The organism is Leisingera sp. CC-HEC093 (genome assembly GCF_059429195.1).
Genome location: NZ_JCAIJR010000002.1, coordinates 57,375 through 113,669, shown reverse-complemented (window position 1 = coordinate 113,669; position 56,295 = coordinate 57,375). Strand labels below are relative to the sequence as shown.

Sequence of the window (56,295 nt, the reverse complement as noted above, 5' to 3'; positions counted from 1 at the left end):
CCCTGGCCCGCCAGCCGCGCCGCCGGTGCCAGCGCCATGTCCGCAATCTGCGCCTCATCCGCGCCGCCTGCGATGGCGCTGCGCAGCTCTGCCGGGATGGCGGCAATCTCGTAAATCCCGAACCGCCCGGCATAGCCGCTGCCGCCGCAGGCAGCACAGCCCTGCGCCGCAAACAGCTGCGGCGGCGGTTGCAGCCCGTGGCGGGCAAACAGCGCCGCCTCCTCCGGTTCCACGGAACGCGGGCTGCGGCAGTCCGCGCACAGCCTGCGCAGCAGCCGCTGCGCCAGCACCCCGCGCAGGGTGGCGGCAATCAGGTAATCCTCGACCCCGAGGTCGCGCAGCCGCACCACCGCCGCCGCGGCGCTGTTGGCATGCAGGGTGGAAAACACCAGATGCCCGGTCAGCGCCGCCTGCGCCGCGGTCGACGCGGTCTCGCCGTCGCGGATCTCGCCGACCAGGATCACATCCGGGTCCTGGCGCAGCGCCGCCCGGAGGCCCGCGGCAAAGCTCATGCCGATGCCGGCGTTGATCTGGCTCTGCGAGATGCCCGGCAGGTCGTATTCCACCGGGTCCTCGACGGTGACGATGTTGCGTTCGGCCCGGTTGGCCAGCTGCAACAGCGAATAAAGCGTGGTGGTCTTGCCCGCGCCGGTCGGCCCGGTGGCCAGGATGATGCCGTTGGGCAGCGCCGACAGCCGTGCCAGCTGCGCCTGCTGCTCCGCGCTCAGCCCCAGCGCCTCCAGCGGCATCAGCCCGGCGGAGCGGTCCAGGATCCGCAGAACAATGCGCTCGCCGTGGTGGCCCGGCAGCGAGCTCACCCGTGTGTCGATCTGCCGCCCGGCCAGCGACAGCGCGATGCGGCCGTCCTGCGGCAGCCGGGTCTCGGCAATGTCCAGCCCCGCCATCACCTTCAGCCGCGACACGATCCGGCGCACCGGCACGTCCGGGCGGTCCATCATCTGCTGCAGCATGCCGTCGATCCGCATCCGCACCCGCAGGCCGCCCTCATGCGGCTCCACATGCAGGTCCGAGGCACCGCTCTGCACCGCCCGGCGCAACAGCTGGTTGACCAGCTGAATGACCGGCGCATCGCCCGGCTCGTCCAGGAGATCGCGCTGGCGGCGGGCAAAGGCGGCTTCCTCCAGGTCAAAGCTGATCTCCGTCGCGGCCGCCTCCGCCGGGCTGCCCTGCTGATAGATCCGCGCCAGCGCCGCCTCAAACCCGGTCCGGTCCAGCATCTCCACCTCCGGCACCGCGCCCGCGCCCAGCCGCCGCTGCGCCTCGCGCAGGCCCAGCTGGGTCGCCTCCGGCCCCAGGATCAGCCGCGCCCCCTCCAGCGCCACCTGCTGGCCCTGGGCAAAGGCAAAGGGCAGCCGTCCGGCGGCCCGGACCGGCTCAGTTGCCGCTGTTGAAGCGGAGCCGGCTGGGGAGCGGCGGGAAGTTTCGGCTTTGTGCAACGTCATCAATGAATCCGGCATCAAACGGCTGGTTCAGATCGGCGCCGTCAAACGGCAGCGCACCGATCTGCGATTTCGGGAAGCCGCCGTCGTCCAGCGGCGCGATCAGGGCGCTGGTGCGGCGTGCCTTGCGCGCCAGCGTCCTGGAGATCCGCTGCGCCTCAGCCTCCGAGGTAATCACCTGCGGCCGCAGCAGCACCAAGAGCACCCGCTGGTTGCCGGTGGCATTCTTGCCGCGGAACAGCTTGCCCAGCACCGGCAGTTTCGACAGGCCCGGCACCCGCTGGTCCACCGCCCCGGCGCCGTTTTCCAACAGCCCGCCCAGCATGATCACCGAGCCGTCGCGCACCAGCACGGTGGTCGACAGCGACCGGCGCGCGGTGATCTCGCCGCCCGCCGAGGCAGTGTTGCTGGTCAGGTTGGAAACCTCCTGCTTGACCAGCATCTTGACGGTGCGGTCGGCATTGATCTGCGGCGTCACGTTGAGGGTGAGACCGACATCCTGGCGCTCGATGGTCTGGAACGGGTTCTCCACCGCACTGTTGCCGACGGTGGAGAAGCTGCCGGTGACAAAGGGCACATTCTGCGCCACCACGATCTCTGCCTCCTGGTTGTTCAGGGTCAGGATCGAGGGGGTCGACAGCAGCCGGGTGGAGGTGACCGAGGTGATCGCGGTGATCAGCCCGGCGATGCCGTCGCCGTTCTCCCGCCGGGCGCCGCCAAGGGCGCCGCCACTGCCGGTGTCCACGGAATTGCCGTTGTTCGCGGCAGAGATCAGGCTGATCAGGCTGGTGCGTCCGGGCAGCGCAAACTGCACCCCGCCGACCAGCGCATCGTTCAGCACCGCGCCGAACTGCACCGACAGGTCCGACAGCCCCTGCACCGACATCTCAAAGATCACCGCCTCCACCAGCACCTGGGCCGGGCGGCGGTCCAGATGGCGCACCATCTGCAGGATATCGTCGATCCGCTCCTGCGGCGCCGATACCAAGAGCGTGTTGGTCTGCGGCTCCGGCACGATGCGCACCGGCGCCCGCACCGCGCTGCCGCTGTCATCGTTCAGCGCCCGCATCACCACATCGGCCAGCGCCGCCGCATCGGCGTAGTTCAGCCCGATGCTGCGCGACACCACGGTGTTGCGCTGGGTGTCCAGCTCCTCTGCCAGCACCCGCACCCGGTGGCGCAGCGCCTCGGGACCGGAGACCACCAGCGCATTGGAGCGCCGGTCGACACTGACCGCGGCGCCCTCGGGCAGGATCTGCATCGCCTGCACCACCTGCATCACATCCGCCGCCGCCGCCGTGCGCAGCCGGATGATCTCCACCGGATCGGGGCGCTGCGGCTGGTCCAGCTTTTCGATCAGCCGGGTGATGCGCGCCAGATTGGCGCTGCGGTCGGACAGGATCAGCCGGTTCGAGTCCGGCAGCGCGGTGATCACCGCCTCGGCCGGCAAGAGCGGGCGCACCACCTCAACCACTTCTTGCAGCGGGATGTCGCGGACCCGGATCACCCGGGTTTCAAACCCCGCCGCCTGGCCCGCCGCAGCGCCGGAGGACAGCTCCCGCGCCGAGGACATCGGCACGATGCGGCTGGCGCCGGCGCTCTCGACGATGGTCAGCCGGTTCAGCTCCAGCACCGACAGGAACACCTCATACAGGCTCTCGGGCGGCAGCTCCTCGGGCGCCAGAACCGTCACCGTGCCGCGCACCGCCGGGTCCAGCACAAAACTGCGGCCGGTGGCCTCGGAAACGATTTCGGCAAAGCTGCGCAGATCCGCATCGCGCAGGTCCAGCGCCACCTGCGCCCGCAGCGGGGCTGCCGCCTGAACCAGCAGCAGCGCTGCCAGCCCGGCGGCGCAGATCCAGCCCCGGATCTGCTCCCAGCCCCCCGGCCCGGCCGCCGCCGGTTCTGTTGCTGCAGGATATGTCATGATCTGCTCTCTGTTCCCCGCGGCGGGCGTCCTGGACCCCGCCGTGCTGTTTCTTTGCAGCAGCATATAAAGGGAACCGGCGCCTGAACACAGGGGATTCTCCGCCCCCGGGCGCGTTTCCCGCCACGGGTGCGGCACCGCGCCAACACCGGCGGCAGCTGAACCCGCGGCTACTTCAGAAGCCGCTCCAGATAGGCCCCATAGGCGTTCTTGGCGAACTGCCCGGCCTGCGCCTGCAGCTGGTCCGCGGTGATCCAGCCCCGCCCGTAGGCGATTTCCTCCGGGCAGCCGGCCTGCAGCCCCTGGCGCTCCTGCAGGGTGCGCACGAAATTGCCCGCATCCAGCAGCGAGCCGTGGGTGCCGGTATCAAGCCAGGCATAGCCCCGCCCCATGGTTTCGACCCGCAAGCGCCCTTCATTCAGGTAGCTTTGCAGCAGATCGGTGATTTCCAGCTCGCCGCGCGGCGAGGGCTGCACGGCGCGCGCGCGCTCCGGTGCCGAACCGTCCAGGAAATAAAGTCCCGTCACCGCATAGTTCGACGGCGGCACCGGCGGCTTCTCAATGATCTCGCGGGCGGTGCCGTCCGCGCCGAAGGCCACCACGCCATAGCGTTCCGGATCGGCGACGTGATAGCCGAAAACGGTGCCGCCCGCGCCCTGCCCGTCTGCCGCGGCCAGCAGCTCCGGCAGCCCGTGGCCAAAGAAGATATTATCGCCCAGTACCAGCGCCGACGGCGCCCCCGCCAAAAACGCTTCGGCCAGGATAAAGGCCTGCGCCAGCCCGTCGGGCGAGGGCTGCACCACATAGGTGAGTTCGATGCCCCATTGGCTGCCGTCGCCGAGGGTCCGGATGAACTGCTCCTGGTCCTGCGGCGTGGTAATGACGCAGATCTCGCGGATGCCCGCCAGCATCAGGACAGACAGCGGGTAGTAGATCATCGGCTTGTCATACAAAGGCAGCAGCTGTTTCGACACCGCCATGGTGATCGGATAAAGCCTCGTGCCGGAACCGCCTGCCAGGATGATGCCTTTTCTGCCGGATGCGGTGCCTGCGCCGGACGTGCCCTCAGTCATGCCAATTCTCCCAAATCCCTCAGAATATCCGTCAATCCCATCCGCCAATCCGGCTGCGGAAGGCCAAAAACAGTTTCTAATGCTGCGCCATCGAGGCGCGAATTCAAGGGCCGCGCCGCCGGCACGGGGTAAGCGGACGCAGGAATATCCTCCACTTCGCAAGCCAAACCTGCGGCGGCAAAGATCTCCCGCGCGACCCCCGCCCAGCTGGTTTCGGGCGCCCCTGCAAAATGGTAGGTGCCGGATTTGGCCGGGTCTGCCTGCAGCTGCCGCGCCACCGAAAGGCAGGCGGCGGCCAGGTCCCGCGCCGGGGTCGGCGCGCCGATCTGATCCGCCACGACGCTGAGACAGCTGCGTTCTTTCCCGAGGCGCAGCATGGTTTTCACGAAGTTACTCCCATGCGCCGACACCACCCAGGAGGTGCGCAGGATGGCATAGGCGCCGCCCGCCGCCCGCACTGCGTCTTCACCCGCCAGCTTGGAGCGGCCATAGGCATTCAAGGGGCCGGTGGCGTCCTGCGGCCGCCAGGGCGCATCACCGCTGCCGTCAAAGACGTAATCGGTGGAAACGGTGACAAAGGGGATGCCCAATTCCGCGCAGGCCGCCGCCATCGCGCCCGGGGCTTCGCCATTGATCACGGTTGCCAGCGCTTCTTCCTCCTCGGCCCGGTCAACGGCGGTATAGGCCGCGGCATTGATCACAGCTGCAGGCGCATGGGCGCGGATGGCTGCCGCGCACCCTGCCGGATCCGACAGATCCGCCTGATCGCGGCCCAGGCAGGTGACGCCCTGCGCCGCCAGTTCGCGGGCCAGCTGGCCGGTCCTGCCGAAAACCAGGATGGTCATAGGGTCTGCCCCGCTCCGTTTCATCTTTCTCCAAATACTCCCGTCCCGCTGCCCGGCAGGCGGCTTTGCCGCCGGGAGGGGGGCAGGCTTTCCGCCCGGAAAGCCTTCACTTGCCCGTCCCCAGCCGCCGGCCGACGCCGTCGCGGTCCTGCAGCGCCCGCCACCAGGTCTCGTTGTCCAGATACCACTGCACCGTGCGCTCCAGCCCCTCCTCCACCGTCACCGAGGGCCGCCAGCCCAGCTCCTGCCGGATGCGGCTCGGGTCGATGGCATAGCGCGCGTCATGGCCCGGGCGGTCGCTGACAAAGGTGATCAGCTCCTTGTAGGACCTGCCGTCTTCGCGCGGGCGTTTTTCATCCAGGATGGCACAGAGCGTGTTCACCAGCTCCAGGTTCGTGCGCTCATTTTCGCCGCCAATGTTATAGGACCGCCCCAGCCTGCCCTGCTGCACCACCAGCAGGAGCGCATCCGCATGGTCCTCCACGTAAAGCCAGTCGCGCACGTTGGAGCCGTCGCCGTAAATGGGCAGCGGCTTGCCCGCCAGCGCATTCAGGATCACCACCGGGATCAGCTTTTCCGGAAAGTGGTACGGCCCGTAGTTGTTGGAGCAATTGCTCAGCACCACCGGCAGCCCGTAGGTCTCGTGCCAGGCCCGCACCAGATGGTCGCTGGCGGCCTTGCTGGCGGAATAGGGCGAGCGCGGATCGTAAGGTGTCTCTTCGGTGAACTGCACGGCGGGGTCGGCGGGCAGGCTGCCGTAGACCTCGTCCGTTGAGATATGGTGGAAGCGGAAGGCGTCCGGGCGGCCCGCCTCTGTCCAGTATTTCCGCGCCGCCTCCAGCATCTGATAGGTGCCGGTGATATTGGTCTCGATGAAATCGCCCGGCCCGTCGATCGAGCGGTCCACATGGCTTTCCGCTGCCAGATGCATCACCGCATCCGGGCGGTGGCGCTCAAAAACAGTGTCTAATGCGGCGCGGTCGCGGATGTCGGCCTGCTCGAAGGCATAGGCCGGGCTCTTTGCCGCTTCCGCCACATTCTCCAGGCAGGCGGCATAGGTCAGCACGTCGAGGTTCACCACCTGATGGCCGCGCGCCACCGCCAGCCGCACCACCGCGGAGCCTATGAAGCCGGCGCCGCCGGTGACCAGGAGCTTCATGCCGCCCCCTCCCACACAAACGGGCTGGCGAAATCCGCCAGCCGCGGGGCCGCCGCGTCCTTTTCGGACAGCACCGGTGCGCCCTCAAACCCCCAATTGATGCCGCAGCTGTCCCAGGCCACCGCGCCGTCGCAGTCCGGCGCGTAGTAATCGCTGCATTTGTAGATCACCTCGGTGTCCGGAACCCGGGTGATGAACCCGTGCAGAAACCCCTTGGGCACCAATAGCTGCCTGCCGTTTTCCGCTGTCAGCTCAATCCCGAACCATTCCCCGTAACCGGGCGAGCCCCTGCGGATATCCACCGCCACGTCAAACAGCGCCCCCCGGCCGCAGCGCACCAGTTTGTCCTGGGCATGGGGCGGCGCCTGGAAATGCAGGCCGCGCAGGGTGCCCGCCGCCGCTGACAGCGAATGGTTGTCCTGCACGAAATCCAGATCGATGCCCGCCTCCTGCATCCGCCGCCTGTTCCAGCTTTCGCTGAAAAAGCCGCGCGCATCACCAAAGCGCTGCGGCGTCAGCACCTTCAGCCCCGGCAATCCGGTTTCCTCAACCTGCATCTTATCCGCCCCGGTTTCTGGGTTTCTGTCTCTTCTGACAGTTGTACCCGCTGCGCGCGCCCGGCGCCAGCACGGCGCGCGCGCAGCGCTGCAACAGCGGCCCGCAAAGGCCCAGCCCGCGCTTGCATCCCAGCCCCGGCCCCGGCAAGCATGGATCCATGAAAATCTTGTTTGTGCATCAGAACATGCCCGGCCAGTACCGCGAGCTTGCCCCCTGGCTGGCAGCGCAAGGGCACCATGAGATCGTCTTTCTGACCCAGCGCAAGGGCGTGCAGCTCCCGGGCATCAGATCGGTTGTCTACGCGCCCTTCCACACGCCCGCCAAAGATGCCTTCGGCCTCTCCAAGGACTGGGAGGCAGCCGCCGGCACCGGCCTCGGCGCGGCGCTGGCGGCGCGGCAGCTGAAGGCGCAGGGCTTCACCCCCGACATCATCATCGGCCATACCGGCTGGGGCGAATTGCTGTTCATGAAGGACCCCTATCCGGATGTGCCGGTGATCGGCTTTTTCGAGTATTTCTACCGCACCTCCGGCGGGCTGGTCGGGTTCGACCCGGAAAACCCGCCTAACGACCAGGCCTATTTCTTTGCCGAGGCGCGCAACACCGTGCCGTATGCCAGCATTGAACAGGTCGATCTGGGCCATGTGCCCACCGCCTGGCAGCGCGACCGGTTTCCGGCCAGTTTCCACGACCGCATGTATCTGTGCCATGACGGCATCCGCACCGACAGGCTGGGCCCCGATCCCGCCGCCTCGGTGGGGCTCGGGCGGCTGGAGAAACCGCTCAGCCGCGAAGATGAGGTGGTCACCTATATCGCCCGCAACATGGAGCGCGCCCGCGGCTTCCACATCATGATGCGCGCCCTGCCCCGCATCCAGGCGCAGCGCCCCAATGCCCGCATTCTGATGATCGGCGGCAATGACACCTCCTATGGCGCCGAAAGCAAGCATCCCAAAGGATTGCGCGGCGAGATGGAGGATGAGCTGGGGGACAGCGTCGACTGGAGCCGGGTGCATTTCCTCGGCAAGGTGCCCTATGACGACCTCTGCCGGATCATCCGGATCAGCCGCTGCCATGTCTATCTGACCATGCCCTTCGTGCTCAGCTGGTCGCTGCTGGAAGCGATGGCGATGCAGGCAACGGTGGTGGCCGCCGATGTGGCGCCGGTGCGCGAGGCGATCACCCATGGCGAGACCGGGCTGCTGACCGGTTTCTTCAGCCCGGAGAAGCTCGCCGATCAGGTGGCGGACGTGCTGGCCCATCCCGGGGACTATGCCCATATCGGCCCCAATGCCCGCGCCCATGTGGTGGAGAAGTATGATTTCCTGACCCGCTGCCTGCCGGAGCATATCGCACAGATCAATGCGCTCGTGCCGGAGGCACGAAGGATCAAGGTCTAGCCGGAGGCACGGAGGATAAAGATCTGGCCGGAGGCGCGGAAAACCAGGCTCTGATACAGCCAATACCGCCTGTTCCGGGTCACCGGCGGCGCAGACATGGGTTTCACCTGCACGCTATTGCAGCAGCCCGCGCCAAGTGCTGTGCCTGCCCTAGGCTGGCTTCCGGATTCCGGTCCAAACTAGCGGATCCAGCGGTGGCTGGTTGAAACATCAACTGCCCCCCGCTCAGCCGGCACGCCCCGCATGCCGCAGCACGACCGCTGAAGACGGCAGTACCAGCGCACCGCCGGAAGGATAATCTCTTTCGGGAAATGGCGGCCTTGAGAAAATGCCGGACACCCCGTTGAACGGCGAAGTGCGGGCGATGCTTGGCAATTCGGCCAACGCCATGAAAAGCCTCGTTGCAGTCTGCAAGGACACTCTGGGCTTGTGATACATGAGAATATCACTATGAGGTTCCGACATCGAATTTCTAAGAGCTGCACTCATGAAACTCTCCCTAAGCAAACGCAGGGCAACCGCTACCACCGGTCAGGGCTTCATTTTTGCCACCACCGGGACAGACTACACCGATCTTGCCCGCCGGACTGCGCGCACTCTGCGGCTGGCCATGCCCGACGCTCAAATTGATTTGTTCACGGATCAAGAGATTGAAGACACTGTCTTTGATAAAATTCATCCGATCAGGGAAGGCGGCCCGCGGCCGAAAATGCAGGCTTTGCAATCTTCGAGGTTCAAAAAAACAATATACCTCGACGCCGATATTGTTGTTTTGGAAGACCTCAGCGACGTGTTCGAACTGCTGGAGATCACCCCTATTGCAGCAGCTCTTGGCGTATCCCGTAACCGGGTTGAAATGAAGTCTTACCTCCAGACTATCCCTCACTGTTTTCCCGTTTTCAATTCGGGGGTCCTAGCGGTCCGGAAATGTGCGGAAACAGAGGCGCTGATCGAGGACTGGGACAAAAATTACCGCGCTTCAACGCTGTTAAAGGATCAGCCTGTCCTGAGAGGCACCCTGTACCAGCGCAAGCTCACGCCTATGGTGCTGCCGCCCGAATACAACCTGCTGAAAATGTCTATGCTCAAGACATGGGGCCCCAAAAGCGGGGGAGTGCGTTGCCTTCATGTCCGGGCCCTGCATGATGTATCTAACGCCATGACGGATGAGCCGGTCAGCCTGCACGAAGTGGTCGATGATGAGGTCTTCCAGAACCTGGTGGCGGCGCGGCAGGGGGATCACTCGCTCACTGGCGAAAGTCCTGTATACAGCCTTCCGGCGATACGCCCTCTCGTGAAACCCGACCGGAAAAAACGCAAGCAACGCAAGCGTGACTTGCTGGGCGCAGGCGCCGGACCGGCAACGAAGGCCGTGCCTGAGCAGTAAGATCAAACCGTTCGCGCGGTACAGGCGCCCGTTGCCGCCGCTCTGCCCCAAGACGGCCGGGGCCTGTTACGTCAGGACCCGCCTCGCAAAATACATGCCCTCCTTTTGCTGCGGTCATGGAATTCACCATGCATCGCCGCAGCCCGTTCAAAAGCCGCACCCGCCGGCCTTGAGACCTTTGGCGCCATCAGAAAGGCCTGGTCCGGGAACCGTGAAACCGGTGTGCAAAGGTTTTCAGGCAAACCTTCGGCGCACCGGCCGGATGCGGGCGGGCCCCGGCCCCGCCCCGCATCCGGCAAGCGGCGCCTCCGGCCTGCAAGGCCGGGACGCCTGTTGCATGCCCGCCGGGCGCCTGCTGCCGTCCTCCTGCCGCGGCCCGCGGTCAGTGGCGGCGCGGCTGCGGCGGCAGCTGATCAGAGGCCCAAAGCGCGGCCTGGGTGCGGTTCTTGGCACCGATCTTGCGGAAGCAGGTGCGCAGATGCACCTTCACCGTGGCTTCGCAGATGCCCAGTTCATTGGCGATGCTCTTGTTGGTGGCCCCTTCGGTCAGCTTCGCCAGGATCACCTGCTCGCGGTCCGACAGCCCGTGCCGCTGGCCCTGGCAGGCGGGTTCCGGCGCATCCGCCGCAGGCCGCAGCGCCCCGTTCACCGCCTCCGGCGCCTCCCCGTCCGCCCCTGCCGCCCCGGACAGCACGATGCGGTAGCCGTTGCGCACCACCTGCAGCGCGGCAATCAGCGCGCCGGCGGATTTGCGCTCCGGGATCACCGCCTCAGCATACTGGCTGAGCCGCGCCTGGGCGGCGTCGGGGCAGTCGTCGCCGGTGATCAGGATCAGCTGCGCCGCGCGGTTTCCGGCGCGGAAGGCCTGCAGCTCCTGCAGCAGCCCGTCCCCGGCGTCATGGCTGTAGAACAGGATCATATCCCGCGCCGGCAGCTGCGGCAGTTCTGCCAGGCTGCCGCAACAGCGCCCGGCCTCATAGTCATTTGCTTCACAGATGGTCAGAAACATGTCCCTGAGAAGCCTGCTTTCCCCCACAATGTGCACAGGCATCAAAAAACTCCTTTACTCGTAACATGCCGGATCTGCATCCGGCCCGTCCCCCTGGAGCGCGCTGTTATGGCGGCCCACCCCCGCAGGCCGCCTGTCTGGCAATGCGCCGCCGCACCCCGGAACACACTACACCTGCCTGCTGCCGCCTGGGCCCCGGCGGCCCCTGGGCGCCGCCGTTTCCGGATCGTGATAAATACAGAACACGCCCGGGAAAAACGTCCCGGGCCAGGCCGCGCACGCAGGCAGGAAACACTTCTGATGCGCATTGCTGTGGATAAACCGTAGCGAATCTATCCTTTATTGTTAAGAAACTTCCCCGCCCGGGGCAGCGCTTTTTGGCAGCCCCGCCCGCCCGCTGCCCCCGGGTTCGGCCTATCCGGCTGTTTTTGCACGCAATCCGGCCCAGGCATCTTACACCTTTGGCATTGTCCCCATTGGGGAAACGGTGCGTTTCCATGCGGGTTCCTGCAATTTTAAGACAACGTTATCTTTTCGAAAAACAACCCTAAGCTTCTTCGATTCGCCGCTTCCGCCCCCGGCGGCTACCCCCATGGTGGTATTTTCACCCGCCGCACCGGCCCCGGACCGCCTGCGGCCCGGCCTTTGGCGTACCCCCTCTGCCCGGTTTGACGCCGCCGGCATCGTGCTACCCTCAGGACATTCATTATGTCATGCCGGGGGGCAACATGGTTATGTTGAGTGCGTCCGTTTCGCAAACGGGCAGGTTGTTATTTTCAAAGTCTCTGCAAAGGCAAATCTCTTCTTTGACACAATTGGCGCTGGTGCAGCCGGGACACCGGAAGGCCCCGGTGCTGACCAGCGATGCGGCCTTGGGATCCGCTTGCACCGCCGCCGCGGCCGCGGCGCTGCGGCGCCAGCTGCAGCCCGGCGCCGCCAAGACGCTGCGCCCGTGCCGCCCCGGGGGGAAGGCGGCGCTGGCGCTGGCGGCCCAACTGCCGGAGCAGCTGGCAGCGGAGCTGGCCGCGGGCCGCGGCTGGGCGCTGTTTTCCTGCGGCTTCGAGGACGGCAGCGCGGACCTGATCGCGCTCAAGCTCGGCGGCGGCCCGCATGACGCCCATTGCGCCGACATCCTGCAGGCGATCTGGCCGGTGCTGCGCGAGGATTCCCTGCGCGAGCTGGCCGGCGAAACCCAGGCCGCGGTGACCAGCGCGCTGTTGTGGACCATCTCCGAAAAGACCGACAGCGCGGTGCTGGTGCTCGACGCCGAAGGCACCCTGCTGCATTGCAATGAATCGGGGCGCGACATGCTCGATGGCGGCGATCTGCTCAGCGGCAGCGGCGGCCGCCTCAGCTGCGCCCGCCCCGGCGACACCGCGGGCTTCTATGCCGCGGTGGCCGAATGCGCCCGCTCGCGCCGCGGCAGCAGCAGCCATGGCCCGCGCGAGCTGATCCTGTTCCTGGAGGACCGCAAAAGCGGCATGCGGCTGCCGGTGTCGCTGACCCGCTACCGCTGCGCCGGCGCCGGCCAGCCGCTGGTGGTGGCAATCCTGCCGCGCCAGCCCGGCCGCCGCCGCATCGAAATGCTGGCCCAGAAAATGGGGCTGTCGCCGGCCGAGGCGCGGGTGGCAGCGCTCATTCAGCTGGGGCTGACCAACCGTGAGGCGGCGCATATCGCCGGCCTCAAGGAGCAGACCTTCAACACCTATGCCAAGCGGGTGCTGGCCAAGCTGCAGGCCGGCGGCCGCGCCGAGATGGCGCAGCGGCTGACCTGGCAGGCCTCGCTGGGGAGAGCGTCATGAACAAGCTGACGCTCGACGCGCCGGTGCAGGGCCCGCCGGCGCCGGCCGGCAGCCCGCAGCCGGTCCAGACCGCCCAGACCGCCCAGGCCAAGCCGGACCCCCCCGCGCCGCAGCCGGCCCCCGGCCGCAGCGGCGCCGGACCGGGCAGGTCCGCAGGGCGCGCAGCACCGCCGGGCACCGCACAGGACGCCAAACTGGACGCCAAACTGGACGCCAAACAGGCTGCCGCCGCAGAGCCCTCCGCGGCAATGCCGCCGGCACAAGCGGCACAGGCGGCACAGGCGGCACAAACTGAACAGAGCGCACAAGCCGCACAAGCCGCGCAGGCGCCCGGCAAGCCGGATCAGCCGGTGCAGCCGCCGCGGCTGAGCGCCGCGGTGCTGGCGCAGATTGCCGCCGCCCTGCGCCAGGGGGTCCCGGACGGCGCGCCGCTGGCGGCGCAGGCCGATCTGGTGGCGCTGCACAAGCGCATCGCCGAGATGTTCACCACCCTTAACGAGGGGCTGGGCGCGCAAGCCGCGCAGAAGGCCGCCGCCGACCGCGCCGCGCTGAGCGCCCGCATCGACCAGCTGGATGAGGCGGTGAACCGGATGGAGGGGGCGCTCAGGATCGAATTGGAACCGGTGCTGAAAGCCGCTTTGGCCGAAACCCTGGCGGCGGCGGCGCCCAAGCCGCGGCGGCGCTGGCGCGGGCCTCTGGCGGCGCTGGCCCTGGCCGCGGCCGCAGCAGCGGCCGGAATGCACTGGCACGCGCCGCTGCAGGCGGGCGTGCAGGCCGCGGCGGCGGCACTGGCCGGCCTGACTGGCCTGACTGGCGGGACACCGCCCCTCTGAAGCTGCATTTTGTCCCCATTTGGGGGCATCGGCCGCGGCGCGGATGCGCTGCAATACAGCCTAGAAGGCACCACGGCGCCTTTTTTATGCCAGCCCGCCCGGGGGTGTTTCCCGGACAGCGGCCCTGGCAGGGGCACGGACCCGGGCAGCCGCCCGCTGCCCAGCCCCGTACCGTTAACGAGGAGGAAATTCACCATGGGTATCCAAGACCAGAACCCGGACTGGGAAGTCTGCAATCCCGACTGCGACATCCGCTTCAGCGATGACAAGCACGACCCGGATTACAACGACGGCACCACCGAGCGCGGCGGCACCGACGGCAATGTGATCGATCTCAACGACCACGACGCCGGCGACAACGCCAAGGCCGGGGCCGGCGATGACGCCGTCTACGGCAACGAGCGCAACAACCGGCTCGATGGCGAAGCCGGCCAAGATTACATCGAAGGCCAGGACGGCGACGACCTGATCGAAGGCGGCACCGGCAACGACTACCTGTTCGGCGGCAACGCTGACGGCAAGGGCCACTATGAAACCGTGATCACCGGCTATGAGACCCGGGTCGATCCGGAAACCTGGAAAGAGTACCAGGTGCCGATCTACGGCAAGGTCTATGTCGATGACGGCGACGACTGGATCGACGGCGAGGAAGGCTGCGACTACATCGACGGCGAGACCGGCAATGACACGCTGCTCGGCGGCGAGGAAAGCGACACCGTGTTCGGCGGCAAGGGCGACGACCACATCTTCGGCGACGATGCAGACGGCGACTACAGCTACGAGGACGGCGACCGCGGCGACTACCTCTATGGCGAGGACGGCAACGACTGCATGGACGGTGAAGGCGGCGACGACTGGATGTGGGGCGACGACGGCCAGCGCGACCTGAACGGCGCCGGCGACAGCGACCACTCCAACAACAACGACACCATGTACGGCCGCGACGGCGATGACCGCATGCACGGCCAGCAGGGCAACGACCGCATGGCCGGCGGCCTGGGCGACGACCTGGTGATCGGCGGCGTTGGCGATGACGAGATGTTCGGCGACGAACGCCAGTCGCAGAATGACGACCTCGACTTCGGCGCCGACAGCCCCACCGGCAACAAGACCGACGACGAGGACGGCGACGACTGCATGCTGGGCGGTGACGGCAACGACACCATGGACGGCCAGGGCGGCGACGACACCATGTTCGGCGAAGCCGATGACGACCTGATGCAGGGCGGCCGCGGCAACGACCTGATGGACGGCGGCTCCGGCGAGGACGACGTCAATGGCGGCGCCGGCAACGACACCATGCGCGGCGGCTCCAACAACGACGTGCTGGAAGGCGGCGCCCAGGGCGACCTGATCTTCGGCGACCATGGCAGCAACCTCGGCGCCGATGTCGACGGCTACGACATCGACTGGAGCTGCTGCGACGACGATGAGCAGTCCGCTTCGGCTGAAAACCATGCCCAGATGGAAGACGGGCTGAAAGAGGTCGACTGCCCGGATTGCTACACGCCGATCGACGAAGGCCCGGACGGCAATGACCGCATCCGCGGCGGCTCCGGCGACGACACCATGTTCGGCGAAGGCGGCAATGACATTATCGTCGGCGGCCGCGGCGACGACCTTGGCTTCGGCGGCTCCGGCAACGATAAGCTGATGGGCGGCGCCGGCGGCGACAAGCTGCACGGCAATGACGGCGACGACTGGGTGCTCGGCAATGCCGGCCACGACCGCCTCTACGGCGATGCCGGCAATGACACCATCAAGGGCGGCGCTGACAGCGACAAGGCCTTCGGCGGCACCGGCAACGATGTGGTCAAGGGCAACTCCGGCGATGACTTCCTCTATGGCGAGGACGGCAACGACGTGGTCAAAGGCGGCACCGGCAATGACGTGGCCTCCGGCGGCAACGGCGACGACACCGTCAAGGGCAACGCCGGCGACGACCTGCTGCACGGCAACGACGGCAAGGACAAGCTCTACGGCGGCTCCGGCGACGACGTGCTGAAAGGCGGCGAAGGCCATGACTACCTCAATGGCGGCAGGGGCAACGACTGCCTCTACGGCGAGAACGGCAACGACGACATGGACGGCGGCAAAGGCTCCGACTTCCTGGATGGCGGCGCCGGCAACGACTGGCTGCATGGCGGCGCGGGCGACTACAACGACTTCCTGAAAGGCGGCGAAGGCGATGACCACCTGACCGGCGGCGACGGCAAGGATGTCTTTATCATCGACCTGACCTGGGACGGCGCCACCTTCTCGTCCACCGACGGCACCGACAAGATCCTGGACTTCGACATCGACCAGGACCACGACGTGCTCTTGTTCCGTGTCACCAATGTCGGCGCAGGCCTCGGCACCTCGGCGCAGGACGCCTTCGGGGCGCTGGACGGCGGCGGCGCAACCGTCACCGACAACGGCACCGACACCCACATCTCGGCGGGCGGTGCCACGGTGAAGATCCTCGGCCTGACCGGCCGCGAGGCGCCGTTCTCCTCGCTGGGCCAGGACGCCATCCCGATCGGCGGTGTCGGCATCAACGCGGTGACCACTGGCGATGCGGGCTCTTACGAGGCGATCCGGGTGCTGGCATCCGATGACGGCTTCGATGACAGCTACGACAACATCTGGGGTCACACTGTCGTCTGAGCCTTAGGAACGGCGGGCCCGGGGGCAGCCCCGGGCCCGTCCAGCCCTGGTTCAGGACAGCGATTTGGTCCCCGGCCAAGGATTGCATCCTTGGACCAGGGCGCTGGTCTCCAGATTTCATAACTTCAATTCGTGCAGCCGGGGGGCTACGACAATGAAGGTAAGACGGGTATTTGACGGTCAACGGGGTGTGCTTGCCGCCATCTTCACAGCAAGCATCTTTGTGAACCTGCTCATCCTGACAGCGCCGCTCTACATGCTGCAATTGTTTGCCCGGGTCATGGCCTCGGGCAGCATTCCCACTTTGATTGCCCTGACCGCCGGCGCTGCGATTGCGCTGGTGTTCTTTTTTCTGTTCGACATGATCCGCCAGCGCCTGGTGGCGCGGCTCGGCTCGCGGCTCGAGGCGCGGCTCAGCCCCGCGGTGCTGGCGGGCATGATCGGCGGCCGCCTGCCGCCGGCCCTGGCCGGCGCCGAACCCATCCGCGACATTCAGGAGCTGCGCGGCTTTGTCACCAGCCCGCTGTTCCTGGCCATTCTGGACGCGCCCTGGTCGCTGCTGTTCCTGGCGCTGATCTTCCTGTTCAGCCCGGTCCTGGGAGGGGTGGCGCTGATCGGCCTTGTGCTGCTGTTCAGCCTCGGGCTGATCAGCGAAATGGCCGCCCGCCAGCCGATGGCGGAAGCCACCAAACAGGCCGCCGAGACCAATACCGCGGTGGCGGAAATGATGAACAACGCCAGCCTCATCCATGCCATGGGCAAGACCGGGCCGCTGATCGCCCGCTGGCAGGTCAAGGCGTTCTCGGCCCTGGTGTTCAACACATTGGCCACCGACCGGGTGGCGCTGATGACCTCGCTGGCCAAGGCGGTGCGCATGGGGCTGCAGATCGCGGTGCTGGGCGTCGGCGTGGTGCTGGTGATCAACAACCAGCTGTCGCCGGGGCTGATGATTGCCGCCTCGATCCTGCTGGGCCGCGCCGCGGCGCCGGTGGAACAGTCGATCGCCGGCTGGCGCGCCTTTCTCAAGGCGCGCAGCGCGCATGGGCGGCTGAACACCTTCCTTGCCCATCTCGACGAGGCGCCGGAGCGGCTGGCGCTGCCCGATCCCGACGGCCGCCTGGTGGTGGAAAACGCCACCGTGGTGCTGCCGGGGCGGCCGGAGCCGCTGCTGCTGGACATCAGCCTGGAGTTGAAGCCGGGCCAGTCGCTGGGGCTCATCGGCCCCTCCGGCGCCGGCAAGACCACGCTCGCCCATGCGCTGGCCGGGCTGCAGCCGCTGGTGCGCGGCCATATCCGCATCGACGACGCCGCGCTCACCGACTGGGACCCGGCGCAGATCGGCCGGCATATCGGCTTCCTGCCGCAGCGGGTCGAGCTGTTCCAGGGCACGGTGGCGGAAAACATCGCGCTGATGGACCCCGATGCCAAGCCCTCGGATGTGGTGGCGGCGGCCAAGCTGGCGCAGGTGCATGAGATGATCCTGGCGCTGCCCGGCGGCTACAACGCCGAAGTGGGCCCGCGCGGCGAGTTCCTGTCGGCCGGCCAGCGCCAGCGCATCGGCCTGGCGCGCGCCTTCTTCGGCGGCCGCAAGCTGATCATCCTGGATGAGCCCAACGCCAATCTCGACCCCGAGGGCGAAGAGGCGCTGGCCTGCGCCATCGAAGCCGCCTGCGCCCGCGGCGCCGCGGTGGTGGCGGTGACCCACCGGCTCAGCCTGTTGCGCCGGGTCAGCCATGCAGCACTGCTGCAGGAGGGCCGGATCATGCGCTTTGGCGAAGCCCGCCAGGTGATCGAGGCAGCCGCGCAGCCGATGGCAAGCAGCCCGGCCCGCCCGGGCGACCCCAAGATTGCCCCGTTCCGGCACCGCGGCCCGGAGGACCGCGGCCCGGACCAGGAGGCGGACAGCCCGGGCCATCAGGGGACAGCCCGCCGGACTGAAGGAGAACGCGCATGAGCCTGGTGGAACATGAGACCCGCAGCCCTGCGGACACCGGGCGCCAGTCCGGCCAGCCCGGCCAGGGCGGTTTCCGCGACCAGATGCCGGCCGCCCTCAGCCTGGACGTGCCGCTGCCCAAACACCCGCCGACCCGGGTCCGCCAGCTGGTGCTGTGGATGGTTGTCTGCGGCTTCGGCCTGTTCGGCGGGCTGGTGTTCTGGGCCACCCAGGCAGAGCTCACCAGCGCAGTGGTGGCGCCCGGCGAATTCAACGTGGCCGGCGACCGGCTGGCGGTGCAGCATCTCGAGGGCGGCATCCTGCGCGAGCTGACTGTCGCCGAGGGCGACCCGGTCAGCGAGGGCCAGGTGATCGCCCGGCTCGACGGCAGCCGGGTGCAGGCGCAGATGGGCATCCTGAACGGCCAGCTGGCCAGCCTTCTGGCGCAGCGGGCCCGGCTCACGGCAGAACTGAAGGAGCGGGACAGCCTGCAGCCCGGCGAAGAGCTGGAGCAGCTCATTGCCCAGGCGCCTGAGCTGGAGCAGCTGGCGGCAGTGCAGCGCGACCTGCTCAGCTCCAACCGGGCGCTGTACCGGGGCCAGATGGAGATCATCAGCGGCCGCATCACCCAGCTGAACGATCAGCTCAAAGGCCGCGACGCCCGCATCCGGGCCACCGAGGAGCAGCTGGCCCTGGTGCAGGAGGAGCTGGCGGACCTGGCCGGGCTGTTTGAAAAGGGGCTGGTGCCGAAGACCCGCATCAGCCAGCGGCAGATGCAGCAGAGCGGTCTTCTGGGCACCCTCGGCGCGATGGAAAGCGACCGCGGCAATGTGCTGGAGCAGATCGGCGAAATGAAAGAGCGGCGGCTGCAGGCCGGCCGCGACCGGGCCGCCCGGCTTGCCGCCGAAAGCCAGTCCGTGCAGGAGCAGATCCTGGACCTGCGCCAGCGGCTGAACGCCACAAGGGACGTGCAGGACCGCCAGACCATCCGCGCGCCGCAGAGCGGCCGGGTGGTCGGGCTCAGCATCAACACCCTGGGCCAGGTGGTGGACGCCGGCCAGACCATCCTTGAGCTGATGCCCGCGGATGCCGGGCTGCTGGTGGAAACCCGGGTGGCGGTGGCTGATATCGACGAGGTTGCCGAGGGCAGCCAGGCGCGGGTGCAGCTGACCGCCTACAGCTTCCGCTCCACCCCGCCGGTCAAGGGCGAAGTGGTGATGGTGGCCGCGGGCAGCAGCCTCGACGCAGCCACCGGCCAGCCCTTTTACCCGGTGCACATCCGCATCGATGAGGCCGAGCTGGCAGCGCTGCCCAATGTGAAGGCACTGCCCGGCATGCCGGCCCAGGCGATGATCGAGACCGGCCGCCAGACCCTGGCCGACTATCTGATCAGCCCGGTGCTCTCCAGCATGTCGCAGGCTCTGAAGGAAGGCAGCGGCTAGGGGGAGCCGCCGCACGAAAGGCAGCGGCCCCGGGGGGAGGACCGCCGCCTGCCAGGCCCGCGCCCGCCGCAAGGCAGGGGCGGGCCTGTTAGTCCGGTCAGTCCGGGTCCGGCCCCGCGCCCCGCAGCCCCCTGCCCCGCTGCCGAAAAAAAGGTCCGATCCGGACCAAATGTTTCGCGCGCGAAACATTTGGTCACACATGCTGACCTATATTGGACGGCGCTTTCCGCAGGTATCAGAGTCTAAAAAGGGCTTTCCCTGGAAAGCCCTGCTGCACAGACGATGGCGCAGCGGCCCCTATTCCGCGGCGCGTTTGCGGACCCAGCCCAGAAAGGCCGCATCGGGTGCCCGCAGCCGCGGGCTGCCGGAGCGCAGCCACATGGCGCGCCACTCCGCCTCCAGCGCATAGGCGTCTGCGCCGGGGATCAGGGCGCGCGCCTCTTCCAGCGTCTGCGGCTTCAGGCTGGGCGCATTGAGCACCGCCTCGGTCACAGCCGCCTTCTGGGAAAACCGGATCAGGTCGCCCTCCAGCTCCTCCAGCGCGTAATCGGGCAAGGGCTGCGCGTCGATCATGTCGCGGATCATCTTGCGGAACACCCGGCGCGGGCTGGCGGAGCCGGATTTCTTCAGCAAGGTCTCCACCGAGACCTGCCAGCTGTTCTGCCGCCCGCAATGCTTGCGCGCCAGTTCGTAGATCCGCCGCTCCAGCGGTTTCCTGAGACGGAAGTAATCGCGCGACAGCGTCAGCACCGATTTCGACAAGACCGCGCGGTACAGCCAGTCGCTGAGCGTCACCGCCACGCTGACCATCTTACCGCCGCGGGCCTTGCGCACGATCTCCCATTTCTCGATCAGGCCGAAGCCGGTGGTCACCTCCTGGCCCCCGGTGACGATATTGGTGGTGATGCGGGTGCCCGCCAGCCGCTCGAACGCCTCGCGCAGGCGGCGGTAGGCATCGCCGGAGGTTTCGCGGTTGCAGGCGACCAAGAGGTCATGCGCCTTCAGGTGCAGGGTGCGGCTCACCTGGCGGCCGGCATTCAGCGCCGCCATCAGCTGGCTGATGCAGAAGATCAGGATGTCCTTGTCGTGGATTGTCGCCAGCCCCTTCACGGAGGGCGTCACGGTGATCTCGGCGCCGTTGTGCTGGTAGTTCAGAATGCGCCGGTCCGGCCGTGTGCCAAGCGAGAACAGCGGATGCTCCATCGACGCCAGATCGTTTTTCGGGATCGCCCCGAAGATATCGCAGAGGAAGAAATCCCCCTGCCCCTCTGGCGGAATCGCTCCCGCCGTCAGCTCTGCTGCCATCTGCCTGTCCGCCGTCTGCTCAGCCGTCCGCCGGATTCTTCTGCCCGGTCCCGCGACTCGTTTTATCGTGGTTTTGATTACACTCACCCTAAGGTTATCCACAGCCGGCGGCAACGGGGGTTCGGAATCGCTTTGCCGGGGTTTCGGAGTCATTCCATCGGGGTTTCAGAGTCGCGCCCGCGGCAAAATCCGCCCCCATCGCCAAGGAAAAAAGGGCTTTGCGCACATACCCTTTGCCCTGTAACTAATAAATAACTCATAATTAACTTGGCAGATTTTTTTGCCGGCCCTGAAACAGCCCTGTTTCACCCCCTCCCAACCCTTGGATTTGCTTAGAAAAAGCAGGAGGCATGCGCATTATGCTTCCATGTGCGGTGTTTTTGCGTATTCTGTCAGAAAGGCAGCACATCAGGCGGCCAAGCAGAACAGCAGCAGCAATTCACACGGGCAGGGCCGGACGGCCCAAGGACAGCAGGCAGATCCTCATGGCGCGAGATATCCACAAGGCAGGCAGCAGCCTCCCCCCCTATTTCAGCATCGACCCGGACGCCGCATTGTCGGAACTGGACGCCCCCGCCAGCACCGCGGGCTTTGCCAAGATTGCCGCCGCCTGCGCACAAGGGCGGGCCGACCTCGCCAGCCGGGGCATGAACGAGGACGGCCGCAAGGAGCTGCGCCTGTTCTCCACCTGGGAGATCACCCGCTACCTGATCCCGGTCGCCCAGGCCCATTTCCGCCGGGTGCTGAAGGCCAACCCCGATCTGCCCCAGGGCCGCAGTGAGACCGAGGGCGGCGCCAAGTGGTTCACCCTGGATGAGGTGCTGCGCCTGCGCGCCTTCTTTGCCGCGCAAGGGTCCAAGGCCAAGGACTACACCCCCTACCGCCCCGAAGGCCTGCCCGCCAAGATGGTGGCGGTCGCCAACTTCAAGGGCGGCGTCGGCAAGACGTCGACCGCGGCGCACCTGGCAATGTCGGCCGCGCTTGACGGCTACAGGGTGCTGGTCATCGATCTGGATTCCCAAGGGTCCATGACCTCGATCTTCGGCGGCCGCGTTGAGGACGAATGGCAGACCGCCTTCCCGCTCCTGGCGCGCCACTACGGCGAGCATCTGCGCACTGAAAACCAGCGCCGGCTCGACCGCGGCGATGCCCCGCAGCCGCTGGACGAAGCCCTTGATGCGGCGATGGAGATGACCGCGGCGGATGTGATCCAAGAAACCCACTGGCCCAACATCGACCTCATCGGCGCCCAGCTGAACCTCTACTGGGCGGAGTTTCAGATCCCGGTCTGGCGGATGGCGGCGCGGTCCTGGAAGCTGTGGGATGCGCTGACAGAGCGGCTGGAGGCCGACGGGGTGCTGGACCAGTACGATGTGATCTTCATCGATACCCCCCCTGCCCTCGGCTATCTGACGATCAACGGGCTGTCAGCGGCGGACATCCTTCTGGTGCCGATGGGGGCGTCGTTCCTGGAGTTCGATTCCACCGGCCGTTTCTTTGACATGCTGCATTCGACCTTCGCCTCCATCGAGGAGGGCGAGAACCTGGCCGCCCGGGCGCTTGGCCGCCCCGGCCTCTCTTTCGAATGGGACGCGGTGCGCGCCGTCATCACCCGCTACGACAGCGCCCAGCAGGGCGAGCTGGCGGCCCTCATGCAGGCCTATATGGGGCGGGTGCTTTCCCCCCACAAACAGGATTTCACCGCGCTGATCGGCCAGGCCGGCGAGCAGGTGAGCGGCATCTACGAGGCCGACTACCGCGACTTCAACCGCGAGACCTATGCCCGCGGGCGGGAAACCTTCGACGAGACTTACGCCGCCTTCAAGAAGCTGCTGATCGGCGTCTGGCGGCGCGAGGTGTTGCAGCAAGAGGCGGAACAGCGCGCGGCCGGCTAAGGCGCGGGCAAGATATCCGGGGTAGTCTGGCTGCCCCAACCGGAAAGAGGCACGAGGAACATGGCAAAACGCAAACGGCTCTCCCCGGCGCAGACGGGCTACCTGACAGCCGCCCCCGCCGGCAAACCCGCGCTTGGCACCCCCTCCAGTGTCGGCGCCGCGCCGATTGCCCAGGTGGCCTCCGACGCCTCCGCCCAGGCGGCGCTGCAGGAGCTGTCGGGGGTGCTGGAAAACGCCCGCGCCAAGGGGCTGATGATCGAGGAGCTGCCGCTGGCGGCGATCGACGAAAACCACCTGGTGCGCGACCGCATCGAGCAGGACGAGGAAGAGCTGCAGTCGCTGATGGACTCGATCCGCGCCCGCGGCCAGCAGACCCCGGCCGAAGTGGTGCCGCTGGAGGATGCCTTTGGCGGGCGCACCCACGGGCTGATCTCCGGCTGGCGCCGCCTGACCGCCCTTCGCAGGCTCTATGAAGAAACATCAGACCCGAAATTCGCCACCCTCAAGGCGCTGGTGATCAAGCCGGACAGCGCCGAGGCCTCTTACGTGGCGATGGTCGAGGAAAACGAGATCCGGGTGAACCTGTCGCATTACGAGCGCGCCCGGATCGCGGTGCGGGCCTATAAGGAGGGCGTCTTCACCCGCCGCAAATACGCGCTGCAGGCGCTGTTCGGCAACGCGACCCGCGCCAAACGCTCCAAGATCGGCAGCTTTGTCACCCTGGTCGAGGCGCTGGATGCGGTGCTGTTCTACCCCACCGCGATCAGCGAGAAGCTGGGCCTGGCATTGGTGCGCGCGATCGAGGCGGATGAGGGGTTCGCCGAGCGCGCCACCGCTGCGCTGCAGGCCGCTGACCGCAGCACAGTGGAGGCAGAGCTGGCGGTGCTGGCCCGTCTGGTGGAGGCGCCGTCTGAAAAAAAGCCCAAGTTAGAGCCTGATTTTCCCCCGCCCCCGCCGTCCCTTGCAAAGGTGGCAGCCGAAAACGGCACCCTGCCCCCTGCCCCGCCGTTGCCTGCGCCGCCCAAACTGCCCCCGGTTCCGCCGCTGGTCAGCGCCCCGCGGGTGCGCGGCACAGGCGACTGGGACGCTGCCATGCCGGGCGAGCGGATCTCCCTGCCCGCGCCCCGCCGCGGCGTGCAGCTGGCCTATACCCCCAGCGAGCAGAAGATCGAAATCAGCGGCGAGGCCGTCAGCGCCGCCCTGGTCAAAGAGCTGCAGGCCTGGCTGAAAAAGCTCTGATCAGAGCCTGAAGGAACAAAAAAGGGCGCGGTGACCGCGCCCTTTTTTGTGCTTGTTAGAGCCTGATATTAGGTCAGCCTGTCTGACCAAATGTTTCGCGCGCGAAACATTTGGTCCGGTCCGGACCTATTTCGCGGCCTGCTTGGGGAAGGCGCTCAGGCGCCCCGCCCCACGGCCGTATAGGTCTCAAACCCGGCCTGTTTGGCGGTGTCGGGCGAATAGACGTTGCGCAGGTCCGCCATCCGCGGCTGCGCCATGCCCTCGGCCAGCTTGCGCAGATCCAGGGCGCGGAATTCGTTCCACTCGGTCAGCAGCACGATCAGGTCGGCATCCTGTGCCGCCTCATAGGGGTCCTCCAGCCAGGCGGCGCCGGGCAGCAGCGCCTCGCCTTCGGCGCGGCCCTGCGGGTCCACCACCCGCACCTTGGCGCCGCCGCCGATCAGCGCGGGCACGATGGTCAGGCTGGGCGCGTCGCGCATGTCATCGGTGTTGGGCTTGAAGGTGACCCCAAGCACCGCCACGGTGCGGCCGTTGAAGGAGCCGCCGCAGGCATCGCGCAGCTTCTCGACCATCCGCGCCTTCACCTCGTTGTTCACCTGCATCACGGTTTCGGTGATCCGCATCGGAAAGGCATGGTCCTGGCCGATCCGCGCCAGCGCCGCGGTGTCCTTGGGAAAGCAGGAGCCGCCGTAGCCGGGGCCTGCGTGCAGGAACTTGTTGCCGATGCGGCCGTCAAAGCCGATGCCGCGGGACACTTCCTTGACGTCGGCGCCGACCCGCTCGCACAGGCCCGCGATCTCGTTGATGAAGGTGATCTTGGCGGCAAGAAAGGCATTGGCCGCGTATTTGATCATCTCTGCCGATTCCAGGTCGGTGGACAGGATCGGGAAGTCGCGCAGATACAGCGGGCGGTAGATCTCCGACATCACCTCTGCAGCGCGCTCGGTCTGGATGCCGACCACCACCCGGTCGGGTTTCATGAAATCCTCGATCGCGGCGCCTTCGCGCAGGAACTCCGGGTTGGAGGCGACGTCGAAATCGGCGTTCGGGTTGGCCTTGGCGATCACCGCCTGCACCTTGCGGTTGGTGCCCACCGGCACGGTGGATTTGGTCACCACCACCGCATAACCGGTCAGCGCCCCGGCGATCTCCTCTGCCGCCGCCATCACATAGGTGAGGTCGGCATGGCCGTCGCCGCGCCGGGTCGGGGTGCCGACCGCGATGAACACCGCGTCAGCGCCGTCCACCGCCGCCGCCAGATCGGCGGTGAAGCTGAGCCGCCCGGCTTTCACGTTCTTTTCCATCAGCTGGTCGAGGCCGGGCTCGTAGATCGGCACCTCGCCGTTGTTCAGCCGGGTGATCTTGCTTTCGTCCTTGTCGACGCAGATCACGTCATGGCCGAAATCCGAAAAACAGACGCCGGATACCAGTCCGACATAGCCGGTGCCAATCATCGCAATACGCATGGGATGCCCTTTTTCCGTTCCTTTTCCACCAGGCCTTGCGCCTCAGGTGGTGGTTGTTCAGAGAGAGACATATACGCAGCCGGGCGGGCCGGAAACCGGAATTTTGACACCGCTGCCCGCGGCACAGAGATAGGTCCGGTTCGGACCAAATGTTTCGCGCGCGAAACATTTGGTCAACCATGCTGACCTATTAATGCCGTCCCTGATCGTGGCCTGAGCGGGCCCGGACCAGGCCCCGACGGGGCTCAGAGGCGGTAATACTCCCGGTACCAGGCGGCAAACCGGGCCACGCCCTCGGCGACGCCGACCTGCGGCTGATAGCCGGTGAGATCGGTCAGCAGGCGGGTGTCGGCCCAGGTGGCAGGCACATCGCCGGCCTGCATCTCCATCATGTTCTTCTGCGCCGGGCACCCCAGCGCCGTCTCCAGCGCGGCGATGTACTCCATCAGCGGGGTCGGTTTGCTGGCGCCGATATTGACCACCCGGAACGGCGCCACCGGGCTGAGGCTGTCTTGCTCCGAGACCGGCTCTGCCCCCGGCACCGCGCCGATCAGGCCGGTGATGCCGCTGACCAGATCGTCGATATAGGTGAAGTCGCGGCTCATCCGGCCGTGGTTGTAGACGTCGATGGGCTCTCCCGCCAGCATTGCCTTGGTGAATTTGAACAGCGCCATGTCGGGCCGCCCCCAGGGGCCGTAGACGGTGAAGAAGCGGAACATGGTGACGGGCAGCGCATAAAGATGGGCATAGGAATGCGCCATCGACTCATTGGCCTTCTTGGTGGCGGCATAAAAGGACATCTGGTGATCGGCCTGCTGGCGTTCCCCGAACGGCATCTCGGTGCTGGCGCCGTAGGCTGAGGAGGTCGAGGCCATCAGCAGGTGCTGCGGCGGATAGGCGCGGGCCGCTTCCAGCAGCTCGAAGGTGCCGATCAGGTTGGCCTCCAGATAGTCGCGCGGCGCGTCGATCGAATGGCGCACCCCGGCCTGGGCGGCCAGGTGGATCACCGCATCCGGCCGGTGGGTTTCAAACAGTTGCATCAGCAGGCCGGGGTCCTCCAGCTTGCCGATGACCGGGGTGAAGCCCGGGGTCTGCGCCAGCATGCCGTGGCGGCGTTCTTTCAGCGCCACGTCGTAATAGGGCGACAGGCAGTCCAGCCCGATGACCCGCCAGCCTGCCGCCAGCAGCCGCGCTGCCAGGTGATATCCGATGAAGCCGGCCGAGCCGGTGATGAGAGCTGTCTGCATGCCCTTTAGGTGGCGGCTTCCAGCCGCCCTGTCAAACCCTTTGCCGCGGCTATGGATTTGACAGGGGCCGGGATTTATGAGCTTTCGGAGCCGCGCAGGCCGCATCAGATTCCATCAGACAGGCAAGGAGCCCCGGGTGAACACAGCACAGGCAATCGGCACCGCTGCGGCGGACCGGGCGGGCACCGGGACTGGACGCGGGGCCGGACAGGACGCTGGGCAGGGAACCGGGCAGGGCGCGGGCCGTCTGGTGGCGGTGGTGGTGACCCACAACCGGCTGGACAAGCTCAAGGCGACGCTGGCGCGGCTGCTGGCCAGCCCCGCGGACGAGCTGGCGGCGGTGGTGGTGGCCGACAACGCCTCCTCCGACGGCACCGGGCAATGGCTGGCAGCGCAAACCGATCCGCGGCTCGACATCCGCACCAGCGCCGAGAACCGCGGCGGCGCCGGCGGGTTCGAGATGGGCATGCGCCGGGCAATGGAACACCATGCGCCGGACTGGCTGGTGGTGATGGATGACGACGGGCGGCCGGCGCCGGGCGGGCTGGCGGCCTTCCGCGCGCTGGCGATGCACCGGCAGGCGGACCGGGAAACGGAGGGCGGCTGGGATGCGGTGGCGGCGGCGGTCTATTTCCCCGACGGCCGCATCTGCGAGATGAACCGCCCCTCGCGCAACCCGTTCTGGCACGCCCGCGCGTTCCTGCGCACCCTGTTCGGGGGCGGCCGCTCCGGCTTTCATGTGCAGCCTGCGGACTACGAGGGGCCGGGGATGCAGATCGATGTCACCTCCTTTGTCGGCTTCTTTATCTCTGCCGCCGCGGTGCGGCGCGCCGGCTATCCGGACCCGCAGCTGTTCATCTATGGCGATGACGGGCTTTATACCCTGGGGCTGAGCAAGGCGGGCGGCCGCATCGGCTTTGAGCCTTCGGTGCGCTTTGAGCATGACCTGTCGACCTTCCAGGCCGGGGGCGCAGACCCGCAAAAGACGGATGCGGCGCAGCGCGGCCGCTTTGTGCCGCTGTGGAAGGCCTATTACTACCACCGCAACCTGCTGCTCTTGTACCGGATGGCGGCGGGCTGGCTGTTCTGGCCGGTGCTTTTGGTGATCGTGCCGAAATGGCTGATGAAGGCGCGCCAGCATCCGGGCGCGCGCCGCATCTTCCTGCGGCTGCTGGCCCATGCGCTGCGCGACGGGATCCTGCGCCGCACCGCGGTGCGCCATGCGCGGGTGCTGGAGCTGAGCGGCGAAGGCTGACAGCGAAGGCCGGGCAGGGGGTGCCATTTTTCTGCCGCAAAGCTGTGGAAAGTATCATTAAAATTCAATTAAAACTGGATGTGCCACGATGCATTCCGCACGTATAAAGTGTGACCCCTTGCTGAAGCGCCTTGCCGTTCAAGGGGGGTGCGATGCATGATTTTGCCCTCACCGCCTTTGCCGTCAATGCCGCCGCCAGCCGCCCCGCGGGCCGGATGCGTTCCGGCTTTTATGGCCGGGCGGGCAAGCGGCTGTTCGATCTTGGCCTGGCGCTGCTGCTGCTGCCCCTCCTGGCGCCGGTCATCCTGATCCTGTGGGGCATCGTGCGCCTGGATGGCGGCCCGGGGTTTTTCGGCCATGTCCGGGCGGGGCGGGGCGGCAAGCAGTTCACCTGCTGGAAGCTGCGCAGCATGGTTGCGGACGCCGAAGCGCAGCTGCAGGCGCATCTGGACGCCAGCCCCGCAGCCGCCGCGGAATGGGACCGCGGCCGCAAGCTGGCCAATGATCCGCGCATCAGCCGGTTGGGCCGTTTCCTGCGCAAGACCAGCCTGGATGAGCTGCCGCAGATCTGGAACGTGCTGACCGGCGAGATGAGCTTTGTCGGCCCGCGCCCCGTCGTCGCCAAGGAGCTGGAGAAATACGGCTCCAGCACCGCCGCCTATCTGGCCCAGACGCCGGGCATCACCGGGCTGTGGCAGGTCTCGGGCCGCAATGATGTCAGCTATGATGAACGGGTGGCGCTGGATACCGCCTATCTGGCCCGGCGCAGCTTCTTCGGCGACCTTGGGATTATCCTGCGGACCGGCGCCGCCGTCCTGCGCAGGACCGGCTGCTGAGCCGCCGCCGCCGGGCTGCAGGACTTTCTTCTGAAGGCGGCCCCGTGTATGCGGAATATGATGCGTCCGGCAGGCGCGCTTCATGAACGACGGTAATCGGGTAGCCATGCAACAAACGCCTTTGAATGAAGCTTCTTTTCCGGTCCAGCGCCCGGCGCCCGCGGACGCGCAGGATGACGATGTCATTGATCTGGGCGCCCTGGCCGCCACCCTGTGGCGCGGCAAGTGGATCATGGCGCTGGCAACCCTGGCGGCCATTTTCATCGGCGGGGTCTATGCCTTTTTCATCGCGGTGCCGGTTTATACCTCCAGCGCCGTGGTGATGCTGGAAACCAAGCAGCAAAGGGTGGTTGATCTGCAAAGCGTCGCCAGCGGGCTGACGGGCGATTACGCCGAGGTCAATTCAGAGCTGGAGGTGCTGCGCTCGCGCGGGCTGATGAGCAAGGTGGTGGACAAGCTCAGCCTGATGGAGGATCCGGAATTCAACGGCGCATTGGCCGAACCCTCCGCCCTGGGAACGCTGGTCTGGACGGTGAAGTCGGGGGTCAAGTCGCTGCTGGGGCTGCAGCGACCGCCCGTGGAACTGCCTGAGGACCTGGTGCAGCAGCTGATCCGGGACAGGGTCGTGTCCGCCCTGCAGAGCAGGGTATTTGTGCGCAGCGTGCCGCAGACACTGGTGTTCGAGGTGATGGTGGAGACGCAATCCCCCCGCAAATCGGCGCTGATCGCCGATACCATCGTGGAGCTTTACATTCTCAATCAGATCGAGGTGAAATTCGAGGCCACCGAACAGGCGACAACCTGGCTGACCGGCCGGGTGGCGGAGCTGCAGGCGGAGCTCGAAGCCGCCGAGGCCAAGGCAAATGCGTTTAACGCCGCCACCGCGCTGGTCTCGCCGGAAGCCCTGCAGGCGCAGGAGGTGCAGCTGAAGGATCTGCGCGAGCGCATTGCGCAGGCCAGGACCGCGGCAGCGGCTGCGCAGGCCCGTTATGACGGGCTGCGCGGCGCGGGCACCCGGGCGGCGCAGGCGGAGATCAGCCAGGACCGCCGGTTGCAGCGGCTGCTGGATCAGGCCGGCACCGCCGCGGGCGGGGCCGCCTTTGACACCGCCTTTCAGCGGCTGCTGGCCCGGGCGGCGCTGGAGGCCCGCCGCGCCGCGCAGCAGGTGCAGACACTGGTGCAGTCGGAAGCGGACCTGGGCGCGCAGACCGCTCAGCAGAGCGCCGATCTGATCACCCTGCAGCAGCTCAGCCGGGAGGCGGAAGCGGTGCGGCTGCTCTATGAGTATTTCCTTGCCCGCCTGAAGGAGACCTCTGTCCAGGAGGGCATCCAGAAGGCCGACAGCCGCCTCTTGTCGCGGGCGGTGATCCCGCGGGCGGCTGCGGCGCCCCGGAGATCCCTGGTCCTTGCCATGAGCGGCATGCTGGGGCTGTTGCTGGGCGGCGGCGCCGTGCTGCTGATGGAGGCGCGGCGGCAGGGGGTCCGCTCTGCCCGGGAGCTGGAGCGCAAGACCGGCTGCAGCGTGCTGGGCCAGATCCCGCTGTTTCCGGCCAGCGGCCGCCGCAGGGTGCTGGAGTACCTGGCCGAAAACCCGTCTTCGGCAACGGCGGAAGCGGTGCGCAACCTGCGCACCTCGCTGATGCTGTCCAATGTCGACCAGCCGCCGCAGGTGGTGGTGATGACCTCCTCGCTGCCGGGGGAGGGCAAGACCACCAATGCGCTGGCGCTGGCGCAGAATTTCACCGGCATCGGCAAGAAGGTGCTGCTGGTCGAGGGCGACATCCGGCGGCGGACCCTGACCGGCCAGCTGAGCCAGGTGCCGCCGCAGGGCATTGTCTCTGTCCTGGCAGGAGAGATCCCGGCAGAGGACGCCATCTTCCGGGAGCCGCTGTTGGGCTGCGACATCCTGGCGGGGGAACAGACCTCGGCCAATGCCGCCGACCTGTTTGCCTCGGAGCGGTTCCGGGAGCTTCTGGACGCGATGCGGCAGCGGTATGACGTGATCCTGATCGACACCCCGCCGGTGCTGGCCGTGTCGGACGCGCGGCTGATCGCCCGCAATGCGGATGCGGTGCTGCTGGCGGTGAAATGGGACGGCACCGCCGGGCAGGATCTGGCGGAAACCCTGCGGCTGTTCAGGACCGACAACCAGCGCCTGACCGGGATGATCCTGAGCCAGATCAACACCCGCAAGATGAAGCAGTACGGTTACAGCTACAGCAACTACGGCTCGAAATACTACGTCAGCTGAGGCACCGGGCCCGGCCGGCCCGCTGCACACGAAAACGGCGCGCCCGGCTTGGGCGGCGCCGTTTTCTTATCTGGTCCTGGCCGGATCAGCTGGTGCCGGATCAGTTGGTGCTGACGGTGCTTGTGGTGGAGGGGGTCGCACCGCCGCCTGCCGCGGCGGCAAGCCCGGCTGCGGCCGCGGCGGCCCCCAGCGCCGGCGCGATCAGCGGCACAAAGCCGGTGACGCCTTCCGCTTCCGCAGCGGCGGCGGCCTCGTTTGCGTCCAGCAGGGCAGCAATGCAGCCGTCATTGTCTTCGTGATTGGCCTGGTTTTCTTCGCAGTCATCCTGCCCGTTTGCGGAGCCGGCAGTCTGGGCGGCAACGCCGCTTGCGGACAGGGCCAGCGCCAAAAGGGTCATCCGGATCATCGTCAGTCTCCTAAACCTGTTCGGTGCCAAGCTATCATGCCCGGCCGGCTCTGAGAATGCCGCACCGCTGCAAAGCTGCGCCCGCCGCCCCGGAAAACAGCGTTTCCAGCCGCGTTCCGCCTGAAGCGCGGCGGCCGCACGGCGGATCCGCTGCATGCTCCCGCCGCCACGCTCCGGAGAGGGGTGCGCTGCCGCTTCAAAACCGGAAAGAGACAGGCAGATTCGCCACAAGAGAGAGACATTTCCAGCCTTTTTGCCGGCCGGCAGGACAGACCGCCGGAAAACCGGTAAGGGGTGGCCGGGCTTCAGTCATTATTCAAACGTTGTGAAGAAACCGATGTCACAGGGACGGTACAAGCTTTTGGCGGCGGCGATTGCTGCCCTCCCGGCATTGGCGCAGGCGCAGACGGTTTCCACCTACGGCACCCCTGGCCTGATCGAAATCCCGACAGCAGAGATGTTTGAAGATGGCACCCTGGCCTTTTCCGCGGGGGTGTTCGACAGAACCTTGCGCACCACGATGACCTTCCAGATGCTCCCTTGGGTGCATGGAAGTTTCCGTTACGGAGCAATCGCGGATTACCTGCGCAGCGAGACTGGTGCCGGCAGAATACTTTATGACCGCAGCTTCGATATCCATTTCCTGCTGCGGGAGGAAACCAGCGGCGGGCCCGCAATCGCCCTGGGTTTGCGCGACTTCGGCGGCACCGGGGTGAACGCGGCCGAATATGTTGTCGCGACCAAGACCATTGGCGGCCGGCTGAAGCTCTCGGGCGGCATCGGCTGGGGGCGTATGGCGGGGCGCGGCAGTTTTTCGAACCCGCTGGGCCTGATTTCCGGCGGCTTCGACACACGGGAAGCGTCCGGAGCAGGCGGCATTGCCGAGACCGGCCAGCTGGATTTCGGAAACTGGTTCCGGGGCGGCGCTGCATTCTTTGCCGGGGCGAGCTGGCAGCACAACAGCCGCTGGACCTTCATGGCCGAGTATTCCCCGGACCTGTATACTCAGGAAGTCTTCAGATCCGGGTTTGACGTCAATTCCCCTTTCAACTTCGGGCTGCAGTACAGGTTCGGCAACGGGACGCAGCTGGGCGCCTCCTATATGTATGGAAGCACCCTCGGCTTCACCTACAGCTATTTCATCGACCCGCGCCAAACCGTGGCGCCGGGCGGGCAGGGGGCGGCACCGCCGCCCTTGCTGCCGGTCCGGCAGGCGGCGCTGGCCAGCTGGAACCTGCCTGAAGACGCCCCCGCCGGCCCCGCTGCACCGGCCCGCCGCCAGCAGGTGCTGGCGCAAAAGCTGCAGCAGGAAGGGCTGCGGCTGGTTTATCTGGAGGAGGCGGGGCAGGCCCTGCGCATCGGGGTGGAAAACGCCCGCTACGGCCAGGCCGCCCAGGCCATCGGCCGCACCGCGCGGGTGCTGGCCAATACCCAGCCCGCCGGAACGCAGGATTTCGACATTGCGCTGATGGCAAACGGGGTGCCGCTCAGCGCGGTGCGGATTGCCCGCAAGGATCTTTATGAGCTGGAGCATGACCCCGACGGCGCCTGGCGCAGCTTTGCCCGTGCCGAAGTCTCTGACAGCCTGGCGCTGGCCGCCGGCGGAACCGCCGCCGGCGCCTATCCGCATTTCCGCTACCGGTTCGGCCCCTATCTGCAGGCGTCCTTCTTCGACCCGGACGAGCCCTTCCGCTATGAGGCCGGTGCCCAGCTGGGGGCCGATTACACGGCCGTCCCCGGGCTGACCCTGTCCGCCGGGCTGCGCCAGCCGGCGGCCGGCAATCTGGATGACAGCCAGCGCCAGTCGAACTCGGTGATCCAGCGGGTGCGCTCGGACTGGGGGCTTTATGCGCGGGCCTCTGATCTGAGGGTCGAGCATCTGACCGCCGAATACATCTGGCGGCCGGGGCCGGATCTGTTTGCCCGCGCCACGGCGGGCTACCTGGAAACCATGTACGGCGGGCTGTCGGGCGAGCTTTTGTGGTTCCCGGTCAACAGCCGCCTGGCGCTGGGGGCGGAGCTGAACTATGTGCGGCAGCGCGATTTTGATGTGCTGTTCGGCTTTCAGGATTATTCAACCGTGACCGGCCATCTGTCGGCCTATTACGATCTGCCGGGGGAGTATCACCTCCAGGCGGATGCGGGCCGCTACCTGGCCGGCGATTATGGCGCCACGCTCACGCTGGACCGGGAATTTGCCAACGGTTTCAAGGCCGGCGCCTTCTTCACTTTGACCACGGTGGGGTTCAGCGATTTCGGCGAGGGCAGCTTCGACAAGGGGATCCGGCTGGAAATTCCGGTGTCCTGGCTGACCGGCCGCCCGTCGCGCGACCGGCTGGCGCAGGTGATCCGGCCGGTGCTGCGCGATGGCGGCGCCCGGCTCAACGTGCGCAACCGGCTTTATGGCGTCACCCGCGAGGCGCGCGCCCAGCAGCTGGTCAAGGGCTGGGGGAGGTTTATGCGATGAAACGCCTGTGGCCCGTGCTGTCCGCCCTGCTGCTGCTCGCCTGCGGCGAGGCAAAAGACGATCTCGACCTGTTGCGCGGCGCGCTGCAGCCAGAGGCGCCGCGGTTCCACCCGCGCGCCTCGGCGCTGGCCGCCATCCGGCCGCTTCCGCCGCGGCTGGAGGCCGGGTTTCCGAGCCGCGGTCTGAGCGGTGTCATGCTCCTGGAGACCGAGCGGGCGGGCGTGCAGACCTGGCTCACCGCCGATGGCGCCACCATCACCCTTCGGCAGGGGTTCCTGACCTCGGCCAAGGGCTTCGGCTCCGGCCTGGCCGCCTCTGATGTGCAGCAAAGCGCCGCATTGGTGCTGGCGGGCCGGGAGGGCAGGGCAGAGCGGTTCCACAGCTTCCTGAACGGCAACGACCAGATCGAGCTGCACGCCTACCAATGCGCGGTGGCGCATCTGGGGGCAGAGGAGATCTTCCTGCGCGGGGTGCCGGTGCCGGTGCAGAAGCTGGAGGAGCGCTGCCACGGGGTGGCGGAAAGCTTCACAAATACCTATTGGATACGGCAGGATCCCCCCGCGGTCGTGCAGTCTTCGCAGTGGACCGGCGGCTTCCTTGGCAATCTGTTCCTGAAGGCGGTGCCGGATGATATTTGACGTTAAGCTTAGTGGAGGACGCACCGTGCGCCGCATTTCCATCGCTCTCAGCGCCCTGGCCGTGGCGGCCCTGGCGGCCGGCTGCTCCACGATCTACCGCAGCCCCGCGGTCAAGGCGGGGGTGTCTGACGCCGGCAAGGTCCGGGTGGTGGCGGTGACGCCGGAAACCGTGCTGGTGGCCAACCGCGCCGCCTATGAGCCCAAGGCGCTTCCGGCCGTGTTCCAGCTCTCTGCAGGTTCCGGCGCGGGCGCCGGCCCGCGCGGGGCGGGCCCGCTGCCTGAGGCGCCCTCAACCCAGGACGGCGGCCGCCAGGGGCTGCGGCTGGATCCGCCGCCGGCTGCGGACCCGGGCCCCTATACCATCGGCACCGGCGATGTGGTGGTGCTGTCCACGCCGTCGACCCGGGGCACGGTGGCTGAGCTGTCGGGGCTGCTGGCGGCGCAGAACAGCCGCAACGGCTATACGGTGCAGGATGACGGCTCAATCAACATACCGGACGTGGGCCGGGTGCGCATCGCCGGCCTCACCGTGGACGAGGCCGAAGCGCTGCTGTTCCAGCGGCTGGTGGAAAGCCAGATCGATCCGACCTTCAGCCTTGAGGTTGCCGAGTTCAATTCCCGCCGGGTCTCGGTCGGCGGCGCCGTCGGCAAGCCCGGCGTGCTGCCGGTCACCCTGACGCCGCTCACCCTGGGCGAGGCGCTGGCGGCGGCGGGGTCGGTCTCGGTGGCGGATATCGACACCAGCTCGGTCAGGATCTACCGCGATGGCGCCATGTACCAGATCCCGCTGGAGGATCTCTATGCCCGCTCCGACTTGCAGCGCCTCAAGCTGCTGGCGGATGACTCGGTGTTTGTGGATACCGATTACGATCTCAGCCGCGCCGAGCGCTATTTCGCCCAGCAGATCCAGCTGCAGCAGACCACCCTGGCGGCCCGCCGCGCCGCAATCGACGAGCTGACCGCGGCGCTGACCCTGCGCCGCGCCGACCTGGATGAGCGGCGCCAGACCTTCGCCCAGGCGGTGGAGCTGGACGCGGTGGAGCGGGACTACGTCTACCTCAGCGGCGAGGTCCGCACCCAGGGCCGCCACACGCTGCCGTTCGGGCGCAGGGCGGCGCTGGCGGATGCGCTGTTCGGCACCGGCGGCGGCATCGCCAAGGAGACCGGCGACGCATCCGAAGTCTATGTGCTGCGCGCCTCGCAGGACATCCGCGAGTTCGGCGCGGTCACCGCCTGGCACCTGAACCTGCGCAACGCCGCGCATCTGCCGCTGGCCGCCCGTTTTGAGCTGCGCCCCGGCGACGTCGTGTTTGTGGCCGAGAACCCGGTGACCCGCTGGGGCCGCACCATCGACCAGATCACGCCGTCGCTGCTCACCGCGCCGGTCAATGCGATTGCGGATTGATGGTTGAGCAGCCGTCTGGATCCAAGCGCGCCTTCGGGTATGCTTTGCCGCAGGGCCGCCCGGATCTTTCGAGAAAGGAACAGTGAGGGAAATGCGACAGGAGAGACCGGGCAGCCGGCCTTCCGGAAAGGACACCGGGCGCAGCAGATTCCGGGCCCTGATCAAGGATGCAATAAAGCCGTACCCTGCTCTCTTTGCTCCCGTCTTCCGCCATTTCGGCCCCAAGCACGCGCGCGGCCTGCTTATTGGCCCGGCGACGGAAGTTGTGATCGAAGGCTTTCCGCGCTCGGCCAATACTTTTTCAGTGGTTGCCTTTCAGTCCGCTGGAAACAGGTCGGTCAAGCTGGCGCACCATCTGCATGCTGAAGCGCAAATTGCCGCCGGTGTCCGGCGCGGCCTGCCGGCAATGGTGCTGATCCGTGCCCCGGAAAGCGCGGTGCGCAGCTACTGTGTTTTCTATGAGGGCGCGGACGAGAACAAGGCATTGCGCCTTTGGATCTCTTTCTACCGGCGGATGCTGCCGCTTCGGGACCATATCTATATTGCCGACTTCAGGAGAGTGGTTTCCGACTTCGGAGCGGTGACTGCGGAATTCAATGCGGCGTTCAAAACGAACTTTGCCTGCTTCGATCATTCTGAGGAGAATGTTGCAGCCGTTTACGCGGAAATTGAGGAGATCGCGCGCCGCACCCATAAGGCGGCGGAGCGCCGCATTGCGCGCCCGTCAGAGGCCAAAAGCAGAGCGCAGGAGGCAATCGCATTTAACTTCGATCCTGGTTTGCTGGAGCAGGCCAACGCGCTCTATGCCCGTCTTCTGAATGACCGGAGCAGCTATGATGCCGTGCGGTGACACGCCTTGGCGCCCGCGTCCCCGGCAGCGGCGTGTCACGGCCCGGCCGGCCCGCAAGGCGAGGGGGGCCATGATCCTGCAAAGGCATTCGGCATCTCAAGGGCCGCTGCCGCGGGCGGGATGCCCGGTCCGGGCAGGGCGGTTTTGCGGTGCGGCGCTGCCGCAGCCGGGAGCGCGTGTTCCCGGCCGGCTGCTTCCAGGCCTTGCGGCGGTTTCATATGATGGCAGACCGTACCGGCAGGCGCATCATTCTTGGCAGCGCGGCCAACGGCGCGGGTCTTCTTGCCCGGGTGGCAGAACAGCTGCTGATGGTGCCAATACTTCTGGCCTTCTGGTCTGCCTCTCTCTACGGCGAATGGCTGCTGGTCGCAGCCGTTCCCATCTATCTGTCCCTTTCCGACTTCGGTTTCGTCACGGCATCGTCGAACGAACTGGCGCGCCGAAGCGCAAACGGTATCAGCGCCGCAGCCAGGTCCTTTTACAGCGACGTCCTGTCCGCCTTTGCACGATGGTCGCTGCTGCTGTCCGTGCTCTTGGCGGGCGGCGCCTTTCTTGTGCCGCTATCAAGCTGGCTCGGGCTGTCGCTGATGACGCAGCTTGAGGCGGGCGCCGTCTTTGCTCTCCTCATTCTGAATGTGCTTCTCAATCAAAACGGTTTGGTTTTTCAGGCCGGGCTGCGCGCCTGCCGCAATGTGCATGCCGCTTTCCTGGTCCGCGCCGCCGCCGCCTTCATCCGGATAGGCATAATTGCTCTGGCTGTCAGTTCCGCCGAAGCCGGGCCGGTAGAGGTCGCGGCCCTGACCGTGGCCGTGCGGGTGCTGGAAGTCTCTGTTCTGGCGCTTTTGTCGCATCGCAACGGTCTCACCCCTCGGGTGCGTTTGTTCACGATGCCCGCCGAAAGAATGGCCAAGTATATCGGCCTGGGGATCGGGTTCACCCTGATCCCGCTGGCGGAGGCGATTGTGCTGCAGGGCATGGTTCTCATCGTGGGGGCAACGATGGGGGCTGTCGTGGTTGCGGTTTTTGCGACCCACCGGACCCTGACACGCCTTGCTTTTCAGATCGTCCGCCTTGGGGTGCAGCCGCTGACAGCGGAAGCAGGCCTGCTGCAAGGGGCCGGGAACCGGGAAAAGCTCCGGCAGCTGGTCAGTGCTGTTTCCCGTCTGACGTTCTGGGCCTCCCTTGCGGCCGCAGCATGCCTCATGATCGCCGGACCTGTGATCTTTTCAGCCTGGACACATGGCCGGATAGGCTTTCTGCCGTTGCTGTTCGCGCCGCTGCTGCTTGCAACAATCCTCGAAGGGATCTGGCGCGTGCCCTCGGCGGTGCGTTTGGGAACCAATCAGCACCGCCCCCTGGCGTGGGGGTTTTTCCTGCTGAGCCTGCTGGGGATCTGTGCGGCTTATGTTCTGTCGCACCCGTGGGGGCTCATTGGCGTGGCCTGTGCGCTTGTTCTTGTGCATGCCGGCATGTGTGTGCTGACGCTGCATTTTAATCAGGCTGTGCTGGGGGCAGGCATGGGGCAGTTCATCAGGGATCTGGCAACTCCGCCAATTCCGGAGTTCTGCTATGCTGTGCGCAAACTCGCGTCGAGGAAAAGCAAATGAGTGCGGCCTTTCCGGGGGCACACCGCCGCTGGGTGGTGCCGCGCAGCGTCTTTGCGCCGGCGCATGTGCTGTTGTTTCTCCTGCCGGCCCTGACGGCGTTCCGGTTCAATGCCGTCGGCCAGCTGATGGTGTCGGATTTCCTGGCGGCCGCGCTGTTCGCCGCATTGCTCGCGCGCGGCAGGATCAATCTGCGGCAAGCCTATCTGCGCCCGGTTCTGGTATTTTATGCGCTCTGGGTTTCCGGCATGCTCTGGTCAGACATCGTCAACCAGTCCCCGGCGGCCAACATGGCCAAGGGATGGGCATTGGTAGGCCTGTTCGGGATATACCTGGTTGTGGCCTTCACTCTGGTGGACGGCCGCCGCGACCGGCTGTTCTATGCAATGGCCGGGGTCGGCGCGGCTGCCCTGCTGACGTCTTTTACCGACAATGCCCGGGGCGCGTTTTTCGGTTTGCAATGGAAATTCGGGGCCGGGCTTTCGGTTACGCTGCTGTTGCTTCTGGTGATGCGTGCTGCTGGCCTGGGGCGCCGTAAAACGGGGGCCTGGCTGATGGCGGCCGCGCCTCTGCATCTCTTTCTGGGAGCGCGGTCTCTTTTCCTTCTGACCTTCCTGTCCGGTGCCCTCAGCGCTTTTTCCCTGCATTTCAGCAGGCCGCGCGACAGGGTTTTTGCGATCGGCCTGGTGATCATGCTGCTGTTCGGCGGCATGATCGCAGGCGAGGCGGTGTTCAGTGAAATCGTTAAGACAGGTGTGCTCGGGCAGGAAATGCTCTACAAGCACCTGGCACAGACGGCAGGCGGGCGGAGCATTTTCTTCGGCGGGCGGCCAGAGAGTATCGTGGCCCTTCGGGCAATTTCGGAAAGCCCGCTGCTGGGGCATGGCTCCTGGGCTGAAAAGCCGCAATACCGCTATTTGCTTTACCAGCTCCTTCAGGCGCAGGGCGCCTATGTGAACTGGAATGCCGAGTATCTCACCCGGGTCGAGACCATCCCCAGCCACTCGATCCTGCTGGGGACATGGGTGCAGCACGGCGTGCTTGCAGGGCTGTTTTGGGCATCGGTTCTGGTGCTGGCGTTCCGCGCTCTGCTGGCCGCCGCCATCGCAGCCCGGCCAGGCTGGAGCTACGAATTCCTGGCTGTTGCGACGTTGCTCTGGGATACGCTGTTTTCACCCTTTGGCGGAGAACGGCGTTGCATAACTGCGCTTTTCATCGTCATTGCCGCCACGCTTCTCGCAGACCACCTGAAATCAATGAAGAAGGGCCAGGGGGATACATGAAGATTTCTGTTGTCACGAACGCCTTCAACCAGGGCCGGTTCCTGCGCCGTTGCATGGAATCCGTCCTGACCCAGCAGGGGGTGGAGCTGGAGTATATTGTGATCGATCCTGGCTCAACGGATTCCACCGCTGCGGTCCTGGCAGAGTATGAGGCGCGCGGAGACCGCCGCCTGCAAATCATCCGGGAACCGGACAACGGGCCTGCCGATGGCCTGAACAAAGGCTTTGCCCGCGCCTCTGGGGATTGGTTCATCTACCTGAACGCAGACGATTTCTTTCTTGCCGGGGGGATGGCGCAGGCGGCACGTGCAATCGCTGCCAACCCCGGGGCGGATTGCATCTTCGGCGACGGGTATCTTACCGGTATCAGCGGCGTGCCTTACCGCCGCGTGCTGGCCACCCCGGCCTTCACGGCTGAGCGCTACGTGCACTACCGCACGCTCTGGCTTCAGCAGTCCACGTTATACAAGGCCGGAAGTTTCCGGAAAGCGGGCGGTTTCAATGCCGCGAACCGGACCTGCTGGGATGGCGAAATCCTGGTTGATATGGCGCTGGCCGGCATGCGGTTTGCGCATGTTCCAGGCTTTTGGTCGGCCTTTGTTCTTTATGGGGACAGTATCACCGGCAGTCAGCGCCATGCTTCCGAGGACCGGCGCAACCACGAGCGCATCTACAGGAAGGTGATGGGGCGGGACAGAACCGAGGCGGACCTCAAGGCAATGCGCCGGCGGCATCTTCTGGACCTTCTGGCAAGGCCCCGGCGTCTTTGTTTGCGCATCACGGACGCGCTCCTGCCGGGCAAATTGCCCGTTATCGCGCAGCATCTGCCGCCGGTTGAGGACCTCTGAGGCAGATCACCTTTTCAGTTTGAGCCGGGACACCGTCAGCATGACCGCAGCCCTTAACGCGAAATCCGGGGACACGGCCCGCAAGGCGCCCATCGGGGCCTTCGTGCACCGGGACGCCCGGCGCGCCGGCGGAATGGCAGGAGCGTCCTCCGCCCGCAGAGATGAAGACAATCATGAAAACCGCCGGACCGGCCGCCCAGCGGCCGGGCTGCCGCGGAACCGGTGAAACCAGAGAGGCCATCCTGTGAAGATCCTGCATCTTATCCGTTCTGCCGATCCCGAAGGGGGCGGGCCGATTGAATATGCACGTGTCATGGCTGAAGCGCATGCCCGGCAGGGTCATGAAAGCATCTTTGTCACGCTTGACGATCCGCAAGCGCCCTTTCTGAAGGACTTTCCTTTCCAGGTGGAGGCGGCGGGCCCGGTGCGCGGGCCATTGCGCCGGGCCCCCGGCTTCGGCGGACGTGTCTCCGGCCTGCTTGCCGGTGCGGATGCCGCGGTCATTCATGGCTTGTGGAGCCATGCCGCAACCGGCGCTTACCGCGAGATGAAACGCGCGGGGTTTCCGTGGCTGGTTTTCACCCATGGCATGCTCGATCCCTATTTCCGCCAGGCCGGCCGGTTGAAGCACCTTCTGAAACAAGCCTATTGGACACTGTTTCTGGGGCGGGTTCTCAAGGACGCCCATGCGGTTCTGTTCACGTGCCAGGAAGAAGAGCGCCTGGCCCTGGGGGCATTCCGCGGATACCAGGGGTACCGTTCGAAAGTGCTGGCATTCTGCGCCGCCGACCAGCGCAGGCCCGAAGCCGAGCAGCTGCAGGGCCGCAGCAGTTTCCGGGCCCGGCTGCCGGACCTGGGGGACCGCGATTATCTTCTTTTCCTGAGCAGGATACATCCGAAAAAGGCCTGCGATAACCTGATCCGGTCTTTCGCCGAGGCCGCGGCGCGCCATCCGCAGCTGGACCTGGTGATCGCCGGCCCGGATCAGGTCGGGTGGAAAGCGGAATTGGAAGCGCTTGCGGAGCAGCTCGGGATTGCCGCCCGCATTCATTGGCCGGGCATGATCAGGGGCCCGGAGAAATCTGCCGCCTTCGCCGGCGCCCGCGCCTTTGTCCTGCCTTCGCATCAGGAAAACTTTGGCCTTGTTGTTGCAGAAGCGCTTTCGGCCGGCACCCCGGTTCTCATCTCCGGCAAGGTCAATATCTGGCGGGAGGTCGTTGAAGACGGCGCCGGCCTGTCCGGCCCCGATACGGTCGCGGCAACAACGGCGGTGCTTTGCCGGTTCCTGTCGATGCCGGCTTCGGAAGCCGCAAAGATGCAGGCCAACTGCCGGCCCGCCTATGAGGCGCGTTTCTCGGTCGGCAGCGCCGCCCGGGATCTGCTGGACGCAATATCCGAAGCGGCGAACCGCGGTTAACTGCTGGTTTCGAGATCCCGCCGCCGGAGCGCTGCGGCCGGATTTCCGGCATAGACCGTCCAGGGCTGCAGCTTCCCTGTAACGACCGCGCGGGCGCCGATCACGCACCCTTGCGGAACCGTGACCCCCGGCCCGATGAAAGCCTCTGCAGCAATCCAGACATCGTCGCCGATCTCGACCGGGCGCGTCACAAGGGGCCGGCTGGCACGGGTGAAATCATGTGTGCCGCCGCAGAGGAAGGCCCGCTGGGAAACAACGGACCGCGCGCCGATGACAATGAGATCCATGTTATAGCATTGAACGCCATCGCCAAGCATCGCATCTTCCCGCATGACCAGGTTGGGCGGGTACCAGACAGCCGCGCTTGAGCGCACCACGGCGCCGGCCGCGATCCTGGCACCAAATGCGGACAGCAGAAAACAGCGCCAGCGGTTTAACTGCGGAGGTGTCCAGGACGCCAGAAGCCGCCATACGGTCATCCAGGCAAGGCGGTAAACCCGGTGGCGCAACGGGAACCGCGCAACCGAGTGCCCCTTGACGGGCTTTGGCGGGGTAGGGGACGTCAGGTTCGAGCTGTTTGCCATGCTGCCGTATTCTGCTTTGCACTATGATCCAGCGAACCATATCCAAACTTATCCGCTTGCTACAGCCCCAGGCTGCGCCTATCTTTTGGCACCTGCAACCGGCGGCGCAGGGCTGTCCGATCAGGTGCGGCAGGGAGGCAGCAAGCCTCCTCCAGGGGGCGCCCTGGTGAAGATACCCGCGCGTCTGTGCCTGCGCCAAGGCGTCCCGGACAAGGGTCTTGCCAAGGCCCGCGAATACCGGAACGTCTTTCGCAGCAATAAACAGGGAAACTGGTACAGGATGAATTTCGGCCGCCTTGCAGACCACCCCTCGGTACGTAAATCCCCTGTTGTCAGAAAGGGAATTGCCCTCCTGCGGCGCCCCGCTGCGGCTTTGGAAAGGAGGGCTGTGAGACCTGAGGCCTATGCAAATTGCCCGCCTCTTTTTGTGAATTCGCTCCCCAAAAGCGGCACGCATCTTCTGCTGCAGGTAACGCGGGCCCTTCCCGGTGCCCGCTACCTCAACCGCTTTATTGCAACCAGCCCGTCCCTAACGCAGCGGGAACGGGCGCCGGATGATCTGGCGCGGCGGATTTCCGCAGTGCTGCCGTCGGAAACCCTCGGCTGCCATCTGTACTGTTCCCCCGAGGCGAAGGCCGCCCTGCAAGGCATCAACGCCTTGCATCTCTTCATCTACCGCGACCCGCGGGACGTGATTGTGTCAGAAGCCTATTACCTGAGCGAGATGAACCGCTGGCACCGGATGCACAAGCATTTTGCCAAGCTGGACAATGACCGGGACCGGCTGCAGCTGGCTCTGAACGGGCTGGACCGCCGCTACCCGGAATGCAACAGCCGCCTGCTGCCCTATTCCGGCTGGCTGCAGGACCCGGATACCCTTGCCATCCGCTACGAAGATATCGCAGGCGCGGGCCGCGACAGCCAGCTGTTGCGCATTATCGATGCTTACACTGCCCGCACCGGCGGTCTGGCTGAGGACCGCAGCGCCCTTCTGCAGGCGCTGAAGACGGCCATTGATCCGGGAAAGTCGCATACCTTCCGGCGCGGCGGCACAGGCAAGTGGCGCAAAGGCTTAAGCGACGCTGAAGCGCGCGCAATGACCGAACAGCTTCGCCCGTCCCTGGAGGCATTCGGGTATACTTAGCCTGCGGCTGAAGACACCGCGCAGGAACCGGGCCGGTTCCGGGCTGCCGGCGGCAAGGGCTTTAATCCTGGCAATGCGCGGCCCCCCGGGAGGCGCCGGTCAGGCGCTGCAGGATGGCCTCGTACTTGCTGAATATGGTGCCGCGGTTCATGTGCTGCTGCACGAAGGCGCGGCCGGCATCGCCCATGCGCTGCTGCCGCGCCGGGTCGCTCAGAAGCCCTGCCACCTCCTGGCAGAGGCGGGCCTCGTCATCCGGGAAAACGCAGATGCCCGCGCCGGACTCCCGGGCCAGGGCATCAAGCGGGCTGCCCGGTTCGGCAATGCAGACATAGGGGCGGCCTGCCGACATGATCGAGAAGATCTTCGAGGGCAGCGCATAGTCCGCCACGTTCAGGGCCTGGGGCACAAGATGGACATTGGCACTCTGCAGCGAGGCCATGAACTCCCCGGCGGGGGCCAGCTCCAGGAAACGGGCGTTTGCGATGCCGCGGCGGGCGGCCTCGGCTTCGATCCGGGCGCGCTCCGACCCGCCGCCGCGCATCAGGATCTCAACCTCTGGCATCGTGTTCGACACATGCGACAGCAGCGGCAGGATCTGGTCCAGATTCTGTTTCTTGCCGAAGTTCCCGGAATACATCACCCGCACCGGGGCGCCCGGATCGACCGGAGCTTCTTCGGCCGCTTGCGACCAGATCGGCAGCACCGTGATGGGCTTCCTGCAGCCGACCTTCTCAAGTTCCCGCTTCATGCCCTCCGTCAGCACAACAACCTCATCCGCGAAGTTGAGGCCAACCCGCTCCACCAGGCGCATGATCTTCAGCACCAGCGGATTGGAGGCGATGCCAAGCGAGCCGGCAAGGCCGCTTTCGATATCGTGGACCACGGCAATGACAGGCGCGCCGGAGCGCAGCTTCAGCGCCTTGGCGCCGTAAAGAGCCAGAACACTCGGAATATAGGCAATGATGGCGCCGGTCTTGCGGTGCGTGCCGCGAAGCGCATGCCAGGCTGCCCTGCGCAGGAAGCGCAGATCATTGCCGACCCGGGTCTTGAACCCGCCGGAGCCGCGCGGGTTCACCGGGACGCGTTCGATTGCGATCCTGCCCAGAGCTTCACGGTCGCGCGCCCCTCCCGCCCAGTCTCCAAAGGGGCCGCAGCTGGGGTAATGCGGGCGGAAGGCGAGCGCCGAGACGGCGTACCCCTGGTCCGACAAGTGCTCTGCCAGTTCCCGGCAGTAGGGGGCAGAGCCGATCTCTTCCGGCCAGAAATAGGGCGACAGGTAAAGAACCGAACCCGAAGATGCGCTCATTCGTGAATGATCTTTCCAGTTGTCCGCGCATAAATGTCTTCGCAGCGCATGATGTCAGCCTCACCGGCACGTTGCCCGGGCTCTCCATCCGGGTGGATGGCGCCAAGCGGAATGTAGACACTCTCGTTCCCGGCCGCCAGCGTCTCCTTGCCGTTCAGTGCCGCCTTTGCGGTGAACCGCAGGCTGCCGCTCATGCGGTGATCCGCTCAATGCCGGGGCGGCCAAGATCGCGGTCCCACATGCGGAAGCGGCCAAGGCTGCCGTTGAACACCGGTGCCAGGCCGATACCGGCTGCCGCCAGGTCCGGCAGCGCGGATGGTGCGGGCGAGGCGGGGAAGGTCTTCCCTTTCTCCGCCAGCTCCAAAAGCGCCGCCTGGTGGCGGGCGGCAAATCCGGCAGGCACATCAAGGCCGGCTGCGTAAGCGGATGCCGCCCCGCTGGCGGTGCTGGCGGCACCGGACTGTCCGCTGGAAACCCGGATCCGGCCGGTTGCCGGGCTGCTGGCGCTCAGGTCTGCCCTGAGGAAGCTGCCCGCATCAGCCCGCCAGTCGAAGAACCGGGCTGCTGCACCGGATCCGCTGTCTGCAAAACTCATGCGGCCATCCATGGCAAACGACACCGTTTCCGGCATGGCGGCGGGCAGCACAGAGGCGCGGATGGCCAGCGTCTCTGCCGGGCGGGTGACCGGGCTGCCAGCGGTGGGGATGAAGGAGGAGGGGGTGTATCCCGGTTCAAGCTGGGGGCGGCGGAAGTCCGCATACATGCCTGAAGCTGAATCATTCCAGACAGGATACATGTTGAAGGATGTTACGGTCCCGGCGGTGAACGTCATTGCCAGCCGGTAGACGCCGGGGGAGACCAGCTTGGCCGCCGGGGGATAAAGGGCCGGAGCGGCCGCCAGTTTGGTGAATGCCCCGGTGCTGAAATCAAAGCGGTAGGCAACGGAGTCGCTGCCGCCGCTGAACCCGCTGCCAAACGCCCTGATGGTAAACCCGCCGCTGTTGCCCGCACGGACCTCGACCTGCGCGGTATATACGCCTGCGCCGCCGCCGACATCCCGTCTTTCGGTTCTGGGAAAGCTGCCCGTGCCGTTTGAAGTTATCCGCACGAACCCGCCGGGCACCTCCTCAAGGGTGCTGTTGGGAGAGGCCCAGTTCCCGGCGGGCGCGATGGCGTGCCGCAACAGGTTCACCGCGGCGCCGCTTTCGATCTTAATCCCTGCCGGCGCACCGTTTTCATACGCGTTGCGGCGCGCCTTGAAGACCGGTGAGGCACTGGACGGGACATAGGTCTCAAAGCCTGCCCCCAGGGCGTTATCCGGGTTGTCCGCCATGCCGCCGAGATCGGAGCGGTAGAGCCATTGCGCAAATACGTCCACCGCCTCAGTGCCGTCCGGATCCGTCACCAGATGCGCTGCCGCGCTTTCTGATACGCCCGCACTCAGCGTGCCGGCCGGCGCAGATCCATCCATGGCAAAAGCAATGCTGCAGATGAAACTGCCGTCGGCCAGCGGCTGGATTTGCGCAAGGTGGCCGGTGCCCTGGCTGGCAACCGCCCCGTCCTGCAGATCGAAAAGGGAAACGCCCTCTGCGCCGGTGCCGTAGCCCGCGGAGGCCATGGCAAGGTAGCGCAGGTTCACCTGCCGGACATGGGCCGCGTAGGTATAGGTGCCCGCATCCGGCAGCGTTACCCCTGCCCGCAGCGCCTCAGGCGCCCGTGCGCCTGTGCCTGCCGCGGCCGTGAGCCGGGTCCCGGACACCGACGCGTCCCTTGCGGCGCTTTGCATCAGATCGCCGGAATGGGCCAGCAGGTTATGCGCCGCCCAGAGCAGCTCTCCCGTCTTGCCGGTGAAGGTGCGCAGGCCGGTGCCGTTGTAGGCGCAGATCTCGTCAAAGCGCCTGGCGGCGCCTGCCTGAAAGTAGCGGTCCTGCCGGAAGTCCAGGTCGGTCAGGGGCGCAGGCGGCGGCTTGCGCCCCTGCACGGCCTCACCCGTCATTGAAAGGCCGGTACCCAGCATCAGTACCACCCCGCGACAGTTGCCGTTGTGCCGGTTGCTTCGATCCCGGCGGCCGAGAAAGTGAATGTCTCGCCTGAGGCGACCGGGTAGACAATGATGGTTCCCGCGGAATCCCGGACCGCCAGGTCCCCGCCCGAGACAACCCGCAGCACCCGCGGGCGCACCGGCAGGTCGGCCCCGTCCTGCGGGGTGATTGCAAAATGGGTGGCAGCCGGGCTTGAAAGCCCGCGGCGGTGGCGGGCGAACGGATCGGTTTGCGGCATGGGTGAACTCCTGAAATTGCGGGCCTGTTGCAACGTGCGTCCCGATTCCTCCGATGGGCTGAATGATGGGATATCCGGGTTAAGGCTGGAACAACCGGGCGTGCGCCGGTTCGCCCGGCGGCGCAACGCGCGCTGCGGCTTGTGCCCTGAAACGGCGCCAGGGCCCCCTCACCGGTGCAGCCCGGTCCGGAATTGCGGATCCGGCAGGCACCGCAAGCCTGATGGCGGCGAATGCCAGCGGCTGGATCTTGCGGGAGACCCTTGAACATGCGGCCGCCTTGTTTGAGAAGAGAACATCCCTGACAGGGCAGGGCAGGGGCTGCGCCCCCCTGTTTTCAAACGCGTGCTCAAGGAGTGACCATGAGGCAGGGGCTGGTTGTTATGCCTGTATCCGGGCGCCTGGCTGTTTTTTTGCTGGCCGCTGTGGCCGAAGCTGCGGCCATCCGCCTCCTGACCCATGAGACGGAGCAGTTTTCCTGCAGCAATGTGTCCGTTTTTGCGGTCTGCCGGCTAATGAGAACGCTTCCTTTGAGCGTTTTCCTGATGTGTCTGGCCGTTGTCCTGATGAACATTTTCGTTCCCCGCTTCTGGCGCAACTATTTGTATCTGGCGAAAACCGCCCCGCCCCGCAGCCTCTTGCCGGCTGCATTGCACCTGCTGGGGCTGGCGCTGCTGCTGACGCCGCTGTGGCGTTTTACCCTGCCGCAGCTGGAGGCGCAGTTCAGCCAGGCGGCGCCGCTGTTCCTGGCAGGTGCGGCGCTGGCGTTTCTGGGCGCGGCGTTCTGGCTCCTGCCCTGGCGGGCCTGGAAGCAATGGCTGCTTGGCAATGACGCCTTGCTGCCGCTTGCGGCGGCCGGGTTCTTTCTGCTGCCGCTGGTCGTGGAGGCCGCGGGCTGGCTCTGGGGCGAAAACCGCGCTCTGACCCGGCTGACCTTCGAGGCGGTTGCCCTGGTGCTCTCCCTGGCGGGCACGGCGGTCTCCAGCCTTCCGGGCGACCGCATCATCGGCCTCAATGACTTTGCGGTGCGCATTGCCACGGGCTGTTCCGGTGCCGAAGGCATGGCCCTGGTGGCGGTGTTCATGGGCATCTATGCGCTGCTGGCGCGCAGCACGCTGCGCATGGCGCCGTACTGGATGGTCCTGTTCCCGCTGGCAGTCGGCCTCAGCTGGGTGTTGAATGTCCTGAGGATCGCCGTGCTGGTCTGGCTGGGGGCCAATGTCTCGCCCCAGCTGGCGGTGGACGGGTTCCACTCCTATGCGGGCTGGCTCCTGTTTTCGCTGCTGGCCTTTGCGGTTCTGGCGGCCGTTCACAATCTGGATGTCTTCCATGACAGGGCTGCGGGCCCCGCCGCCCGGACAGGCCCGCCCCTGGCAGCGGATCCGCTGTTTGCCAGGATCGTGCCCTTCATCCTGTTCATGCTGAGCGGCACGCTCACCCCGCTGATCTGGCAGATCCCCGCCGATGGCTATCCGCTGCGGGTGGCGGCGATGCTGCTGGGGCTGGCGCTGTTCTGGCCTGCGCTGAAAACCTTCAAATGGCAGGCCGGGCCGCTGGACTGGCTCACGGGCTGCGCGGTGGCGGCGCTGTGGCTCTGGACCGCGCCGGAGGCCGCGGCCGGCGCCGCGCAGCCGGATCCGTTCTGGATTGCCTGCCGCCTCTTCGGCACGGTGCTGCTGGTGCCGGTGATCGAAGAGCTGTTCTTCCGCGCCTATGTGCTGGAGCGCATCGCCGGCGGCCCGGCGGCGGCGCCCTGGCGGGCCTTTGCCGGACTGGCGGTCAGCAGCCTGCTGTTTGCGGCGCTGCACGACCGCTGGCTGGCGGGCGCCCTGGCAGGGGCGGCCTTCGGGCTGCTGTATCTGCGCAGCCGCCAGCCCGGCGGCGCGGTGCAGGCGCATATGCTGGCCAATGCCCTGATTGCCGCCGCAGCCATCGCCATAGGGGATTTCGCGCTGATCTGATCTGAGCGGACCTCGTGGCGGGTTCTTAAAATTTTCCTAACATACGACCTAAAGTGTTGATAATGTGCTAATTTTTGCCACACCCTGACCGCGCTCCGCCCGCTGCGGTTTTCTACTCAGTCTCCAGCACCTGTTTTACGCAATGGAGATCTGACCATGCCGGCCCTTGTTCCCGCTTTCCTCTCCCGCGCCTATTCCGCCCTGAAACCGGCGGCCCGGGCCGCTGCCGCCTGCGGCCTGGCGCTGATGCTGCTGCCGCCCGCGGGCGCCGCCGCGCAGCAGACCTATGTGGTGGGCAGCGACCGCGGCGGCTATCTGCATGACCGGCTGATCGAGCTGAGCAACCTGCAGAAGCGCGGCGTGCGGGTCGAGATCCGCGGCAAGGTCTGCTATTCCACCTGCACCATGTTCCTCGGCCTGCCCGGCGCCTGCGTCGATCCCGGCACCACCTTCGGCTTCCACGGCCCCTCGCGCGGGGGGCGGCGCCTGACACAGGAGAAGTTCGACTATTTCAGCCGGGTGATGGCGCAGCATTACCCGGCGCCCCTGAAGGCCTGGTTCATGGCGGAGGGGCGCAACCGGATTTCCGGGGTGCACAAGATCAAGGGCAGCGAGATCATCCGCATGGGGGTGCCGGCCTGCCGCCGCGCCTGAGCGGGCGCTTGCCCCGCGGCGGGCGGGCGGCTATCACCATCTGACGGTTTTGCCCCGGCGCGCGGCCCCGCGCCGGGAATTTTTTGCTCAAGGGGCCGCCGGGAGGCCTGGCATCGGTGCTGTCATCCTTGTTCAACAGGTTCTGGCCGGGGGCCCGGTTTGCGGATCCGGCACCGGCTGTGCCGCTGTGCGTGATCGGCGACGTGCATGGCTGTCTGGGGCTGCTGGAGCGCATGCTGGCGCAGGTGCCGCAAGGCCACCGGATCGTGCTGGCGGGCGACTACACCGGCCGCGGCGAGCACAGCGCGGAGGTGCTGCGCTGCCTTAGCGCGCGTCCGGATCTGACCTGCCTGATGGGCAACCACGAGGCCATGCTGCTGGACTTTCTGCAGGACCCGGCCGGCGAGGGCGGATGCTGGCTGCGCAATGGCGGGCTGCAGACGCTGGCCTCTTTCGGCATCCGCGGGGTGCGGCCGCAGATGACGGCGGCAGAGCTGCGCGCCTGCCGCGACCATCTGCAGGAGGGGATGGGCCCGGCGCTGATCGCCTGGCTGGCCGGGCTGCAGACCTCGGTGCTGTCGGGCAATGTGCTGATGGTGCATGCCGGGGCAGACCCGCGGGCGGCGCCGGATGCGCAGCCGGAGGAGGTGCTGATGTGGGGCCATCCGGAGTTTTTGCGCATCCCGCGCCGGGACGGGATCTGGGTGGTGCACGGGCATAGCATCGTCAGCAGGCCCGCGGCAGAGCAGGGCCGGATTGCCATCGACACCGGTGCCTATGCCAGCGGGGTGCTGTCGGCGGTCTGCCTGGACGGCGGCGCGCCGCGGTTCCTGCAGGCGCGCCTCTAGCCGCGCCCGGGGCCGGTGCATCCCGGAGACAGCCGGGCGGCAGAAACACGTCCGGGCGGCTCCGGAAATTGTGCCCGGGCCGGGAAAATGCTATCGGTGGCCGGAAGGCAATTGTAATCCAACCTTTTGAGGCCAAAGCAATGAGATCTCTTCTGACCGCTGCAGGCACCGCGATTTTTACCAGCTGCATGACCCTGTCTGCGGCGTTTGCCGCTGGCCGGGGCAACGGGAACGGCAATGGCAATGGCGGCTGGGGCAACGGTAATGGCAATGGCAATGCCGGCGGCAACGGCTGGAACAACGGCGTCGGCAATCCGCATAACACGCCGGAAATCGATGCAAGTGCGGGCCTGCTGGCCGTTGCGGCGGTTGCAGCGGCTCTGGCGCTGGCCTGGGAAGTGAACCGGCGCCGCCGCGCCTGAAACAGGGGCTGGATTTCCGGAGACCTTGCCGCCGGGCGCCCCTGCGGGGGGGGGCAGCGGCTGAAACCAGCCGGTATCCTGCGGTCCGTTTCCGGGACCGGCCCAGTCTCCGGGGCCCAGTCTCCGGGCCTGCGCCTCAGCGGTTCAGGATGTCGCGGTGGTAGCGGCCCATCAGCACCAGCCCCAGCGCCAGCAGGATCAGGCTGATGAGCAGCACATAGGTCACGCTGGCGTAAGAGGCGGTATAGCTGGGGTAGAAGCCGCTGCGCATCAGCCCGGTGATATGCATCAGCGGGTTGTACCACAGGATGTCCTGCGCCAGCGGCGGCAGATCCTTGTAAAGGAAGAAGACCCCGGAGGCGAGGAACAGTGGCCGGGTGATGATCGACCAGGCGACTTCCCACAAGGGATAAAGACCCATCAGCGCGCAGTTGAGCGTGCCGACACCTAGCCCCATCCCCATCGTCAGCGCCATCGCCAGCACCGCTGCCGGCAGGTCCAGCACCGCGCGGCTGTCGATGACCGCCAGCACGCTGCTGATCAGCAGAATCGTCACCAGGGCGCCGGTGAGACTGTTCAGCAGGAAGCGCGCGAGTATGGCATCCAGCCAGGTCACTGCCGGGAACTTCAGCAGCGGCTTGGAGAAGCTCACCGCCCGGGCGATGATGCTGGCAAGGGTGTTGTAGAGGCTAAACGGCAGGTATCCGGTGGCGTAAAACAGCAGGAAGCTGGTGCCCAGAGAGGGGGTCCGGATCACCAGCGAAAAGCCGATGGAAAGAAACAGGATCGCCGCCAGCGGCTCCAGCACCGCCCAGAGATAGCCGCCAGGGGTGCGGCCGTAGCGGGTCGACATCTCGCGCAGCACCAGCGCCGCCACGGTGCGCAGAGAGGCAAAGCGGCGCGCCCGCCCGGCAGCGGGCCGCAGGGCCGGGTGCTGGGCTGCAGGCAGGCCGGAGGGCGGGGCCGCAGGTGGTGTGGTGGTCATGAATACCCATTGTGAATATGCGCGCTGCAGGCGATACTATGGTGGAAAGACGAGGCAATTACAAACGGCTGCAGGCCGGGATAAGCAGATTATGAAACAGGATCGCCCGGCGGCGCGGCAGAAGGCCGCCGCTCACTTCCGCACCGGCCGCAAGGGGGCTGGCACAAGCGCTCCGGCGGAGCCGGAGACGGAGACGGCAGAGACCGGGACTGAGGCCGGGCAGGACGCTGCCAATACGGTCCAGCAGCCTGGCCCGGCGGCCCGCCAGGGCGGCGGCGGTAAGAAGCTCAAGAAGCTGCGCCGCAAGATGCGCGCGGCCGAGGCCAAACAGGCGGCGCTGGCCGATAAGGCAGGCCGGCTGGAAGAGCAGATTGCCCAGACCCCGGCCTATCCGGTGGCCCGGCCCGCCCATATGAAGGCGCGCCACCGCGGGCTGATCGCCAGCTTTGCAGTTCTGGTGCTGCTGCCGCTGGCGGCGGCCGTGTTTTATCTGTTTGCGGTGGCAGAGGACCAGTATGCCTCCACCGCGGGCTTCACCGTGCGCAGCCAGGAAAGCTCCGGCGCCAATGACCTCCTGGGCGGGCTTGCCACATTTTCCGGCGCCTCCACCGCCTCGGACAGCGATATCCTTTATGAGTTCATCCAGAGCCAGGAAATGGCCGAGGCGGTCAATGCCCGGGTGGACCTGCGCGCCCATTACAGCCAGCACTGGCCCGGCGACTGGGTGTTCTCGATCTGGCCCGATGCCACCCTTGAGCAGCTGGTCTGGTTCTGGCAGCGTATAGCCCGTATTTCCTATGACAGCGGCTCTGGCCTGACCGAGGTGCGGGTCACCGCTTTTGATCCGCAGAGCGCCCAGGCGATCACCCGCGCCGTGGTCGAGGAAAGCCAGATCCGCATCAATGCGCTCAACGATCAGGCCCGCGCCGATGCCATGCGCTATGCCGAAACCGATCTGGCTGAGGCGGTGGAGCGGCTGAAAGGGGCGCGCGAGGCGCTGACCGGGTTCCGCACCCGCACCCGCATCGTCGATCCCGCGGCCGATATTCAGGGCCGCATGGGGGTGATGAACAACCTGCAGCAGCAGCTGGCCGAGGCGCTGATCGAATACGACCTGCTGGCAGGCTCGGTGGCAGAGAGCGACGTGCGGCTGAAAAAGGCGCAGCAGCAGATCGAGGTGATCCGCAGGCGCATCAATATCGAACGCCAGACCTTTGCCTCCAGCAATACCGACACCGGCGGCGTCGGCGAGGATTATCCGACGCTGATTTCCGAGTTCGAGCGGCTGACGGTGGACCGCGAGTTTGCCGAGGAAAGCTACCGCGCGGCGCTGGCGGCGCTGGAGGCGGCGCGCGACGATGCGGCCCGCCAGAGCCGCTACCTGGCCACCTATATCACCCCGACCCTGGCCGAGGAGGCGGAATATCCGCGCCGGTTCATGCTGGCGGGGCTGGCCGGACTGTTCCTGCTCTTGGGCTGGTCGATCGGGGCGCTGGTCTATTACTCGGTCCGCGACCGCAGCTGAGGGCAGGGCGATGATCCGGCTGGAAAACCTGACCAAGAGCTTCCGGCTCAAGGGCGAGCGCAAGGTGGTGATCGACAATCTGAACCTGACGCTGCCGTCCGGGCGCTCGCTGGCGCTCCTGGGGCGCAACGGCGCGGGCAAGTCGACGCTCTTGCAGATCATCGCGGGCACGCTCAGGCCCGACAGCGGACAGGTGGTCTCGGACGGCACCATCTCCTGGCCGGTGGGGCTGGGCGGCTCGTTCCACAAGGATCTGACCGGGGCGGAAAACGTCCGCTTCATCGCCCGGATCTACGGGGTCGACACCGATGACCTGGTGAATTTCGTCGCCGGTTTCGCGGAACTGGGAAAATTCTACCATATGCCGATGCGCAGCTATTCCTCCGGCATGCGCTCGCGGCTGACCTTCGGCGCCTCGATGGGGATCCATTTCGACACCTATCTGGTCGATGAGGTGACCGCGGTGGGCGATGCCGCCTTCAAGCGGAAAAGCCGCGCCGTCTTTGCCGACCGGATGAAGCTGTCAAGCGCCATCATGGTCAGCCACTCAATGAACCAGATCCGCCAGTTCTGCGATTCCGGCCTGGTGCTGGAAGCCGGGCGGGTGCGCTATTTCGACGACCTGGAAGAGGCCATCGCCATGCATGAGGAAATGCTGGCCTGAGACCGCGGGGACTGCCGGGGCTGCCGGGTCAGGCGGTTTCCCCCGCCGCGGCCTTGGCCGGGGCGGGGGCGGCCTGGCCCCGGTCTTCGGCCAGGGTGGCCTGCCAGTAATCCCGGGTGGTCATTTCGGCATAGCCCTTGCGGTAGTCCGCCTTCAGCGCCGCATGGCTGCGGCGGAAGGCGGACAGGGTTTTTGCCATCCGCCAGGCCAGGCTGAAGAAGCGCCGCTTGGAGTGCCGCACCGTATAAGCCTTGCTGCCGTCGGTATTGACATAGGTGAGCCGGGCACCGCCGAAGGCCGGGTACACCAGGCCGCGGGCGGCGATGTCCAGCACCAGCCGGTCGCCGAGCGCGCTCCAGAACGGCAGCAGGTGGCCATTGAGGGTGAACAGGCCGAAATAATGCCGCAGCCGCCGCGGCATCCGGCTGAACAGGCGGCGCTGGCCCTGCTCCAGCCCGTCTTCCGCATCCTGCCAGGCCTCGTCCCTGACCAGTGCCTTGATGGCGGCGCGGCGCGCGCTCATGTCGATGTTCTCGTCAAAGAACCCGGGGCCTTGCATCACGTCCTGCCAGGCCAGCAGCTGGGCTTCGGCGCTTTCGTATTTGCAGCGCAGCATCGAGCGCATCATGAAACGCAGGGCGATCTTTGCGGTGCCGAAGGCGCTGCGCTCCAGCCGTTCGAACACCAGATGGTGGATCAGATGGTTGCGCAGATCCAGATAGAGCGTCTGGGCGCTTTCCTTCTCGGTGAAGTCATCCTGGAAGGACACCACGCCGTTGAGCGTGAAGATCCTGAAGTCATTGGCCAGCGAGAAGCTGATGTCGTCGCCGCGCACGAAGAAGGGGAAGGGGTGGCGGCGGACCTTGGCGACCGGGAAGGCGAAGAACCACCAGCCGCCGTAGAGGGTTTCCGGGGCGGAGCGGGCGGAGCTGAACTCCATCTCCGTCACCTGGCCAAGGTCGCGCAGGTCGAGCCCGTTATGGAGCGGGCGGCAGGAGCCGTCGAACCAGGCGCCGTTCTCCCACATCGCCCATTTGTGGGTGTTGTTGATCATCGCCCCTGCCAGCGCGGTTCGGGGGTCGCGGGCGAAGGCCAGGAACATGAAGGCGCGGGCGATGTTCTCCATGTGGAAGGAAGCATCGTCATCCATGAACAGGCAGTGGCTGCAGCCCGCCGCCTCTGCCTCCAGGAGGCCGCGGGCAAAGCCGCCGGCGCCGCCCAGGTTGCGGTTGGGATAGGGGGTGACGGAGGTGCTGGCGGCGATTTCCGCGCTCTGGCCGTTGTCGACCACCTGCACCCGGATCCGGCTGCCGTGCTCGAAATCCGCCAGAAAGTCCTCCAGCCGGGCCACGGTGCTCTGCACCTCCGCCTCGCGCTTGAAGGTGGTGATCGAAACCGCCAGCCGCGGCAGTTCCGCGGGCGTCTCTGCGGTGGCAAAGCGGCCGCCGCGGAGGGTGACTTCCTCTCCCAGCGCCAGCACCTCGGCATAAAGCGCGCCTTCGGTCTCTGCCTCCGCGAATTCGCTGAGATCGATCACATGCGGCGCGCCCTCCTGCAGATCGGCAATCTCGCAATAGACCACCTCCCAGGAACGGCTGGGCCGGGCGTGGATGATCTTGATCTCTGCCTTGCCGCTGCCCGACAGCTCGGCAAACAGGCTGTCCAGGCGGCAGCCCCGGTTCCATTTGCCCAGGCTGAACAGGTTGAAATAGCTGCCAAAGCTGATCCGGGTTCCGGCAGGCAGCAGATACTGGCCGCGGCTTTGCGAAAAACCGACTGCGCCATGGGCCTGGTAGTAGAGCGCGTGCTCGGTGCAGATCTCCCGGTCCGGGGTGATGAAATTCTGCAGGGTAATCATAACGGGAACCTTTCGGGAGAAACCTGGGGGGTGCGGTCAGGCGGTGTGTTCGAGACCGGTGATAAAGCTGCGCAATTCGGGCCCGGGCAGTGCTGCGGGGTCGAGCGCGGCCAGCAGTTGTGCGGCCGCTTCGGCCTCTGGCACCGGGCGGAGGCGGCGCATTTCCTCGATATCGGGG

47 protein-coding genes (2 of these 47 running past the window's edge) are annotated in these 56,295 nt (G+C 66.5%); 27 read left to right on the top strand and 20 right to left on the bottom strand.

The genetic code is table 11. The features are described 5' to 3' along the window. The 6 genes from AC5STB_RS20575 to rfbC all read right to left on the bottom strand — a co-directional run. A protein-coding gene (locus tag AC5STB_RS20575; RefSeq protein ID WP_495444728.1) for a GspE/PulE family protein crosses the window boundary here: on the bottom strand, nt 1–1,463 show its 5' portion. Its footprint begins 70 nt before the window's first position; only the first 1,463 of its 1,533 coding nucleotides appear in the window; the start codon lies at nt 1,461–1,463; its stop codon lies off the left edge, out of view. Continuing rightward, entirely contained in the window at nt 1,396–3,387 is a 1,992-nt protein-coding gene (locus AC5STB_RS20570) for a secretin GspD/PilQ domain-containing protein (protein WP_495444727.1), read from the bottom strand. Before AC5STB_RS20570 ends, AC5STB_RS20575 begins: the two co-directional genes overlap by 68 nt. Nucleotides 3,388–3,557: 170 nt before the next feature. Further along, on the bottom strand, nt 3,558–4,460 hold the full coding sequence (gene rfbA / locus AC5STB_RS20565) for a glucose-1-phosphate thymidylyltransferase RfbA (protein ID WP_495444726.1): 903 nt from the start codon (nt 4,458–4,460) through the stop codon (nt 3,558–3,560). Further along, nucleotides 4,457–5,305 carry a dTDP-4-dehydrorhamnose reductase gene (gene rfbD, locus AC5STB_RS20560; protein WP_495444725.1) on the bottom strand — a complete coding sequence of 283 codons (849 nt, stop codon included), beginning with the start codon at nt 5,303–5,305 and terminating at the stop codon, nt 4,457–4,459. Before rfbD ends, rfbA begins: the two co-directional genes overlap by 4 nt. A gap of 106 nt (nt 5,306–5,411) precedes the next feature. Then, nucleotides 5,412–6,464 (bottom strand): dTDP-glucose 4,6-dehydratase, encoded by a 1,053-nt coding sequence (rfbB, locus tag AC5STB_RS20555; protein ID WP_495444724.1) that lies wholly within the window; start codon nt 6,462–6,464, stop codon nt 5,412–5,414. Next, nucleotides 6,461–7,021, bottom strand: coding sequence for a dTDP-4-dehydrorhamnose 3,5-epimerase (rfbC, locus tag AC5STB_RS20550; RefSeq protein WP_495444723.1), 561 nt, complete (start codon nt 7,019–7,021; stop codon nt 6,461–6,463). Before rfbC ends, rfbB begins: the two co-directional genes overlap by 4 nt. Nucleotides 7,022–7,179: 158 nt before the next feature. On the opposite strand from rfbC, the gene AC5STB_RS20545 reads away from it, so the two are divergent. Further along, nucleotides 7,180–8,421 carry a glycosyltransferase family 4 protein gene (locus AC5STB_RS20545; protein WP_495444722.1) on the top strand — a complete coding sequence of 414 codons (1,242 nt, stop codon included), beginning with the start codon at nt 7,180–7,182 and terminating at the stop codon, nt 8,419–8,421. A gap of 225 nt (nt 8,422–8,646) precedes the next feature. On the opposite strand, the gene AC5STB_RS20540 is transcribed toward AC5STB_RS20545, so the two are convergent. Beyond that, entirely contained in the window at nt 8,647–8,910 is a 264-nt protein-coding gene (locus tag AC5STB_RS20540; protein WP_495444721.1) for a hypothetical protein, read from the bottom strand. On the opposite strand from AC5STB_RS20540, the gene AC5STB_RS20535 reads away from it, so the two are divergent. Then, nucleotides 8,909–9,808, top strand: coding sequence for a glycosyltransferase family protein (locus AC5STB_RS20535; protein WP_495444720.1), 900 nt, complete (start codon nt 8,909–8,911; stop codon nt 9,806–9,808). The two genes, AC5STB_RS20540 and AC5STB_RS20535, sit on opposite strands and share 2 nt — an antisense overlap. Before the next feature lie 382 nt (nt 9,809–10,190). Here AC5STB_RS20535 and AC5STB_RS20530 read toward each other — a convergent pair whose 3' ends face one another. Next, complete coding sequence (locus AC5STB_RS20530; protein ID WP_495444719.1) at nt 10,191–10,859, bottom strand: helix-turn-helix transcriptional regulator; 669 nt, start codon at nt 10,857–10,859, stop codon at nt 10,191–10,193. 764 nt (nt 10,860–11,623) lie between these two features. On the opposite strand from AC5STB_RS20530, the gene AC5STB_RS20525 reads away from it, so the two are divergent. The 5 genes from AC5STB_RS20525 (at nt 11,624) to AC5STB_RS20505 (ending at nt 19,476) form a co-directional block, all read left to right on the top strand. Further along, nucleotides 11,624–12,619, top strand: a complete 996-nt coding sequence (locus AC5STB_RS20525) for a helix-turn-helix transcriptional regulator (protein ID WP_495444718.1) — start codon at nt 11,624–11,626, stop codon at nt 12,617–12,619. Beyond that, nucleotides 12,616–13,452 (top strand): hypothetical protein, encoded by an 837-nt coding sequence (locus AC5STB_RS20520; RefSeq protein WP_495444717.1) that lies wholly within the window; start codon nt 12,616–12,618, stop codon nt 13,450–13,452. Before AC5STB_RS20525 ends, AC5STB_RS20520 begins: the two co-directional genes overlap by 4 nt. A gap of 195 nt (nt 13,453–13,647) precedes the next feature. Next, complete coding sequence (locus AC5STB_RS20515) at nt 13,648–16,101, top strand: calcium-binding protein (protein ID WP_495444716.1); 2,454 nt, start codon at nt 13,648–13,650, stop codon at nt 16,099–16,101. A gap of 154 nt (nt 16,102–16,255) precedes the next feature. Continuing rightward, nucleotides 16,256–18,055 (top strand): type I secretion system permease/ATPase, encoded by a 1,800-nt coding sequence (locus tag AC5STB_RS20510; protein WP_495444715.1) that lies wholly within the window; start codon nt 16,256–16,258, stop codon nt 18,053–18,055. After that, a complete protein-coding gene (locus AC5STB_RS20505; RefSeq protein WP_495444714.1) occupies nt 18,052–19,476 on the top strand; it encodes an HlyD family type I secretion periplasmic adaptor subunit in 1,425 nt (474 codons plus the stop codon). The genes AC5STB_RS20510 and AC5STB_RS20505 overlap by 4 nt, the downstream gene beginning before the upstream one ends. Nucleotides 19,477–19,773: 297 nt before the next feature. Here AC5STB_RS20505 and AC5STB_RS20500 read toward each other — a convergent pair whose 3' ends face one another. Beyond that, nucleotides 19,774–20,781 (bottom strand): replication initiator protein A, encoded by a 1,008-nt coding sequence (locus AC5STB_RS20500; RefSeq protein ID WP_495444713.1) that lies wholly within the window; start codon nt 20,779–20,781, stop codon nt 19,774–19,776. A 485-nt stretch (nt 20,782–21,266) separates the two neighbouring features. Between AC5STB_RS20500 and AC5STB_RS20495 the strand changes: the two genes are divergently transcribed. Both AC5STB_RS20495 and AC5STB_RS20490 read left to right on the top strand, forming a co-directional pair. Beyond that, nucleotides 21,267–22,676, top strand: a complete 1,410-nt coding sequence (locus AC5STB_RS20495; RefSeq protein ID WP_495444712.1) for an AAA family ATPase — start codon at nt 21,267–21,269, stop codon at nt 22,674–22,676. A 60-nt stretch (nt 22,677–22,736) separates the two neighbouring features. Then, nucleotides 22,737–23,915: a ParB/RepB/Spo0J family partition protein gene (locus tag AC5STB_RS20490; protein ID WP_495444711.1), complete on the top strand. Its 1,179-nt coding sequence runs from the start codon at nt 22,737–22,739 to the stop codon at nt 23,913–23,915. A 155-nt stretch (nt 23,916–24,070) separates the two neighbouring features. Here AC5STB_RS20490 and AC5STB_RS20485 read toward each other — a convergent pair whose 3' ends face one another. Beyond that, complete coding sequence (locus AC5STB_RS20485; RefSeq protein ID WP_495444710.1) at nt 24,071–25,381, bottom strand: UDP-glucose dehydrogenase family protein; 1,311 nt, start codon at nt 25,379–25,381, stop codon at nt 24,071–24,073. A gap of 245 nt (nt 25,382–25,626) precedes the next feature. After that, complete coding sequence (locus AC5STB_RS20480; RefSeq protein ID WP_495444709.1) at nt 25,627–26,628, bottom strand: NAD-dependent epimerase/dehydratase family protein; 1,002 nt, start codon at nt 26,626–26,628, stop codon at nt 25,627–25,629. Nucleotides 26,629–26,875: 247 nt separating this feature from the next. Between AC5STB_RS20480 and AC5STB_RS20475 the strand changes: the two genes are divergently transcribed. The 3 genes from AC5STB_RS20475 (at nt 26,876) to AC5STB_RS20465 (ending at nt 30,970) form a co-directional block, all read left to right on the top strand. Next, nucleotides 26,876–27,883, top strand: coding sequence for a glycosyltransferase (locus AC5STB_RS20475; protein ID WP_495444764.1), 1,008 nt, complete (start codon nt 26,876–26,878; stop codon nt 27,881–27,883). Between the two features lie 152 nt (nt 27,884–28,035). Beyond that, complete coding sequence (locus AC5STB_RS20470) at nt 28,036–28,719, top strand: sugar transferase (RefSeq protein WP_495444708.1); 684 nt, start codon at nt 28,036–28,038, stop codon at nt 28,717–28,719. A 106-nt stretch (nt 28,720–28,825) separates the two neighbouring features. Beyond that, nucleotides 28,826–30,970, top strand: a complete 2,145-nt coding sequence (locus AC5STB_RS20465) for a polysaccharide biosynthesis tyrosine autokinase (protein ID WP_495444707.1) — start codon at nt 28,826–28,828, stop codon at nt 30,968–30,970. 100 nt (nt 30,971–31,070) lie between these two features. Here AC5STB_RS20465 and AC5STB_RS20460 read toward each other — a convergent pair whose 3' ends face one another. After that, nucleotides 31,071–31,376, bottom strand: a complete 306-nt coding sequence (locus AC5STB_RS20460) for a hypothetical protein (RefSeq protein ID WP_495444706.1) — start codon at nt 31,374–31,376, stop codon at nt 31,071–31,073. A 337-nt stretch (nt 31,377–31,713) separates the two neighbouring features. On the opposite strand from AC5STB_RS20460, the gene AC5STB_RS20455 reads away from it, so the two are divergent. The 8 genes from AC5STB_RS20455 to AC5STB_RS20420 all read left to right on the top strand — a co-directional run bounded on the left by AC5STB_RS20455 (nt 31,714) and on the right by AC5STB_RS20420 (nt 41,888). Beyond that, entirely contained in the window at nt 31,714–33,843 is a 2,130-nt protein-coding gene (locus AC5STB_RS20455) for a YjbH domain-containing protein (protein ID WP_495444705.1), read from the top strand. Next, nucleotides 33,840–34,481 carry a YjbF family lipoprotein gene (locus AC5STB_RS20450; protein ID WP_495444704.1) on the top strand — a complete coding sequence of 214 codons (642 nt, stop codon included), beginning with the start codon at nt 33,840–33,842 and terminating at the stop codon, nt 34,479–34,481. Before AC5STB_RS20455 ends, AC5STB_RS20450 begins: the two co-directional genes overlap by 4 nt. Before the next feature lie 25 nt (nt 34,482–34,506). Continuing rightward, nucleotides 34,507–35,886 carry a polysaccharide biosynthesis/export family protein gene (locus AC5STB_RS20445; protein WP_495444763.1) on the top strand — a complete coding sequence of 460 codons (1,380 nt, stop codon included), beginning with the start codon at nt 34,507–34,509 and terminating at the stop codon, nt 35,884–35,886. 304 nt (nt 35,887–36,190) lie between these two features. Further along, nucleotides 36,191–36,736 (top strand): hypothetical protein, encoded by a 546-nt coding sequence (locus AC5STB_RS20440; protein WP_495444703.1) that lies wholly within the window; start codon nt 36,191–36,193, stop codon nt 36,734–36,736. Between the two features lie 221 nt (nt 36,737–36,957). Continuing rightward, nucleotides 36,958–38,343: a lipopolysaccharide biosynthesis protein gene (locus tag AC5STB_RS20435; protein WP_495444702.1), complete on the top strand. Its 1,386-nt coding sequence runs from the start codon at nt 36,958–36,960 to the stop codon at nt 38,341–38,343. Then, nucleotides 38,340–39,623, top strand: coding sequence for a hypothetical protein (locus AC5STB_RS20430; RefSeq protein ID WP_495444701.1), 1,284 nt, complete (start codon nt 38,340–38,342; stop codon nt 39,621–39,623). Before AC5STB_RS20435 ends, AC5STB_RS20430 begins: the two co-directional genes overlap by 4 nt. Next, nucleotides 39,620–40,471: a glycosyltransferase gene (locus AC5STB_RS20425; protein WP_495444700.1), complete on the top strand. Its 852-nt coding sequence runs from the start codon at nt 39,620–39,622 to the stop codon at nt 40,469–40,471. The genes AC5STB_RS20430 and AC5STB_RS20425 overlap by 4 nt, the downstream gene beginning before the upstream one ends. A 244-nt stretch (nt 40,472–40,715) precedes the next feature. Then, nucleotides 40,716–41,888 (top strand): glycosyltransferase, encoded by a 1,173-nt coding sequence (locus AC5STB_RS20420; protein ID WP_495444699.1) that lies wholly within the window; start codon nt 40,716–40,718, stop codon nt 41,886–41,888. Here the strand turns inward: AC5STB_RS20420 and AC5STB_RS20415 are convergent. Beyond that, entirely contained in the window at nt 41,885–42,472 is a 588-nt protein-coding gene (locus AC5STB_RS20415; protein WP_495444698.1) for an LbetaH domain-containing protein, read from the bottom strand. The two genes, AC5STB_RS20420 and AC5STB_RS20415, sit on opposite strands and share 4 nt — an antisense overlap. 427 nt (nt 42,473–42,899) lie before the next feature. On the opposite strand from AC5STB_RS20415, the gene AC5STB_RS20410 reads away from it, so the two are divergent. Further along, nucleotides 42,900–43,616: a hypothetical protein gene (locus AC5STB_RS20410; protein WP_495444697.1), complete on the top strand. Its 717-nt coding sequence runs from the start codon at nt 42,900–42,902 to the stop codon at nt 43,614–43,616. 61 nt (nt 43,617–43,677) lie between these two features. Here AC5STB_RS20410 and AC5STB_RS20405 read toward each other — a convergent pair whose 3' ends face one another. From AC5STB_RS20405 to AC5STB_RS20390, 4 genes are read right to left on the bottom strand one after another with little or no spacing between them, the layout of a single operon-like run. Then, nucleotides 43,678–44,922, bottom strand: coding sequence for a glycosyltransferase family 4 protein (locus tag AC5STB_RS20405; RefSeq protein WP_495444696.1), 1,245 nt, complete (start codon nt 44,920–44,922; stop codon nt 43,678–43,680). Beyond that, the gene (locus AC5STB_RS20400) at nt 44,919–45,116 is read right to left on the bottom strand and encodes a hypothetical protein (RefSeq protein WP_495444695.1); all 198 of its coding nucleotides are present in this window, start codon (nt 45,114–45,116) and stop codon (nt 44,919–44,921) included. Before AC5STB_RS20400 ends, AC5STB_RS20405 begins: the two co-directional genes overlap by 4 nt. Beyond that, nucleotides 45,113–46,939, bottom strand: coding sequence for a phage head spike fiber domain-containing protein (locus AC5STB_RS20395; protein ID WP_495444694.1), 1,827 nt, complete (start codon nt 46,937–46,939; stop codon nt 45,113–45,115). Before AC5STB_RS20395 ends, AC5STB_RS20400 begins: the two co-directional genes overlap by 4 nt. Next, nucleotides 46,939–47,202, bottom strand: a complete 264-nt coding sequence (locus tag AC5STB_RS20390; protein WP_495444693.1) for a spike base protein, RCAP_Rcc01079 family — start codon at nt 47,200–47,202, stop codon at nt 46,939–46,941. The genes AC5STB_RS20395 and AC5STB_RS20390 overlap by 1 nt, the downstream gene beginning before the upstream one ends. 360 nt (nt 47,203–47,562) lie before the next feature. Here AC5STB_RS20390 and xrtE point away from each other — a divergent pair, with 360 nt between their 5' ends. From xrtE to AC5STB_RS20370, 4 genes are all read left to right on the top strand, one after another. After that, nucleotides 47,563–49,161: an exosortase E/protease, VPEID-CTERM system gene (gene xrtE / locus AC5STB_RS20385; protein WP_495444692.1), complete on the top strand. Its 1,599-nt coding sequence runs from the start codon at nt 47,563–47,565 to the stop codon at nt 49,159–49,161. 156 nt (nt 49,162–49,317) lie between these two features. Continuing rightward, the gene (locus AC5STB_RS20380) at nt 49,318–49,815 is read left to right on the top strand and encodes a hypothetical protein (protein ID WP_495444691.1); all 498 of its coding nucleotides are present in this window, start codon (nt 49,318–49,320) and stop codon (nt 49,813–49,815) included. 116 nt (nt 49,816–49,931) lie between these two features. Then, on the top strand, nt 49,932–50,663 hold the full coding sequence (locus AC5STB_RS20375; RefSeq protein WP_495444690.1) for a metallophosphoesterase: 732 nt from the start codon (nt 49,932–49,934) through the stop codon (nt 50,661–50,663). A 140-nt stretch (nt 50,664–50,803) separates the two neighbouring features. After that, entirely contained in the window at nt 50,804–51,085 is a 282-nt protein-coding gene (locus tag AC5STB_RS20370; protein ID WP_495444689.1) for a VPEID-CTERM sorting domain-containing protein, read from the top strand. 136 nt (nt 51,086–51,221) lie between these two features. Here AC5STB_RS20370 and AC5STB_RS20365 read toward each other — a convergent pair whose 3' ends face one another. Next, nucleotides 51,222–52,070, bottom strand: coding sequence for an ABC transporter permease (locus tag AC5STB_RS20365; protein WP_495444688.1), 849 nt, complete (start codon nt 52,068–52,070; stop codon nt 51,222–51,224). 91 nt (nt 52,071–52,161) lie between these two features. On the opposite strand from AC5STB_RS20365, the gene AC5STB_RS20360 reads away from it, so the two are divergent. Both AC5STB_RS20360 and AC5STB_RS20355 read left to right on the top strand, forming a co-directional pair. Then, the gene (locus AC5STB_RS20360) at nt 52,162–53,595 is read left to right on the top strand and encodes a KpsE/RkpR family capsule polysaccharide export protein (protein WP_495444687.1); all 1,434 of its coding nucleotides are present in this window, start codon (nt 52,162–52,164) and stop codon (nt 53,593–53,595) included. Between the two features lie 10 nt (nt 53,596–53,605). Next, nucleotides 53,606–54,259 carry an ABC transporter ATP-binding protein gene (locus AC5STB_RS20355; protein WP_495444686.1) on the top strand — a complete coding sequence of 218 codons (654 nt, stop codon included), beginning with the start codon at nt 53,606–53,608 and terminating at the stop codon, nt 54,257–54,259. Between the two features lie 28 nt (nt 54,260–54,287). Here the strand turns inward: AC5STB_RS20355 and AC5STB_RS20350 are convergent, their stop codons facing one another. Beyond that, nucleotides 54,288–56,117 (bottom strand): glycosyltransferase family protein, encoded by a 1,830-nt coding sequence (locus AC5STB_RS20350; protein WP_495444685.1) that lies wholly within the window; start codon nt 56,115–56,117, stop codon nt 54,288–54,290. A gap of 36 nt (nt 56,118–56,153) precedes the next feature. Beyond that, nucleotides 56,154–56,295 carry the end of a hypothetical protein gene (locus tag AC5STB_RS20345; RefSeq protein WP_495444684.1) on the bottom strand. The gene runs 953 nt beyond the window's last position, so the window shows 142 of its 1,095 coding nt (coding positions 954–1,095); its start codon lies off the right edge, out of view; the stop codon is at nt 56,154–56,156.

Excerpts from the sequence above, each read along its gene's own strand:
- AC5STB_RS20570 (WP_495444727.1), bottom strand. The coding sequence starts at position 3,387 with ATGACATATCCTGCAGCAACAGAACCGGCGGCGGCCGGGCCGGGGGGC.
- rfbA (WP_495444726.1), bottom strand. The coding sequence starts at position 4,460 with ATGACTGAGGGCACGTCCGGCGCAGGCACCGCATCCGGCAGAAAAGGC.
- rfbD (WP_495444725.1), bottom strand. The coding sequence starts at position 5,305 with ATGACCATCCTGGTTTTCGGCAGGACCGGCCAGCTGGCCCGCGAACTG.
- rfbB (WP_495444724.1), bottom strand. The coding sequence starts at position 6,464 with ATGAAGCTCCTGGTCACCGGCGGCGCCGGCTTCATAGGCTCCGCGGTG.
- rfbC (WP_495444723.1), bottom strand. The coding sequence starts at position 7,021 with ATGCAGGTTGAGGAAACCGGATTGCCGGGGCTGAAGGTGCTGACGCCG.
- AC5STB_RS20545 (WP_495444722.1), top strand. The coding sequence starts at position 7,180 with ATGAAAATCTTGTTTGTGCATCAGAACATGCCCGGCCAGTACCGCGAG.
- AC5STB_RS20535 (WP_495444720.1), top strand. The coding sequence starts at position 8,909 with ATGAAACTCTCCCTAAGCAAACGCAGGGCAACCGCTACCACCGGTCAG.
- AC5STB_RS20540 (WP_495444721.1), bottom strand. The coding sequence starts at position 8,910 with ATGAGTGCAGCTCTTAGAAATTCGATGTCGGAACCTCATAGTGATATT.
- AC5STB_RS20530 (WP_495444719.1), bottom strand. The coding sequence starts at position 10,859 with ATGCCTGTGCACATTGTGGGGGAAAGCAGGCTTCTCAGGGACATGTTT.
- AC5STB_RS20520 (WP_495444717.1), top strand. The coding sequence starts at position 12,616 with ATGAACAAGCTGACGCTCGACGCGCCGGTGCAGGGCCCGCCGGCGCCG.
- AC5STB_RS20515 (WP_495444716.1), top strand. The coding sequence starts at position 13,648 with ATGGGTATCCAAGACCAGAACCCGGACTGGGAAGTCTGCAATCCCGAC.
- AC5STB_RS20510 (WP_495444715.1), top strand. The coding sequence starts at position 16,256 with ATGAAGGTAAGACGGGTATTTGACGGTCAACGGGGTGTGCTTGCCGCC.
- AC5STB_RS20505 (WP_495444714.1), top strand. The coding sequence starts at position 18,052 with ATGAGCCTGGTGGAACATGAGACCCGCAGCCCTGCGGACACCGGGCGC.
- AC5STB_RS20500 (WP_495444713.1), bottom strand. The coding sequence starts at position 20,781 with ATGGCAGCAGAGCTGACGGCGGGAGCGATTCCGCCAGAGGGGCAGGGG.
- AC5STB_RS20495 (WP_495444712.1), top strand. The coding sequence starts at position 21,267 with ATGGCGCGAGATATCCACAAGGCAGGCAGCAGCCTCCCCCCCTATTTC.
- AC5STB_RS20490 (WP_495444711.1), top strand. The coding sequence starts at position 22,737 with ATGGCAAAACGCAAACGGCTCTCCCCGGCGCAGACGGGCTACCTGACA.
- AC5STB_RS20485 (WP_495444710.1), bottom strand. The coding sequence starts at position 25,381 with ATGCGTATTGCGATGATTGGCACCGGCTATGTCGGACTGGTATCCGGC.
- AC5STB_RS20480 (WP_495444709.1), bottom strand. The coding sequence starts at position 26,628 with ATGCAGACAGCTCTCATCACCGGCTCGGCCGGCTTCATCGGATATCAC.
- AC5STB_RS20470 (WP_495444708.1), top strand. The coding sequence starts at position 28,036 with ATGCATGATTTTGCCCTCACCGCCTTTGCCGTCAATGCCGCCGCCAGC.
- AC5STB_RS20465 (WP_495444707.1), top strand. The coding sequence starts at position 28,826 with ATGCAACAAACGCCTTTGAATGAAGCTTCTTTTCCGGTCCAGCGCCCG.
- AC5STB_RS20460 (WP_495444706.1), bottom strand. The coding sequence starts at position 31,376 with ATGATCCGGATGACCCTTTTGGCGCTGGCCCTGTCCGCAAGCGGCGTT.
- AC5STB_RS20455 (WP_495444705.1), top strand. The coding sequence starts at position 31,714 with ATGTCACAGGGACGGTACAAGCTTTTGGCGGCGGCGATTGCTGCCCTC.
- AC5STB_RS20450 (WP_495444704.1), top strand. The coding sequence starts at position 33,840 with ATGAAACGCCTGTGGCCCGTGCTGTCCGCCCTGCTGCTGCTCGCCTGC.
- AC5STB_RS20435 (WP_495444702.1), top strand. The coding sequence starts at position 36,958 with ATGGCAGACCGTACCGGCAGGCGCATCATTCTTGGCAGCGCGGCCAAC.
- AC5STB_RS20430 (WP_495444701.1), top strand. The coding sequence starts at position 38,340 with ATGAGTGCGGCCTTTCCGGGGGCACACCGCCGCTGGGTGGTGCCGCGC.
- AC5STB_RS20425 (WP_495444700.1), top strand. The coding sequence starts at position 39,620 with ATGAAGATTTCTGTTGTCACGAACGCCTTCAACCAGGGCCGGTTCCTG.
- AC5STB_RS20415 (WP_495444698.1), bottom strand. The coding sequence starts at position 42,472 with ATGGCAAACAGCTCGAACCTGACGTCCCCTACCCCGCCAAAGCCCGTC.
- AC5STB_RS20405 (WP_495444696.1), bottom strand. The coding sequence starts at position 44,922 with ATGAGCGCATCTTCGGGTTCGGTTCTTTACCTGTCGCCCTATTTCTGG.
- AC5STB_RS20400 (WP_495444695.1), bottom strand. The coding sequence starts at position 45,116 with ATGAGCGGCAGCCTGCGGTTCACCGCAAAGGCGGCACTGAACGGCAAG.
- AC5STB_RS20395 (WP_495444694.1), bottom strand. The coding sequence starts at position 46,939 with ATGCTGGGTACCGGCCTTTCAATGACGGGTGAGGCCGTGCAGGGGCGC.
- AC5STB_RS20390 (WP_495444693.1), bottom strand. The coding sequence starts at position 47,202 with ATGCCGCAAACCGATCCGTTCGCCCGCCACCGCCGCGGGCTTTCAAGC.
- xrtE (WP_495444692.1), top strand. The coding sequence starts at position 47,563 with ATGAGGCAGGGGCTGGTTGTTATGCCTGTATCCGGGCGCCTGGCTGTT.
- AC5STB_RS20380 (WP_495444691.1), top strand. The coding sequence starts at position 49,318 with ATGCCGGCCCTTGTTCCCGCTTTCCTCTCCCGCGCCTATTCCGCCCTG.
- AC5STB_RS20370 (WP_495444689.1), top strand. The coding sequence starts at position 50,804 with ATGAGATCTCTTCTGACCGCTGCAGGCACCGCGATTTTTACCAGCTGC.
- AC5STB_RS20365 (WP_495444688.1), bottom strand. The coding sequence starts at position 52,070 with ATGACCACCACACCACCTGCGGCCCCGCCCTCCGGCCTGCCTGCAGCC.
- AC5STB_RS20360 (WP_495444687.1), top strand. The coding sequence starts at position 52,162 with ATGAAACAGGATCGCCCGGCGGCGCGGCAGAAGGCCGCCGCTCACTTC.
- AC5STB_RS20355 (WP_495444686.1), top strand. The coding sequence starts at position 53,606 with ATGATCCGGCTGGAAAACCTGACCAAGAGCTTCCGGCTCAAGGGCGAG.
- AC5STB_RS20350 (WP_495444685.1), bottom strand. The coding sequence starts at position 56,117 with ATGATTACCCTGCAGAATTTCATCACCCCGGACCGGGAGATCTGCACC.